Source organism: Streptomyces sp. NPDC090077 (genome assembly GCF_044747545.1).
Taxonomy (GTDB): Bacteria; Actinomycetota; Actinomycetes; order Streptomycetales; family Streptomycetaceae; genus Streptomyces.
This window is the reverse complement of record NZ_JBIVEG010000018.1, coordinates 1-55681: the sequence shown is the minus strand read 5'-3', so window position 1 is coordinate 55681 and position 55681 is coordinate 1. Positions and strand designations below refer to the sequence as shown.

At 74.2% G+C, this 55681-nt stretch carries 51 protein-coding genes (1 of these 51 cut by a window edge); 19 read left to right on the top strand and 32 right to left on the bottom strand.

Annotated features, from left to right (window positions below):
* From ACIPW5_RS26425 to ACIPW5_RS26385, 9 genes are all read left to right on the top strand, one after another.
* Positions 1–649, top strand: partial view of an aldo/keto reductase gene (locus ACIPW5_RS26425; RefSeq protein ID WP_401249607.1) — the 3' portion only. It extends 419 nt beyond the left edge of the window; the window shows 649 of its 1068 coding nt (coding positions 420–1068); the start codon falls outside the window, past its left edge; its stop codon occupies positions 647–649.
* 142 nt (positions 650–791) lie between these two features.
* A complete protein-coding gene (locus ACIPW5_RS26420; protein WP_401249604.1) occupies positions 792–1886 on the top strand; it encodes a ScbA/BarX family gamma-butyrolactone biosynthesis protein in 1095 nt (364 codons plus the stop codon).
* 22 nt (positions 1887–1908) lie between these two features.
* Positions 1909–2655, top strand: coding sequence for an HAD family hydrolase (locus tag ACIPW5_RS26415; protein ID WP_401249601.1), 747 nt, complete (start codon positions 1909–1911; stop codon positions 2653–2655).
* Between the two features lie 48 nt (positions 2656–2703).
* On the top strand, positions 2704–3738 hold the full coding sequence (locus tag ACIPW5_RS26410; protein ID WP_401249598.1) for a 3-oxoacyl-ACP synthase III family protein: 1035 nt from the start codon (positions 2704–2706) through the stop codon (positions 3736–3738).
* Positions 3739–3792: 54 nt separating this feature from the next.
* On the top strand, positions 3793–3993 hold the full coding sequence (locus ACIPW5_RS26405; RefSeq protein WP_401249596.1) for a hypothetical protein: 201 nt from the start codon (positions 3793–3795) through the stop codon (positions 3991–3993).
* A gap of 122 nt (positions 3994–4115) precedes the next feature.
* A complete protein-coding gene (locus ACIPW5_RS26400) occupies positions 4116–5387 on the top strand; it encodes an MFS transporter (RefSeq protein ID WP_401249593.1) in 1272 nt (423 codons plus the stop codon).
* A 49-nt stretch (positions 5388–5436) separates the two neighbouring features.
* Positions 5437–5757: a putative quinol monooxygenase gene (locus ACIPW5_RS26395; RefSeq protein ID WP_331719313.1), complete on the top strand. Its 321-nt coding sequence runs from the start codon at positions 5437–5439 to the stop codon at positions 5755–5757.
* 92 nt (positions 5758–5849) lie between these two features.
* A complete protein-coding gene (locus tag ACIPW5_RS26390) occupies positions 5850–6704 on the top strand; it encodes a cyclase family protein (protein WP_401249590.1) in 855 nt (284 codons plus the stop codon).
* Positions 6705–6787: 83 nt separating this feature from the next.
* Entirely contained in the window at positions 6788–7519 is a 732-nt protein-coding gene (locus tag ACIPW5_RS26385; protein WP_401249588.1) for an SDR family oxidoreductase, read from the top strand.
* 73 nt (positions 7520–7592) lie between these two features.
* On the opposite strand, the gene ACIPW5_RS26380 is transcribed toward ACIPW5_RS26385, so the two are convergent.
* Positions 7593–8039, bottom strand: coding sequence for a MarR family winged helix-turn-helix transcriptional regulator (locus ACIPW5_RS26380; RefSeq protein WP_401249585.1), 447 nt, complete (start codon positions 8037–8039; stop codon positions 7593–7595).
* A 220-nt stretch (positions 8040–8259) separates the two neighbouring features.
* On the opposite strand from ACIPW5_RS26380, the gene ACIPW5_RS26375 reads away from it, so the two are divergent.
* On the top strand, positions 8260–8511 hold the full coding sequence (locus ACIPW5_RS26375; protein WP_401249582.1) for a hypothetical protein: 252 nt from the start codon (positions 8260–8262) through the stop codon (positions 8509–8511).
* The gene (locus ACIPW5_RS26370; RefSeq protein WP_401249580.1) at positions 8508–9038 is read left to right on the top strand and encodes a GNAT family N-acetyltransferase; all 531 of its coding nucleotides are present in this window, start codon (positions 8508–8510) and stop codon (positions 9036–9038) included. The genes ACIPW5_RS26375 and ACIPW5_RS26370 overlap by 4 nt, the downstream gene beginning before the upstream one ends.
* A gap of 473 nt (positions 9039–9511) precedes the next feature.
* On the opposite strand, the gene ACIPW5_RS26365 is transcribed toward ACIPW5_RS26370, so the two are convergent.
* From ACIPW5_RS26365 to ACIPW5_RS26345, 5 genes are all read right to left on the bottom strand, one after another.
* A complete protein-coding gene (locus tag ACIPW5_RS26365; RefSeq protein ID WP_401249578.1) occupies positions 9512–10582 on the bottom strand; it encodes a saccharopine dehydrogenase in 1071 nt (356 codons plus the stop codon).
* A gap of 372 nt (positions 10583–10954) precedes the next feature.
* Positions 10955–11815, bottom strand: coding sequence for an oxaloacetate decarboxylase (locus ACIPW5_RS26360; protein WP_401249576.1), 861 nt, complete (start codon positions 11813–11815; stop codon positions 10955–10957).
* A 95-nt stretch (positions 11816–11910) separates the two neighbouring features.
* On the bottom strand, positions 11911–12237 hold the full coding sequence (gene cutA, locus ACIPW5_RS26355; RefSeq protein WP_401249573.1) for a divalent-cation tolerance protein CutA: 327 nt from the start codon (positions 12235–12237) through the stop codon (positions 11911–11913).
* A gap of 48 nt (positions 12238–12285) precedes the next feature.
* Entirely contained in the window at positions 12286–12951 is a 666-nt protein-coding gene (locus tag ACIPW5_RS26350) for a DUF4097 family beta strand repeat-containing protein (protein ID WP_401249570.1), read from the bottom strand.
* A 196-nt stretch (positions 12952–13147) separates the two neighbouring features.
* A complete protein-coding gene (locus tag ACIPW5_RS26345) occupies positions 13148–14359 on the bottom strand; it encodes an erythromycin esterase family protein (protein WP_401249567.1) in 1212 nt (403 codons plus the stop codon).
* A 58-nt stretch (positions 14360–14417) separates the two neighbouring features.
* Here ACIPW5_RS26345 and ACIPW5_RS26340 point away from each other — a divergent pair, with 58 nt between their 5' ends.
* Complete coding sequence (locus ACIPW5_RS26340) at positions 14418–15131, top strand: TioE family transcriptional regulator (RefSeq protein ID WP_401249565.1); 714 nt, start codon at positions 14418–14420, stop codon at positions 15129–15131.
* A 64-nt stretch (positions 15132–15195) separates the two neighbouring features.
* On the opposite strand, the gene ACIPW5_RS26335 is transcribed toward ACIPW5_RS26340, so the two are convergent.
* A complete protein-coding gene (locus tag ACIPW5_RS26335) occupies positions 15196–16023 on the bottom strand; it encodes an alpha/beta fold hydrolase (RefSeq protein ID WP_401249562.1) in 828 nt (275 codons plus the stop codon).
* A gap of 171 nt (positions 16024–16194) precedes the next feature.
* On the opposite strand from ACIPW5_RS26335, the gene ACIPW5_RS26330 reads away from it, so the two are divergent.
* Complete coding sequence (locus ACIPW5_RS26330) at positions 16195–16617, top strand: MarR family transcriptional regulator (protein WP_401249835.1); 423 nt, start codon at positions 16195–16197, stop codon at positions 16615–16617.
* 97 nt (positions 16618–16714) lie between these two features.
* Here ACIPW5_RS26330 and ACIPW5_RS26325 read toward each other — a convergent pair whose 3' ends face one another.
* Genes ACIPW5_RS26325 through ACIPW5_RS26315 form a run of 3 tightly spaced genes read right to left on the bottom strand, consistent with a single transcriptional unit; the run spans position 16715 to position 19074 of the window.
* Positions 16715–17488, bottom strand: coding sequence for a thioesterase II family protein (locus ACIPW5_RS26325; protein WP_401249559.1), 774 nt, complete (start codon positions 17486–17488; stop codon positions 16715–16717).
* Positions 17485–18888: an AMP-binding protein gene (locus ACIPW5_RS26320; RefSeq protein WP_401249557.1), complete on the bottom strand. Its 1404-nt coding sequence runs from the start codon at positions 18886–18888 to the stop codon at positions 17485–17487. The genes ACIPW5_RS26325 and ACIPW5_RS26320 overlap by 4 nt, the downstream gene beginning before the upstream one ends.
* Positions 18889–18921: 33 nt before the next feature.
* The gene (locus tag ACIPW5_RS26315; RefSeq protein WP_401249554.1) at positions 18922–19074 is read right to left on the bottom strand and encodes a hypothetical protein; all 153 of its coding nucleotides are present in this window, start codon (positions 19072–19074) and stop codon (positions 18922–18924) included.
* A 173-nt stretch (positions 19075–19247) separates the two neighbouring features.
* On the opposite strand from ACIPW5_RS26315, the gene ACIPW5_RS26310 reads away from it, so the two are divergent.
* A complete protein-coding gene (locus ACIPW5_RS26310) occupies positions 19248–21266 on the top strand; it encodes a tetratricopeptide repeat protein (RefSeq protein ID WP_401249552.1) in 2019 nt (672 codons plus the stop codon).
* Positions 21267–21330: 64 nt separating this feature from the next.
* Here the strand turns inward: ACIPW5_RS26310 and gdhA are convergent, their stop codons facing one another.
* Positions 21331–22680 (bottom strand): NADP-specific glutamate dehydrogenase, encoded by a 1350-nt coding sequence (gene gdhA / locus ACIPW5_RS26305; protein WP_401249549.1) that lies wholly within the window; start codon positions 22678–22680, stop codon positions 21331–21333.
* Positions 22681–22996: 316 nt separating this feature from the next.
* On the opposite strand from gdhA, the gene ACIPW5_RS26300 reads away from it, so the two are divergent.
* Positions 22997–23443, top strand: coding sequence for a DUF1772 domain-containing protein (locus ACIPW5_RS26300; protein ID WP_401249546.1), 447 nt, complete (start codon positions 22997–22999; stop codon positions 23441–23443).
* Between the two features lie 102 nt (positions 23444–23545).
* Here the strand turns inward: ACIPW5_RS26300 and ACIPW5_RS26295 are convergent, their stop codons facing one another.
* The 3 genes from ACIPW5_RS26295 to lpdA form a co-directional block, all read right to left on the bottom strand.
* On the bottom strand, positions 23546–23845 hold the full coding sequence (locus ACIPW5_RS26295; RefSeq protein WP_125815228.1) for a DUF6342 family protein: 300 nt from the start codon (positions 23843–23845) through the stop codon (positions 23546–23548).
* 212 nt (positions 23846–24057) lie between these two features.
* Complete coding sequence (locus ACIPW5_RS26290; protein ID WP_401249543.1) at positions 24058–24621, bottom strand: DUF1772 domain-containing protein; 564 nt, start codon at positions 24619–24621, stop codon at positions 24058–24060.
* Positions 24622–24784: 163 nt separating this feature from the next.
* On the bottom strand, positions 24785–26176 hold the full coding sequence (lpdA, locus tag ACIPW5_RS26285) for a dihydrolipoyl dehydrogenase (protein WP_401249540.1): 1392 nt from the start codon (positions 26174–26176) through the stop codon (positions 24785–24787).
* A 244-nt stretch (positions 26177–26420) separates the two neighbouring features.
* Between lpdA and ACIPW5_RS26280 the strand changes: the two genes are divergently transcribed.
* On the top strand, positions 26421–31571 hold the full coding sequence (locus ACIPW5_RS26280) for an acyltransferase domain-containing protein (protein WP_401249537.1): 5151 nt from the start codon (positions 26421–26423) through the stop codon (positions 31569–31571).
* Positions 31571–32425 (top strand): metallophosphoesterase family protein, encoded by an 855-nt coding sequence (locus ACIPW5_RS26275; RefSeq protein WP_401249534.1) that lies wholly within the window; start codon positions 31571–31573, stop codon positions 32423–32425. Before ACIPW5_RS26280 ends, ACIPW5_RS26275 begins: the two co-directional genes overlap by 1 nt.
* A gap of 67 nt (positions 32426–32492) precedes the next feature.
* On the opposite strand, the gene ACIPW5_RS26270 is transcribed toward ACIPW5_RS26275, so the two are convergent.
* Positions 32493–33206 carry a MarR family transcriptional regulator gene (locus ACIPW5_RS26270; protein ID WP_401249531.1) on the bottom strand — a complete coding sequence of 238 codons (714 nt, stop codon included), beginning with the start codon at positions 33204–33206 and terminating at the stop codon, positions 32493–32495.
* Between the two features lie 227 nt (positions 33207–33433).
* Between ACIPW5_RS26270 and ACIPW5_RS26265 the strand changes: the two genes are divergently transcribed.
* A complete protein-coding gene (locus ACIPW5_RS26265) occupies positions 33434–34528 on the top strand; it encodes a serine hydrolase domain-containing protein (protein WP_401249528.1) in 1095 nt (364 codons plus the stop codon).
* 100 nt (positions 34529–34628) lie between these two features.
* On the opposite strand, the gene ACIPW5_RS26260 is transcribed toward ACIPW5_RS26265, so the two are convergent.
* The 8 genes from ACIPW5_RS26260 to ACIPW5_RS26225 form a co-directional block, all read right to left on the bottom strand.
* Positions 34629–34829, bottom strand: a complete 201-nt coding sequence (locus ACIPW5_RS26260) for a DUF5302 domain-containing protein (protein ID WP_401249525.1) — start codon at positions 34827–34829, stop codon at positions 34629–34631.
* Between the two features lie 192 nt (positions 34830–35021).
* Positions 35022–36641, bottom strand: a complete 1620-nt coding sequence (locus ACIPW5_RS26255; RefSeq protein ID WP_401249522.1) for a class I adenylate-forming enzyme family protein — start codon at positions 36639–36641, stop codon at positions 35022–35024.
* A gap of 76 nt (positions 36642–36717) precedes the next feature.
* Positions 36718–38499: a condensation domain-containing protein gene (locus ACIPW5_RS26250; RefSeq protein WP_401249520.1), complete on the bottom strand. Its 1782-nt coding sequence runs from the start codon at positions 38497–38499 to the stop codon at positions 36718–36720.
* Positions 38496–39464 (bottom strand): aromatase/cyclase, encoded by a 969-nt coding sequence (locus ACIPW5_RS26245; RefSeq protein WP_401249517.1) that lies wholly within the window; start codon positions 39462–39464, stop codon positions 38496–38498. Before ACIPW5_RS26245 ends, ACIPW5_RS26250 begins: the two co-directional genes overlap by 4 nt.
* A gap of 119 nt (positions 39465–39583) precedes the next feature.
* The gene (locus ACIPW5_RS26240) at positions 39584–41194 is read right to left on the bottom strand and encodes a class I adenylate-forming enzyme family protein (RefSeq protein WP_401249515.1); all 1611 of its coding nucleotides are present in this window, start codon (positions 41192–41194) and stop codon (positions 39584–39586) included.
* Between the two features lie 152 nt (positions 41195–41346).
* Entirely contained in the window at positions 41347–42615 is a 1269-nt protein-coding gene (locus tag ACIPW5_RS26235) for a ketosynthase chain-length factor (protein ID WP_401249512.1), read from the bottom strand.
* Complete coding sequence (locus tag ACIPW5_RS26230) at positions 42612–43883, bottom strand: beta-ketoacyl-[acyl-carrier-protein] synthase family protein (protein ID WP_401249509.1); 1272 nt, start codon at positions 43881–43883, stop codon at positions 42612–42614. The genes ACIPW5_RS26235 and ACIPW5_RS26230 overlap by 4 nt, the downstream gene beginning before the upstream one ends.
* Positions 43880–45073 carry a DegT/DnrJ/EryC1/StrS family aminotransferase gene (locus ACIPW5_RS26225; protein WP_401249507.1) on the bottom strand — a complete coding sequence of 398 codons (1194 nt, stop codon included), beginning with the start codon at positions 45071–45073 and terminating at the stop codon, positions 43880–43882. Before ACIPW5_RS26225 ends, ACIPW5_RS26230 begins: the two co-directional genes overlap by 4 nt.
* A 184-nt stretch (positions 45074–45257) precedes the next feature.
* On the opposite strand from ACIPW5_RS26225, the gene ACIPW5_RS26220 reads away from it, so the two are divergent.
* Positions 45258–46055: an SDR family NAD(P)-dependent oxidoreductase gene (locus ACIPW5_RS26220; RefSeq protein WP_401249504.1), complete on the top strand. Its 798-nt coding sequence runs from the start codon at positions 45258–45260 to the stop codon at positions 46053–46055.
* Positions 46056–46114: 59 nt separating this feature from the next.
* Here ACIPW5_RS26220 and ACIPW5_RS26215 read toward each other — a convergent pair whose 3' ends face one another.
* From ACIPW5_RS26215 to ACIPW5_RS26175, 9 genes are all read right to left on the bottom strand, one after another.
* Complete coding sequence (locus ACIPW5_RS26215; RefSeq protein WP_401249502.1) at positions 46115–46906, bottom strand: BTAD domain-containing putative transcriptional regulator; 792 nt, start codon at positions 46904–46906, stop codon at positions 46115–46117.
* Between the two features lie 180 nt (positions 46907–47086).
* Positions 47087–48085 carry a Gfo/Idh/MocA family protein gene (locus tag ACIPW5_RS26210; RefSeq protein ID WP_401249499.1) on the bottom strand — a complete coding sequence of 333 codons (999 nt, stop codon included), beginning with the start codon at positions 48083–48085 and terminating at the stop codon, positions 47087–47089.
* Entirely contained in the window at positions 48085–49386 is a 1302-nt protein-coding gene (locus ACIPW5_RS26205; RefSeq protein WP_401249496.1) for an NDP-hexose 2,3-dehydratase family protein, read from the bottom strand. Before ACIPW5_RS26205 ends, ACIPW5_RS26210 begins: the two co-directional genes overlap by 1 nt.
* The gene (rfbH, locus tag ACIPW5_RS26200) at positions 49383–50687 is read right to left on the bottom strand and encodes a lipopolysaccharide biosynthesis protein RfbH (RefSeq protein WP_401249494.1); all 1305 of its coding nucleotides are present in this window, start codon (positions 50685–50687) and stop codon (positions 49383–49385) included. The genes ACIPW5_RS26205 and rfbH overlap by 4 nt, the downstream gene beginning before the upstream one ends.
* Positions 50684–51694, bottom strand: a complete 1011-nt coding sequence (gene rfbB, locus ACIPW5_RS26195; RefSeq protein ID WP_401249491.1) for a dTDP-glucose 4,6-dehydratase — start codon at positions 51692–51694, stop codon at positions 50684–50686. Before rfbB ends, rfbH begins: the two co-directional genes overlap by 4 nt.
* Before the next feature lie 88 nt (positions 51695–51782).
* On the bottom strand, positions 51783–53345 hold the full coding sequence (locus ACIPW5_RS26190; protein WP_401249489.1) for an acyl-CoA carboxylase subunit beta: 1563 nt from the start codon (positions 53343–53345) through the stop codon (positions 51783–51785).
* A 116-nt stretch (positions 53346–53461) separates the two neighbouring features.
* The gene (locus tag ACIPW5_RS26185; RefSeq protein ID WP_401249486.1) at positions 53462–54058 is read right to left on the bottom strand and encodes an NADPH-dependent FMN reductase; all 597 of its coding nucleotides are present in this window, start codon (positions 54056–54058) and stop codon (positions 53462–53464) included.
* A gap of 60 nt (positions 54059–54118) precedes the next feature.
* Positions 54119–55063 (bottom strand): aromatase/cyclase, encoded by a 945-nt coding sequence (locus ACIPW5_RS26180; protein ID WP_401249833.1) that lies wholly within the window; start codon positions 55061–55063, stop codon positions 54119–54121.
* A gap of 118 nt (positions 55064–55181) precedes the next feature.
* Entirely contained in the window at positions 55182–55451 is a 270-nt protein-coding gene (locus ACIPW5_RS26175; RefSeq protein WP_401249483.1) for an acyl carrier protein, read from the bottom strand.
* Positions 55452–55681 lie beyond the last annotated feature (230 nt).

The window sequence follows — 55681 nt, the reverse complement described above, 5'->3', positions numbered from 1 at the left end:
GACCTCGCTGGACGAGACCCTGCGCGTGCTCGACGACCTGGTCCGCTCCGGCAAGGTCCGCTACATCGGCGTCTCCAACTTCGCCGGCTGGCAGCTGATGAAGGCCCTGTCGGTCTCCGAGCGCCGCAACCTGAACCGCTTCGTCTGCTACCAGGGCTACTACAACATCGCCGCCCGCGACCTGGAGCGCGAGATCATCCCGCTCGCCGTCGACCAGAACGTCGGCATCACCGCCTGGTCGCCGCTGGCCGGGGGCTTCCTCACCGGCAAGTACCGCCGGGGCGAGGGCCGTCCCGAGGGCAGCCGGCTCTCCCAGCGCACGGCCGCCGAGTCGGCGCCGCTGACCGACCCCGACCAGGCGTACGACATCGTCGACGCCATGGCGCAGATCGCCGAGGACCGCGGGGCGACCGTGGCCCAGGTCGCGCTCAACTGGGTGCTGGCCAAGCCCGCGATCGCCTCGGCGGTGGTCGGCGCGACCAAGCCGCACCAGCTGGCCGACAACCTCCGGGCGATGGAGTGGACCCTCACCGAGGACGAGCTGGCCCGCCTCGACAAGGTCAGCGAGACCCCGGCGCCGTACCCGTACTGGCACATCGGCACGGTCGGCGCCGACCGCAAGCTGCCGGGCGACGTCTACCCGGCCTGAACCCGCCGCCCCGCCGCCTCCCCCGCCGGCGGGACCGGCGCGGCCGCGGCGGCCCGGCCCCGGGCCGCCGCGGCCACCTCCCCCGTACGCGCACCGACCCACCAACGGGAACCACCACCACCGCGACAGGAAGCCAGGCCCCATGACCACTGCACCCGCCGCCGCGCCCGTGGCCGCGCCCGCGCCGCCCGCGCCGTCCGCCGCGCTCCCCGCCCTGGACTACTCACGTACCGTGGACCGGCTGCTGGTCCACCGGGACGCCCTGGGAGAGGTCTTCCTGACCGACCTCCAGCCGATCGACGAACAGCGCTACGCGGCGGGCGCCCAGCTGCCCCGCTCGCACGCCTACTACGGGGACCACCTGCTGCGCCCCGGCTGCTACGACCCGTTGCTGCTCCTGGAGGCCTGCCGGCAGGCCACCCTGGCCGGGGCGCACCGCTTCTACGGCGTCCCGTCGGACAACAAGTTCATCCTGACGCACCTGCGGCTGCGCCTGGACCGGCCGCAGATGGTGGTGGTGAGATCCGCGCCGATCGCGCTGGCCCTGCGGGTCACCATCGTGGACCGCAAGGAACGCGAGGGCCGGGTCACCGGCCTGGACTACGAGATCGACCTGACCGTGGGCGGCGTGGTGATCGGGCAGGCGGCCGTCGGGCTGCGCTTCAAGACGCCGACCGGCTACCTCACCCTGCGGCTCAACAACCGCGACGGGCTGGCGCTGCCGTCCTCGGCCGCGTACCCGGCGAGCACGCCGGGCACGCCGCTGGCGCCGCACCTGGTCGGACGGGCCAACCCGGACAACGTGGTCCTGGTGGACACCGTGGTCGCCGGGGACACCGCGCAGGCCCTGCTGCGGATACCGGCGCAGCACGCCAGCCTGTTCGACCACCCGCAGGACCACCTGCCGGGCATGGTCATCGCCGAGGGGGCCCGCCAGCTGGCCCTGTTCGCCGCCCTGGACATCCGGGGGCTGGCCGGCGCGAAGACCCTCGTCACCGAAGTGGACGTGGTCTTCACCCGGTTCGGCGAGCTGGAGGACGAGACGGTGCTGACCGCCCGGGCCGACGGCGGTCCGTACGACGGCCCCCTCTACACCCAGGGCGGCGTCCTGGAGGCGGAGGAAGCGGACGGGGCGGGCGCGCCGCCGCTCCAGCAGGTGCCCGTGCGGGTGGAGGCGACCCAGCGGGGCGAGTCGCTGTGCGTCTTCTCCTTCGTCCTGACCCGCCTGACGGCCTGAAGCGGAAGGAGGCCACGCGCAGATGACGACGATGACGGCCGCGACGACGGCAACGGCCGGAGCACGGGAGGCGGTGCCGGCCGGCACCGCGGCGGGGGCGGTGAGCGGCGCGGCGTTCAGCGACGTGGACGAGACCCTGATCCACATGAAGAGCATGTTCCGCTTCCTCGCGTTCCACCTGCGCCGGCGCGGCGAGCCGCCGGCCACCTACGAACGGCTGGCGGACGGCCTGCGGGCCGCGGCCCGGCGCGGTGAGCCCCGGGAGCAGGTCAACCGGCGCTACTACCGGCTGCTCGCGGGCGAGCCGGTCGGGCTCCTGGAGCGCAGCGGGCGGTCCTGGTTCGCCCACGAGCAGGCACAGCCCGGCGGCCCGTACGTCCCCGAGGTGGCCCGGGAACTGCGCGCGCACCGGGCGGCGGGGCGCTCCGTGGTCCTGCTCTCGGGCTCCTTCTTCGCCTGTCTCCAGCCCGTCGCCGAGGACATCGGCGCCGACCACGCGCTGGGTTCGCGCCCGGTGGTGCGGCGCGGTCTGCTCACCGGCGAGGTGCTGGTCCCGATGATCGGCGCGGCCAAGGGGCGCGCGGTGGAGCTGAGCGCGGCCCTGCGCGGCTTCGACCTCGCCGCGTGCTCGGGTTACGGCGACCACTCCAGCGACCTGCCGCTGCTCGGCGCGGTGGGACGCCCGGTCGCCGTGGGCGACGACCCCGAACTGGCCGCCCACGCCCGCCGCCACGGCTGGCGGCGGCTGGCCTCCGGCGGACGTGCCTGACCTCGTGGCGGGCCGCGTCCGGCGGCCCGCCCCACCTCTGGAGAGACCATGAATCGCATCGGAATCCTGGCCACCGGCTCCTATCTGCCGTCCACGGTGGTCGGCAACGAGGAGGTCGCCCGCAGTGCGGGGGTGACCGACGAGTGGATCGTGCGCAAGACCGGCATCCGCGAGCGGCGCCGGGCCGACGACCGCGACGCCACCTCCGACCTGGCGGCCCGGGCGGCCCGGGCGGCCCTGGAACAGGCGGGCGTGGCCGCGCGGGACGTGGCGTACATCGTGCTGGCCACGTCCACGCCCGACCACCCGCAGCCGGCGACGGCGAGCATCGTGCAGCACCTGATCGGGGCGGAGAACGCCGCCGCCTTCGACATCAACGCCGTGTGCAGCGGCTTCGTCTACGCCACCACGGTGGCGGAGCGGCTGCTGCGGGCCGCCGAGCCGGGGCGCCACGCCCTGGTGATCGGCGCGGACATCTACTCCCGGATCCTCGACCACTCCGACCCCAAGACCGCCATCCTGTTCGGGGACGGGGCCGGGGCGGTGCTGCTCGGCACGGTCGCCGCGGACCGGGGCATACGCGAGACGAGCCTGCTCACGCGCGGGGACCAGTACCGGCTGATCAGCGTTCCGGCGGGCGGCAGCCGGATGCCGGCCAACGACCGCACCCTGCGCGAGGGCGCCCACTTCTTCCGGATGGACGGACGCGGTGTGCGCAGCTTCGTCCAGGACAACCTGCCGGGCGCGCTGCACGACCTGCTGGCGAAGGCCGGGGCGCGTCCCGAGCACATCCGGCACTTCGTCCCGCACCAGGCCAACGCGGTGATGCTGGGCGAGGTCTGGCCGGCCCTCGGCCTGTCCGGCGCCACCATGCACCTGGCGATCGAGCGGTACGGCAACACGGGCTCGGCCTCCGTGCCCGTCACCCTGGACCTCGCGCACCGCGCGGGCCTGTTCGCCGACGGGGACAGCGTCCTGCTGGCCGGGTTCGGCGGCGGGATGACCGTGGGGGCCGTGCTGGCCGACTGGGCCCCCACCGCCTGCGCCCGGCCGCGCACCCAGGAGCTGGCCGCCGTCCGCTGACCCGCCCGTATCCGCCCGCTCCCGCCCACCGCCCCGTTCGAGAAAGGCACTGCCATGCACACGCACACCCTCGACAGCGGGTACGCCGCCGCCCCTTCCTCCGCCGGGGCGGACGAGGAGGCCGATGTCCGGGCACTGCTGCGCGCCCGGACGGTCCGGCAGCGGCGGGCGGTGCTGCGGCACTCCGTGGAACGGTCCCTGCACACCAGGCTGTTCGGGGACGGGCCGGTCACGGCCGGCGCGTCCCCGAACTGACAGGTTCCTTACACCAATCGATTGACACCTAGATGTAAGACATCTTATGGTCGTCATGCATCATCTACTGCATCGAAACCGTACCCCGTACCTCTCTTATGTTCCCGGTTAGGAGGAGCTCCGTGTCCGACCACCGATCAGGTACCCGCGCGAGCACCGTGGCCACGACCGTGGGGCTGAGCCTGCTGGCGCTGAACCTGCGCCCCGCCATCGGCAGCGTCTCGCCCGTACTCGACGACTTACAGCAGTCCCTCGCGCTCAGCGACTCGGCCATCAGTCTGCTCACCACCCTGCCCGTGCTGTGCCTGGGCATCTTCGCGGCGGTCTCCCCCGCCCTCTCCCGCCGCATGGGCACCCCCGGCGCCCTGGTCCTCGGCTTCGTCCTGCTGATCGCGGGCATCCTGCTCCGGCTGGACCACGCCGTCTGGGCCATGTTCGTCGGCACCGCCCTGGCCGGCGCGGGCCTGGCGATCGGCAACGTCCTGATGCCGGCGGTCATCAAGAGCGCGTTCCCCGACCGGGTGCGCCTCTTCACCGGCATCGGCACGGGCATCCTCAGCGCCGGCGCCGCCCTCGCGGCGGGCTTCGCCGTCCCCCTGCGCGACGCCACCGACAGCTGGAGCGGCTCCCTCGCCCTGTGGGTCGTCCCGGCCGTGGTCGGCCTCGTCGCCTGGCTGCCGCTGCTCAAGGGCTCCAAGCCCGCCACGGCCACCGGCCCCGCGCCCGACCAGGGCTCGCTGCTCGGCGACGCGATGGCCTGGCAGGTGACCGGCTACCTGGCGCTGCGCGCCCTGGTGTACTTCACCGCCCTGGGCTGGCTGCCCACCATCCTCGCCGACCTCGGCTACAGCAACTCCTCCTCCGGCGCGCTGCTCTCCGTCGCGATGCTGGTCAGCGTGCCCGGCGCGCTGTTCGCCCCGATCCTCGTCGGCCGCAAGGGCACCGCTCCGATGGTCGTCGCCATCGCGGTGGGCGGAGCGGTGAGCCTGCTGGGCCTCCTCTGGCTCCCGGCCGCGGCCGCCCTGTGGGTCGCCGTCCTCGGTGTCACCCTGGGCGCGGGGCACGCCATGGCCCTGACCTTCATCGGCATGCGCTCGCCCAACCCGCAGACCGCCGCCCAGCTTTCGGGCATGGTGCAGACCATCGGCTACCTCGCCGGAGGCATCGCCGGCCCGCTGCTCCTCGGCCTGCTGCACGGCGCCACCGGCGGCTGGACCGTCTCCCTGGTGCTGCTGGCCGCCTTCACCCTCCCCGAGCTGGTCCTCGGACTGCGCTCCGGCCGCGACCGGGCCGTGCGCCCGCGCCGCCGCGGCGAGTCCGCCGCCCCGGTGGCGGCCGCCGCTCCGGTCGCCGCCGCGGCCGCGGCGCCCAAGGCGCCCGCCCTGCGCGACTGACCACCCCACCACCCCCGTTCCGTACGTCCCCACCCCCAGGAGTACTCCGATGTACCACGTCGCCGTCGCCTTCGACGTCCAGCCCGAGCACCGCGAGACGTTCATCGCCGCCGCCCACGCGGACGCCCGCGACTCGGCCGTGGACGAGCCGTTCACCCAGCGCTTCGAACTCGTCGAGGACGAGGTGGACCCCAACCGCTTCTACCTCGACGAGGTCTACGACGACGCCGCCTCCTTCGACCGGCACATGTCCGGCCCGCACTTCGCCAAGTTCTTCGAGCGCATCGACGGCATCGCCCAGGGCCCGACCTGGCTGATCCGCGGCACCCGCGTCGTGGACACCGCCGTCCTGGACACCGCCGCCGTCTGAGCCCCTCCCCCACGGGCGGCGGCCGGCCCCCCCCCCGGCCGCCGCCCGCCCCCCTCCTCCCTTCTCCCCCTCTCCCAAGGAGTTCCCGTCCCATGTGCAGCCCCCAGGTGATGGAGCTGGTCCACGGCGAGCCCGGACACAGCTGCGCCGGCCACGCCGCCGACGCGAACGCCGCGTCCGACGCGGCCCAGGAGCACGACGGCGCCCGGCCGGCCGAGCGCCCCCGGACCCCCGCCCCGCTCATCCGGGGCAGCCGGGTCAGCGACCTCACGCACGCCTTCGGCAACGACTTCCCCGTGCTGGAACCCATCGTGCTCAAGCCCAACATCCAGCACTTCGCCGACATAGCCTCCGAAGGCTTCAACGCCAACAAGCTGGAGATCGACGAGCACACCGGCACCCACGTCGACGGCCCGGCCCACCTCGTCGACGGCCCCGTCTACACCGACGAGATCCCCGTCGACCGGCTCATCGCCCCGCTCGTCGTCATCCGCATCGGCGACCGGGCCGCCAAGGACCCCGACACCACCCTGACCGCCGACGACATCCTCGCCTGGGAAAGCCGCCACGGCCGGATCCCGGACGGGGCCCTGGTCGTCATGGACTCCAACTGGTGCCCCCGCATCGACACCCCGGGGGCCTACATCAACCGCGACTCCGACGGCGTCCCCCACTTCCCCGGGCTGGGCTTCGACGCGGCCGAACTCCTCGTCCGCGAGCGCAACATCGTGGCCGCGGGCACCGACACCCCGAGCCTCGACGCCTCGAAGAACCTCCAGATCGACGACCCCGGCGCACACCGGATCGTCCTGGGCGACCTGCGCTACGGCGTGGAGAACATCGCGAACCTGCACACCGTCCCCGACCTCGGCGCCACCGCCATCATCGGCATGATCCGCCACCGCAAGGGCTTCGCGGGCCCCTGCCGGATGTTCGGCATCTACTGACCCACCCCGTTCGGACCACAGCAGCGGAGTCCGGTACCGGCGCAGCCGGTACCGGACTCCGCGTTTCGGAAGGAAGAACCACCATGACGCAGACGCAGCACCCCCGCCCGGTCGCCCTCGTCACGGGCGCCAACAAGGGCATCGGCCGGGAGACCGCCCGTCAGCTGGGCCTGCGCGGGATGACCGTGCTCGTCGGCGCCCGCGACACCGACCGGGGCGAGCGCGCGGCGGCCGCCCTGCGCGAGGCCGGCGCCGACGCCCGCGCCCTCACCCTCGACGTCACCCGGGAGGAGAGCGTCGAGGCCGCTGCCGTGGCCGTCGAGGCGACGTACGGCCGGCTCGACGTCCTGGTCAACAACGCGGGCATCGTCGAGGACGACCTCCCGCCCAGCGCGACCACCGCAGCCCTGGCCGCCCGGATCCACGCCACCAACGTCCTCGGCGTCATCGCCACCACCCACGCCCTGCTGCCGCTGCTGCGCCGGGCCCCCGCCGGACGGGTGGTCAACCTCTCCAGCCGCCTCGGGTCCCTGGCCAAGGCCGCCGACTTCGGCTCCCCGCACCGGCTGCTGCTCGCCTACAACTCCTCCAAGGCCGCACTGAACTCGCTGACCCTGCACTACGCGCGCGAGTTCGAGGGCACCCCGCTGAAGTTCAACTCGGCCACCCCGGGCTACGTGGCCACCGACCTCAACGGGCACCGGGGGACCCGTACCGTCGAGGAGGGGGCCCGGATCGTCGTCTCCCTGGCCACCCTCGGCGAGGACGGCCCCACGGGCGGCTTCTTCGACGACGCCGGACCGGTCGACTGGTAAACGCCCCCGGCCCCGGAACGACGGAGGCGGCGGCCGACCCCCACGGGCCGGCCGCCGCCTCCGTCTCTTCCCTCTACTTCTTCCCCGGGCTCCAGGCGGCCACCGCCTTCTCGCAGCGCTCCAGCTGCTCCAGGAAGGGCCGGGCCTCGCCGGGTCCGAAACTGCCGTCGAGCAGCTGCTCGATCTCCTCCACCACCACGTCCGCCTCGCGGATCAGCGTCTTCCCGGCAGCGGTGAGGCGGACTTCGAGGATCTGGAGGTGGATCGGGTGCGGGGTCCGCTCGACGAGGCCGCGGCCCTCCAGGTTGGACAGCACCGAGGACATGGTCTGCGGGGTGACCATGCAGCGACGGGCGAGGGCCGCACCGGAGAGCCCCGACTGCCGCGAGAGCTCGTAGAGGACCCCGTACTGCGGAACGTTGATCTTGAACGGTCGCAGCGCCGCGTGCTTGGCGGCGGTCAGCTCCTGCTCCAGCCGCTTGATGCGCTGTCCCACGCGCTCTTGTTCCGAGTTCACCATGGACCAAGCCTACCCTCATATGCCTTATTGTTGTACGCCCTCTGCGGACTGTCCGATAACGTACGCCTCACGCCGACTCGACGTTGCCGACGGCGGTGGTGAACTCCCGCCCCGACCGGTCGCAGCGTATGGCGAACAGGCTCGCCAGGACGCGCCAAGTCATCGGGGCCACGGGCACGAAGGCGCCCGAGGCAGTGAGCTGAATCGAGGAGTCACGACGATGCACCTGAAGTGGTACACGCACTCCGACGCGCCGGACGTCCGCTCCTTCCCACGGCAGGGCACGGGCCGCGCGCAGCGAATCCATGACGCGCTCCGCCACTCCCTGGACGTGGACTTCGCCACGCTCCTCGTGGACTCCACCCACACGAAGGTGCAGGCCCTGTACGAGCGGTGGGGCTACCGGAAGCGGGACGAAGCCAAGCCTTCCGACGACTCCCCCGTCTACGCGGTCATGGTGCGGGACCTATGACGACCCGCCTGCACCGCCTCACCGAACTGGAGCAGGTCCGCGACCCGCTCCTCACGGCGTACGCCGACGTCCGGGCGCCCCTCCTCCACCTCCCGAACTACGCCGTCCCGACCGTCGCCGAACGCCTGGACCGCTACGGCCGGACCCCCGGCTTCACGGCCGTCCTCGCCTTCGACGCCGAGGATCAACCGGTCGGATACGCGTACGGCAACACCGTCGAGGCAGGCGACCTCTGGTGGAAGCGGATCGGCGACCTGGACGAGGCGTACACCCGCTCCCCCACCCTGGCGGTCTGGGAGATCGGCGTCACGACCGCTCACCGGGGAACGGGCCTGGCCCGCCGCATCCACGACGCCCTGCTGGCCGACCGCGCGGAACGGTACGCATCGCTCATGGTCAACCCGGCCGCCGGCGAGGGAAAGGTCCTCCGGCTCTACGAGTCCTGGGGCTACGAGCCGATCGCCCCCGTCCGCCCCTCCCCCGACTCCCCCGTGCTCACGGCGATGGTCCGGCCGGTGAACGAGTGACACACGCCCCAGACGGTCGCCGGACGCCAAGCCGGGAGAAGCGCGTAGCGATCCGTCGCGCTCGGGTGGCCCCCAGGAGGCCCTGACCAAGCTCTCGTGCGGGTAGCCGACACCCGGCCCCTCGCCTCGTCACTGACGGGCCCGCCCATCCCGCACCTGCCCCGTGACCGTTCCTCCGGGGGCTTCCCGGCAGTCTTTCGGCTTTCCGGGGCGGGTCGGTCGGTCAAGGGTCGCCGTAGGCGATCGCGAAGCGACGCGACGAAGGAGCGCCCTTGAGGGACCGGCCCGCCCCGGAAGGACGATGGACTGCCGGGAAACCCCCGCCCCTCTCCGAGACCGCCCGAGGGCCTACCGCTCCCCACCCCACCGGCCCGCACCCGGGGAGGCGGGTGGGCAGGCGCCGACCGGCGGCCGGGGGTCTAGGGGGAGATGGCGGGCCCGCACCGCAAGCCCCGTACCCCCCCCGCTCACGCTCACCGGTCGAGCGAGACCTCCTGGGCCCGTACGGCCGTCTCGAAGGTGTGGAGGGCGCGGGACCAGACGCCGTCCCAGGCGGCCAGGCGCAGCAGGTGCGGGGTGAGTTCGGCGGAGAAGGCGGTGGCGGCCTCCACGGGGAGCAGGGAGGGGAGGTTGTCGATGGCGATGAGGTCGAGGGGGCGTTCGCCCCCGCGGAGGGTGCGGACGGGTTCGGTCCAGGTGGTGGTCTCGTCGTAGACGGGCAGGACGTTGCAGTCGGAGGTGACGTCGCAGGTGACGTCGCTGACCAGGGAGAGCCGGCGGTCCGGGTCGTCGAGGTCGGCCTTGGTCAGGAACGGCGGCACGGGGGTGGTGGTCAGCACCGTGTTGACGAGCAGGTCGTGCGCGAGGAGTGCGGGCCGGTCGATGTCCCGGGTCTCGGCGAGGTCCCAGCGGGTGGGCTCCAGCCCGGCCCGGACGAGGGCGTCGCAGGCGCCGCGGCCGCAGCGGCCGAGGGCGCCGATGACGAGGGCGGTGGTGGGGTCGGCAGGGTCGACCCCCGCGGCCAGGAGGGCGTCCAGGGCGGGGCGGTCGGTGGGGGCCAGGGGGGCGGTGAGGGCGCCGCGGTGGTGCAGGACGGCGAGGGCGGCGCCGACGTAGCCCGCCCAGTAGCCGAACGCGGCGACGCGGCGGCCCGCTTCGTCGGTGAGGTACTCCATGTCGAGCAGGGCCCCGCCGCCCGCGGTGAAGCGGGCCAGCAGCTCGCGGGCGCCGGCCTGGCCCTTGTAGGCGTGGCCGAAGTAGATGTGCCGGTGGCGCAGGGCGGGGGCGTCGGGGCCGGCGGGGAGTTCCTTGAGGCCGAGGACGTACGCGTCGTCGGGGGCCTGCTCGTGCCAGGAGGCGGTGGGGGCGGTGGCACAGCTGGCGGCGGCGTAGGCGGCGAGGGGGAAGGCGCGGCGGTCCGACTCCTCGACGGTGACGCGGATGCCGGCCTCGACGAGGCGGGCGGCGTCTTGGGGGGTGAGGGGGGCCCGGCGCTCGGTGGGGCGGGCCTCGTGACGCATCCAGAGGTGAAGGCTGTCCGGCATGATGCGGTTCGTCCTGTCTCACGGCATGAAGGTGTTCGACCCCCGGCCCGATCCCGTTTCCGGGGGCTGCGTCGGCTTCCGTCGGGGACGGCCCGCGCGCGAGCAGCGGGATCCATGGGATCCATGGGATCCATGCGTTCGCCACCGGGCGGTGGGCGGGGGTCGCGGTGGTGTCCCAGCCTGCCGCGCGCAGCTCGGTGACGACGGCGCCGCCGAGGGCCGTGGCGAGCCCCGCACCTGGGCAAAGGCGCGCCGCCGCCCCAAACATAAAGACAGCCAGATTCACCCTTTCGAGTGAAAGCGCGTGAGGGTCCGGGTTGACGGCGGGGTCGGTGCCGTCGGCGTCCCGGGCGAGGGCGACGAGGGTGTTCCCTAGCGGCCTTCGGCCAGCATCGCGTTGGCCTCGTCGTACGGGAGGGCGTCCGCGACGAACCCGAAGGTGCCCGTCCCGGTGATCTCGCGGGCGGCGCGGGTGAGGGCGCCGAGGGCGGCTCGGGAGAGCGCGGAGCCGGTGCTGATCCGGCGTACGCCGAGGGCGCCGAGGTCGGCCACGGACAGCTTCAGCGCGGCGGTCATCAGGACGTTGACGGGCCGTTCGACGGCGGAGCAGACGGCGCGGACGGATTCGGCGTCCGGGAGCGCCGGGGCGTAGAGCACGTCGGCGCCGGCGGCCTCGTACGCCTGGAGGCGGCGGATGGTGTCGTCGAGGTCGGGGCGGCCCTGGAAGAAGTTCTCCGCGCGCGCGGTGACGGTGAAGGGGAAGTCCAGGCCCTGTGCCGCCTCCACGGCGGCGGCGACGCGCTCGACGGCCTCGCCGAGCGGCCGTACGGGGTCCTCGTCGCGGCCGGTGGAGTCCTCGATCGAGCCGCCGGCCAGGCCGGCCGCGGCGGCGAGGCGGATGGTCTCGGCGACGTCCTCGGGGCGCTCGCCGAAGCCGCTCTCCAGATCGGCGGTGACGGGCAGTCCGGTGGCGTCGACGATCGCGGTGGCGTTAGCGAGGATCTCCGCGCGGCTGACCTGGTTGGCCCCGTCGGGGCGGCCGAGGCTGTGCGCGAGGCCGGCGCCGGTGGTGGCGAGGGCTGCGAAGCCGAAGGAGGCCAGGATCCGGGCGGTGCCCGCGTCCCAGGGGTTCGGGACGACGAAGGGGCCGGGCCCCTCGTGCAGGGCCCGGAAGGCCACGGCGCGCCGGAGCCGGGCGGCCGGGTCGGTGCTCGGGGTGCTGGTGGGGCTCATGGGATTCCTCGCAGAGGTGCTGTCGTACGCGGGGCGGCCAGGATCACCTCAACGTACCGAGCCCCGCTGCGAGTTGCCGACCGCAGCCGTGCGCGTCACGGCTGCCGGCTCTCCCGCTCGACCCAGCCGAGGTAGGCCGCCGAGCCTCCGACGACGGGGAGGACGATCCACTCCGGGACCTCGTAGGGATGGGTCCGGGCGACCCATTCGGCGAGGGCCGGGAGCCGGTCCCGGGCGGTCTTGTAGGAGATCCGCCACTCGGTGCCCGTCTCGACGCTCCCCTTCCACCGGTAGACGGCGGTGAGGGGGGCGTCGACGTGTGCACAGGCCGCGAGCCCCTCCTCCACCGCCCCGTGCGCCAGCAGCCGGGCGCGTTCCGCGTCGTCGACGGTGGTCTGGGCGATCACGATGTCGGGCGTCACGGCACTCCTTCTCCCCGGGTCCGGCCGACCATACCGCCGCGTCCGTGTTCAGGCGGTGAGGGCGGTGATGTTGCCGTACGAGGTGGTGGCGTGGATGCTCAGCACCGCGCCCTCGCCGCTGTTGCGCAGGGCGTTGCTGATCCGGCCGTACGCGGTCCCCGCGTCCAGGGAGGCCGCGACCCCCCGGGCCGCACCGACGCTGATGTCACCGTGCTCGGTGCGCAGGGTGACCGTCCCGCCCGTGGCCTCCGCGATCGTCAGATCGCCCTTCTGCGTACGGATGTCGGCCGAACCGTCCAGCCGGCCCACCGCCACGTCCCCGGCAGCCAGCACCAGCCGCACCCCGGCCGCCTCGTCCAGCTTCACCGTGCCGTGCGCGCTCTCCAGCGACACCTCGCCCAGCCGTCCCACACCGCGGAACTCGGCCGACGCGGTCCTCGCCTCGACGCTCGACCCGGCGGGCAGCTTCACCGTGACCTCGACCGCACCCGAAGCCCCGAACACCTGGCTCTTCTTCGGCGCGCTGATCCGCAGCACACCCTCGCGGAACTCCACCGTGGTCTCCTGCGCCGCCTTCACGTCCCGGCTCTTCGAGGCGTTCGCCGGCAGCACCTCCACCGTCGTGTCGGCACGGTCCGCGGCGATGAAGCGGATGTTCCCGGCCGGAACGTCCAGGACGGTGGTGATCGCGGTGGCGGTGGCGAAGTTCTTCATGGTTCTTCCTCTTCCCTCAGGTCCTCGACTCGGTGTTTCCGATGACCTGAACGCTACGTCGCGTTCACAACCCGAGCAACACACTCGTTGCGAAGAACTCTCATCACTGCAGGTCAGAGTCATGCAATCGTTGCAACACCCCTGAATTCAACGCAACGATCACCGCCCTTTCGTTGCAATAGGCGAAGAATGAACGCTACGCCGGAACCATGTCCTTGACGAACACGACCCCGTCGCCGCCCGCCAGGTGGGCCGGGTCGAGCGGGGCGTACCCGAACCAGGGCGATACGCGCGGCGCGGGGAGGGCGTCGCCGAACACCCCGGCCAGCCGCCCGGCGTCGACGAGGCAGCGGTCCTGCGGGAGGGCGTACAGGAGCCCCTCCACGGTGTCCGGCGCCGGCTCGTCCACTCCCCGGTGCCGGATCGTGCCGAGGGCGGTGGCAACGAAGGCGTACTCCGCACCGAGACGGGCGTCCACCAGCGCACCGGCGCTCCACCACTCCACCCGCTTCCCGCCCATCCGCATCGAGCTCTTCTCCCGCTGGAGGTGGCCGTTGTGGGCGTGGACGAACACCGGCCCCCGCTCGGCGAGGGCGAGCAGGTTGCGGGCCATCAGCTCGTCCCGCACCCCCATGAGCCGGTCCAGCCGGGCGGGCGATCCGTCGGCCATCCAGTGGTGGTAGCGCAGCACGCCGGTGGCCGTCCGCGCATACAGCCGCGCCCGCTCCCACTCCTCCTTCTCCTCCTGCGGGCCCGCCGCGGCCAGCCGGGGCGCCTGCGCGTCGAGCAGGGCCGCCAAGTCGTCGGCGATCAGCCTCAGTCGACCGGCCTCGGCCGACTGCCCCACGGACCGGGCCGGGTCCGTCACGGCGGCGGGCTCGGTCCACGGTGCGTCGGCACCGAGCAGCCGATCGAGGGTCTCCCCCGTGCAGGGCAGCAGGTCCGCGTCCAGCCGGGCGGCGACGTAGCCGTGCAGCGCGGTGAGGGACTGCCGGGGGCTCGTGGCGCCCGTGACCTCCAGCGGGCAGCCGTCGAAGCCGGCGAAGCGGACCTGCTCGGAGGCCGGGAGGCCTTCGTTGTGGGCGCGCATCCAGCGCACCAGCTCGCGGTTGGCGGCGGAGGCCCCCCACCCGTGACTGATGCCCTGCGCGACGACCTCGTCGAGTACGCCCGCGCCGGAGGTGACGTGGTCGTCCACGGCGAGGCCCCGCAGGCAGTCGCTCTCGATGGCGATGGTCCGGTACCCCTCCTCCACGAGCTGCCGGAAGAGGTCGTTGCGCAGGTGCAGCAGGGTCTCTTCGCCGTGGGTGGGCTCGCCGAGGGCGAGCAGCCGCGGCCGCTCGGGAAGCATCCGCAGGAGGGCGGAAGCACGGAAGGCGTGGACGGTGTCTGTGATGGGGTTCGCCATGCCTTCAACGCTATCGTTGAACCTTCGGTTGAAACTTTTTCCACTACTCTCGCCTCCTATGGGCCAGAACCCTCAAATCACCGGACAGCTGCGGCCGATCGACCTGGCGCGCCGGCACGGCCTGTCCACCCAGGCGGTCAGGAACTACGAGGAGGCCGGCATCCTCCCGGCGGCCGCCCGCACGGCGGCCGGCTACCGCGTCTACACCCCGCTGCACGCGGGCGCCCTGCGCGCGTTCCTGGCCCTGCTGCCGGGCCATGGCCACCAGACCGCGGCGGCGGTCATGCGGGCGGTGAACGGTCACGCGGTCGACGAGGCCTTCCGGCTCATCGACGAGACCCACGCACAGCTCCTCGACGACCGCCGGACCCTCCGGGCGGTGGAGCAGGCCCTCCGCGACCTGACCCCGGTCCCGCCCCCCGAGCCGGGCGGCACGTTCGTCGGCCCGCTGGCGGCAAAGCTCGGGATCCGGCCCGCGACCCTGCGCAAGTGGGAGAAGGCGGGCCTGGTGCATCCGCGCCGCGACCCCCGGACCGGGTACCGCGTCTACGACGAGGCCGCCGTGCGCGACGCCCGCCTCGCCCACCAACTCCGGCGCGGCGGCTACCTGCTGGAGCAGATCGCCCCGCTGATCGCCCAGGTCCGCGCGGCCGGCGGCCTGGAGCCCCTGGAAGCCGCCCTGCACGACTGGCACTCCCGCCTGTCGGCCCGCGGCCGGGCCCTGCTGCAGGGCGCCGCCGCACTGGAGGCCCACCTCAGCGAGCGGGACTGACGGGACGGGCCGGCCACGCTCCACCGCCGGCACCGTCCGCGGCGCGGCCCCGGTCGGCGGGCCCTCAGCGGGCCGTCAGGACCTCCCGCAGGCGCTCCGCGTAGGCCCGGGGGTGGCTGGTGTTGCCGTTGTGCCCGCCCGGGAAGACCCGTATCTCCGAACCCACCAGGTCCGCCAGCGCGTGGGCGCACGCGACGTCGAAGACGGTGGACGGGGTGGCGGCCCCGACGGCCGGGAGGATGCGGGTCGTGGTCGTGCTCGCGGCCACGGTGGCCGGGTCGAGCGTGTCCTGGAGGATCGCAGAGAAGTCGTGCTCGATGAAGTACGCGAAATTGGCGCGCCGCATCTCGCTCATCGGCTGCGGGGTGAGGCCCGGCTCGTAGTCCTTGCCGCTGGTGTCTATGCCGAGCACCCGGGCGGCCTCCCGGGCGGCCGCGGGCAGCCCCTCCTCCTGGAAGAGGTGCTGGATCTCGACGAGCTCCGCCGCGTGCCGCTCGCGGTCGGCGGGGTCTGGCAGCAGGCGCGGGGCGACGGGCTCGTGGGCGACGAGGGTGGAGATCTGCCCGGGGTGTTCGGCGGCGACGTGCAGGCCGATGACGGCGCCGAGGCTGCACCCGAGCATCAGGGCCGGCTCGTCCGTGACGGCGGCCAGCAGTCGGTGGACGTCCTCGGCGTGCTCGGCGAGCGAGGTGGTCCGGCCGGGCTGCTCCAGACGGCTGCGCGACAGGCCCCGGCGGTCGTAGGTCAGGACCGTGAAGCCGTCGGTGAGGTGCGGGACCAGGTCCACGGTGCGGTCCGCGTCCCCCTCGCCGCTCTGCGAGACGAGCAACAGGGGCCCCGAGCCCTGGAGCTGGTAGTGGAGGGTGGCACCGGGAACGGCAAGACCGGGCATGGCGGCTCTCCTTCGGCTCTCGGCGCCGGACCCTTCGTCCACCGCCCTGCAACCCAAGCTAATCCATCCATCCCGATACATCAAGAGAGATGCATCTGATTCGATGAATCAATTCTGATGTACCTTGGGACGGTGGACGGAATCGAACTCTTCCTGCTGGGCCGCGCCCTGATGAAGCTCGGCGAGGAGGCCCTGCCCGAACCCCCCGGCGGATCCGGGCAGTACGCGGGCGGCACCCGCTCCGTGGTGATCGTCGCCGGGGACATCGCGGCGCACCCGGACACCACCGTCGGCGAGACGGCGCAGCGCACGGGCCTCCCGCAGAGCCAGGTCTCGGGCGCCGTCGCCCGGCTGCGCGAGGCCGGCTCGGTCGAGACGGCCCCCGACCCCGCCGACCGCCGCCGGACCCTGGTGCGCCAGTCCCCCACGGCCTCCGCGCGGGTGGCCGCCGTACGGGCCGCCGGCAGCTCCAAGGTCGAGGAGGCGCTGGCCCGGGCGCTGGGCGAGACCGGGGCGGAGCGGCTGCCCGAGGTCACGCAGGCGCTGGAGGTGCTCGCCCGGCACCTGGCGGTGCGCGGCGCCCCGACGGCCTGAGCCGCCACCGGCCCTCGGCGCGGGGCGGAGCGGGGCGGGGCGGTACGGGTCGGCGCGGGGCGGGACTTGGGGCCCCCCGCCGCGGCCCGCAGCGGCGTCAGCCCGCCGTGAACCCCGAGAGGTCCTCGGCCACCGCCCGCACCACGGCCGCGTGCTGCTCGACCAGGTAGAAGTGCCCGCCGGGGAAGCCGCGGAAGCCGAACCCGGCCCCGGCCACGTCCCGCCAGGCCATCGCCTCGGCCACGCTCGCCCGCGGGTCGGACTCCCCGCCGAGCACGCTGACGGGCGTCCGCAACGGCGCTCCCGGCACGTGCCGCCAGGTCTCCACCGCCCGGTAGTCGCTGCGCAGCGCCGGCAGGATCAGCGCCCGGAAGTCCGGGTCGGCGAGCAGCGCGGGATCGGTTCCGGAGAGGGAGTGCACCCGGGCGAGCAGGGTGTCGTCGTCCTGGGCGTGGAGGTCCCCCTCCTCCCGCGTGATCAGCGGCGATCGCCGCCCGGAGACGATCAGGCCGCGCGGCGTCTCGCCGGCCGCCTCCAGCCGGCGCGCCAGCTCGTAGGCGACCATCGCGCCCATGCTGTGGCCGAACAGGACGAGGGGCCGGCCGCGCCAGGGTTCCAGCGCCCGCTCCACCCCGTCGGCCAGCCCGGCGATGGTGTCCGGGATCGGCTCGCCGAAGCGCTCCTGGCGGCCGGGGTACTGGACGGTGAGCACCTCGGCGTGCGCGGCGAGGTCGCGGGAGAACGGGAAGTAGAAGGAGGCGCTGCCGCCCGCGTGCGGGAGTACGACGAGGACCGGCAGGGCCGTGCCCGGCCGCACCGCAGGCGGGTGGAACCGGCGGATCCAGGGGCTTCCGCGGTCGACGGCGTTCATCGTGCTTCTCCGATCGTGCTGGACTCGCCGGACCTCCCGGCCTCGCCGGACTTCCCGGCCTCGCCGGACTCGCCGGTGAGCAGGAGCTTCTTCTGCGGCTTCCCCATGGCGTTGCGGGGGATCGCGGGGACGAAGCGGACCTCGCGGGGGCGCTTGTGCACCGAGAGGTGCGCGGCGACGAAGTCGGTGAGTTCGGGGCCGGTGACCCCTTCGGCGACGACGAAGGCGACGATCCGCTGCCCGAGGTCGGCGTCCGGGACCCCCACGACGGCCGCCTCGGCCACCTTGGGGTGGTCCAGCAGGGCGTTCTCGATCTCGCCGGCGCCGATGCGGTAGCCGCCGGACTTGATCATGTCGATGGAGGCCCGGCCGACGATGCGGTGGACCCCGTCCTCCGGGTCGACGGCGGCGATGTCCCCCGTACGGAACCACCCGTCCCCGGTGTACGCGGCCGCGGTCGCCTCGGGGCGGCCCAGGTAGCCGGAGAACAGCGTGGGTCCGGTGAGCTGGAGTTCGCCGATCTCGGCGCCGGGCTCGGCGGCGATGCGGGTGCGGATGCCGGGGAGCGGGGTGCCGACGGTGCCGGGCCGGACCTCGCCGCCCGCGCGGCCGCTGACGGTGATCAGGGTCTCGGTCATCCCGTAGCGCTCGACGGGCCGGTGGCCGGTGAGGCGCTCCAGGTCCCGGAAGACCGGTGCGGGCAGGGCGGCGCTGCCGGAGACGAGGAGGCGGGCGCCGGACAGCGCGGCCGCGTGCTCCGGCGCGGCGGCGATGCGGGACCACACGGTCGGCACCCCGAAGTACAGGCTGCCGCGGGCGGCGGCGTACGCCTGCGGGGTCGGGCGGCCGGTGTGCACGAGGCGGCTCCCGGTGCGCAGGGCGCCGAGCACGCCGAGCACGAGGCCGTGCACGTGGAACAGCGGGAGCCCGTGCACCAGGGTGTCCTCGGCGGTCCACTGCCAGGCTCCGGCGAGGGCGTCGAGGTCGGCGGCGAGGGCGTCGGCGGTCAGGACCACGCCCTTGGGCGGGCCGGTGGTGCCGGAGGTGTACAGCACCAGCGCGGGGTCCCCGGGTCCGGCCGCCCGGGAGGGCGCCGGCGCCCGGCGGGCGAAGTCGACGGGGACTTCGACGGCGCCGGAGTCGCGCAGGACGTGCTCGCGTTCGGCGGGTCCGGCGTCGGGGGGCAGCGGTACGAAGGGCACCCCGGCGAGGAGCCCGCCGACGGCCGCCGCGACGGTCTCCAGGGAGGCGGTCGCGGTCACGGCGAAGGCGGGGGCGCCGGCGACGTCGGCGGCCACGGCCCCCGCCGCGCCGAGCAGTTCCTCGTACGAGGCGGTACGGCCGGCGACGCTCACGGCGTCCGCCCGGTCCCCGTACGTCCCGTCCAGCGCGGTCAGCACGCGGCAACTCCCTGTCGATGTCGGACCTACAGGCTACGCCGCCGCCCCGGGGTCACTCCCCGGGGCCTCCGTGCCCCCGGCCTTCGCGCGGGCCTCGGCGCGCGCCCGGCGGACGTCGAGGGTGAGGGAGAGCGCCGCTCCGATGAGGGTGAGGACGTCGGCGGCGACGGAGAGGAGGTCGGTCATGGTGGTCGGGCCCTTCGGGGTCGGGCCGCGGGGTGCGGCCGGTGAGCGCACCATCCGGGGGAGTTGGGTTGTCCGGACCCTCCGGGCGGAACATCGCAGATAGGTTGCGGATGGAAGGGCACTTGTCCCGGCCGGACCGGACAGACGCACGGCGCGCACCAGGGGGTACGTGGGTGGCGGAAACGAACAGGCGCAAGGGCCGCCCGTGGGGGCAGATCCGCCCGGAGAACCCGGCGGCCGGCAGACTCGCCGCGTTCCTGCGGGCGCAGGTGGACGGTTCCGGCAAGACCCTGGCCGTGCTGGAGAAGGAGATCAGCTACTCCTCCACGCAGATCAGCTCGCTGCTCGGCGGGCGGATCCCGCCGCAGCGGTTCGTCACCTCGCTCATCCAGGCGACGGCCCCCGCGCCCTTGCGCGAACGCCGCCAGGGCGAGGCCGAAGCCCTGCTGTACGAGGCGAAGCACCCGCCCCGCGCCATGGCCCCGAGGGCATCCGCCGCGACGGCCGGACCGGGCGTGCCGGACCTGGCGGCGGTGCAGGCCCAGCAGATCGAGACCTACGACCGGCTCACCCGCGCCCTGGAGCAGCAGGCGGAGCTGCGCCAGACGGCCGACAACGCCGCGCGGCTGATCTGGATCCTGCTCGGCATGATCCACAAGCTGAACGACCGTGTCGGTGCCCTCGGCAGGGAGCGCGACCGGGCCGTCGGCCAGGAGGTCCTGGAAGCCGCGCAGTCCAAGCTGGAGCGGGCCCGGTCCCAGCAGGCCAAGGCCGAGAACGAACTCGGACGGGCCGAGGAGAAGAAGCAGCAGGCCGAGGCCCTTGCGGCGCGCCTGCAGGAGCAGATCAAGGCGCTCACCGACGAGTTGGAGTTCCTGCGCGGCCGGGGCGGGGCCGCCCCGGCGGACGACCTCCCCGGGCTCGCGCCGTTCACCGGGCCGGCCGGGCCCGCGGACCCCGAGGGCAACGACATCGACACGGCCCTCGCCCGCGTGACGGCAGTCAACGACACCGACAGCGACACGGTCCACCGCATCGCCACCGAGCTCGGCGAACCCGTGCCCGTCGTTGTCCCGGACAACCGCCCCACCGGCACGGACGCCCCGAACAAGACGGCGCGGGAGCTCCGCGCCGAAGCCGAGGCAGCCATGGACTCGGGCGACTTCCGGGCAGCCGCCCGCCTCTACGCCCTCCTCACCACGGCGTCGGCCGGCTTCCTCGGCCCCAAGGATCCCGGGACCCTTGTCAGCCGCTACCAGTACGCGTACTGCACCGCCGAGGCGGGCGCCCCGGCCACCGCGCGCGATCTGGTCGCCGCTCTGATCCCGGACGAGACCGACGTCCTGGGCGCCGACCACGCCGACACCCTCACCAGCCGCCACCAGCTCGCCTACTGGACGGGCGAAGCGGGCGACCCCGCCACCGCACGCGACCTCTACGAGACCCTGGTCGGCGACTACGAGCGAGTCCTGGGTCCCGACGACCACGACACCCTCACCGGCCGCCACCAGCTCGCCCACTGGACGGGCGAAGCGGGCGACCCGGCCACCGCACGGGAGTTGATGAAGGATCTCGCCCGGGACCAGGCACGCGTCCTGGGCGCCGACCACGCCGACACCCTCACCAGCCGCCACCAGCTCGCCCACTGGACGGGCGAAGCGGACGATCCCGCCACCGCACGCGACCTGTTGGCCGGGCTCGTCGCCGACGAGACCCGTGTCCTGGGCTCGGACCACCCCGACACCCTGCTCAGCCGCTACCGGCTGGCCGGCTTCACCGGCAAGGCGGGCGGACTCGAAGCGGCGCGCGAGCTCTTCCGCACCCTCATCCGGGACGAGACCCGCGTCTTGGGCCCGGACCACCCCGACACCCTGATCAGCCGCAAGCAGCACGCCCGGTACACCGGCAAGGCGGGCTACCCCGCCACCACGCGTGACCTCTTCGGCGACCTCGTGGCGGACGAGACCCGCATCCTCGGTCCCGACCACCCCGACACCCTGGCCAGCCGCGCCCAGCACGCCCGGTACACCGGCAAGGCGGGCGACGCCGCCGCCGCACGGGACCTCTACCGCGCTCTCGCGGCGGACGTCGAACGCGTCCACGGTCCCGGTCATCCCCGGGCCCTGGCCGTCCGGCGGCAGCTCACCGCCTGGACGGAGCGGGCCGGGGGGCCCGGTACCGAAGCGGACTGAGCGGCAGGCCCGGGGCACGGCGGGTCCGCGCCCCCTGGCGGCGCGGACCCGGCAGCGGCAGGGGTCAGATCACGCCCTGGACCAGCATCGCGTCCGCCACGCGTTCGAAGCCGGCGATGTTGGCGCCCGTGACGTAGTCGCCCGGGGCGTCGTAGCGGGCGGCGGTTTCGTGGGCGACCTCGTGGATGGAGCTCATGATGGCGGCCAGTTCCGACTCGACCCGGTCCCGGGTCCAGGCCGTGCGGCCCGCGTTCTGGGCCATCTCCAGGGCGCTGACCGCGACGCCGCCCGCGTTGGCGGCCTTGCCCGGGCCGAAGGCGACGCCGGCCGCCTGGAAGAGGTGGACCGCCTCGGGGGTGCTGGGCATGTTGGCGCCCTCCGAGACCGCCTTGACGCCGTTCCCGATGAGGGTGCGCGCGTCCTCGGCGCCCAGCTCGTTCTGGGTCGCGGAGGGGAACGCGACGTCGGCCGGGACCTCCCACACCCGTCCACCGGGCACGAACCGGGCCGAGGGGCCGCGCCGGGCGGCGTACTCGCTGACGCGGCCCCGCTCGACCTCCTTGATCTGGCGGAGCAGGGCGAGGTCGATGCCCTTGTCGTCGACCACGTAGCCCTGGGAGTCGGAGCAGGTCAGCGGGTTGGCGCCGAGCTGCTGGAGCTTCTCGATGGTGTACAGGGCCACGTTCCCGGAGCCGGAGACCACGGCCGTCAGGCCGTCGAGGGACTCGCCCCGGACCTTCAGCATCTCGGCGGCGAACAGGACGCTGCCGTAGCCGGTGGCCTCGGGCCGGATCGCGGAGCCGCCCCAGCCCTGTCCCTTGCCGGTCAGGACGCCGGCCTCCCAGCGGTTGGTGATGCGCCGGTACTGGCCGAACAGGTAGCCGATCTCGCGGCCGCCGACGCCGATGTCCCCGGCCGGGACGTCGGTGTGCTCGCCGATGTGGCGGTGGAGCTCGGTCATGAAGGACTGGCAGAAGCGCATGACCTCGGCGTCGGAGCGGCCGTGCGGGTCGAAGTCGCTGCCGCCCTTGCCGCCGCCGATGCCGAGTCCGGTCAGGGCGTTCTTGAAGATCTGCTCGAAGCCGAGGAACTTGACCACGCCGATGTCCACGGACGGGTGAAAGCGCAGGCCGCCCTTGTACGGGCCGAGCGCGCTGTTGAACTCCACCCGGTAGCCGCGGTTGACGTGGACGTGCCCGTGGTCGTCCGTCCACGGCACCCGGAAGATGATCTGCCGCTCCGGCTCCACGAGCCGCTCCACGAGCCCGGCCTCGGCGTACTCGGGGCGCGCCGCGAAAACGGGGGCCAGGGTGTCCAGGACCTCCCGTACGGCCTGGTGGAACTCGGGCTGGGCGGGGTTGCGGCGCTCGATGTCGGACCGCAGTGCGTCCAGTCTGTGCTTCGGGTCGGTCACGGTCGGATTCCTCTCCGGCGTCCTGGCGGGCGTGCGGGCCCAGCGGGAGGGTACCGCGCTCCGGGGGTGCTCCCGGAATGGGTCATCCCACCTGCACGGCCCGGCTGTTGGGCCTGTGCAATGGCACGGCAGGTGGCCTGCGTACGACCGTAGGATCAGCTGGATACCGCTTGGATCAGGGGTGGAACGACCTTGGGTGGGCGAGAATCCGGCCATCGCGGTGCGGCAGTACATGCGGCACCCACACAGGCGGGGGGACCACGTGGAAACGGCACGGTTCGCGTCACTGATCGCTGCGACCATCACCACGGGACTGGTGAGCGGTCTGTTCTACGGGTTCTCGGTGGCGGTGATGCCAGGGCTGCGCGCCTCGTCCGACCGGACGGTGATCGAGACGATGCAGCGGATCAACGTGGCCATCCTCAACGGCTGGTTCCTGCTCGGCTACATGGGCTCGCTGGTGTTCACCGCGCTGGCCCTGGGCCTGCACCTGCCGGGCGACGGGCGCCACGCGGTGGTGCCGCTGGCCGGCGCCCTCGTCGCGTACGTCCTGGCGATGATCGTCACCGCCCGGGTGAACATCCCGCTCAACAACGCCCTGGAGAAGGCGGGTCCGGTGGACCGGATCGCCGATCCGGCCGCCGTGCGCCGCGCGTTCGAGGGGACCTGGGTCCGCGCGAACGCGTGGCGCACCCTGCTGTGCACGGTGGCCTTCGGGCTGCTGGCCTGGGCGCTGGTCCTGCACGGCCAGCACGCCGCCTAGGCCTTCCCACGGAGTCAGACAGTCACGCAGTCACGGGGTGACGGGGCCGGGCAGTGGCGCGGTCCCGTCACCCGGACGGCGAGGCGGTCCGGAGGGGATCTCCTAGTAGCGGAGGTCCTTCTGCTCGGTGATCAGACGGCCGGCGATGTGCAGGTTGCCGTCGGAGTCGAGCACCGCGATGATCTTCTTCGTGGATCCGTGGTGGGTCGTGAAGTAGATCTTGTCCGCCTCCTGCGAGGAGGAGTGGTTCGTGTTCACGGACAGCTCGATGCTCACCGGGGAGCTGATGAGCACGTCCTTCTTGGGCGAGTTCGGGTAGACCTGGTTCGGCCGCAGCTTGACGCGGCCGTGAGTGTCCCCCTCGTCCCAGTCGGACGCCACACCGAGGTCGATGTCAGCCATGCGATTCCCCTCCCGTTGCAGTGGAAGAACTGCGCGGCCGGGCGTCACAGGACGTCCCGGACCGAGGCGAGAACCTACGTACCCCGTGCACATGACGGCAGCACATCGCCGGACTATGACTGGTTTTCGTCCTGCTTCGTCGCGAAGTGGCATCAAGGTGCTGGAGCCACCGAATATCCCGAAAAGATCAGTACGTGCCCGTCTCCGACGGCTCAGCGGGCGGTGCCGCGGCCGTGGAGGAGGAGGGCCCGGACGAGGGCGGTGAGGGCGGCGGTGCACAGCAGGGTGCGCAGGATGTTCGTGGTGACCCAGGTGCCCTTGAACTTCTCCACCACCGAGAAGTCGGTGAGCTTCGCCGCGTCGCCCACGGCCGCGAGCTCGTTGTTCAGCGGGATGTTCACCGCGAAGGTGATCACCAGTACGACGAGGTAGGCGACGGCCGCGGCGGCCGCCCACACGGCGGTGCCGCGCCGGCCCCTGCGGTACTCGACGACGGCCGCGGCGGCGGTGGTGAGCAGCGCGAGGACGAAGACGCTGCCGAAGAGGCCGTTGCCGTCGATGGCGGCGTTGAAGCTCTGCATGGCGGTGACGTAGGTGCGCTCGTCGCCGGCGGCCAGGCCCGGCATGACCGAGACGTCGAACGCGAAGAACAGGCCCGCCATCAGGCCGATGAGGACGGTGGAGACGCCGAGCAGGAGGGTTGCCGCCCTGTCGCCGCCCGTGCGTGCCGTGCCGTGCGTGCCGTGTGCCAGGTTGGTGCCGTGTTCCGGGTTCATGGATACGTCCTCGCCTGATGGCCGGTTACCGGCGGGCCCCACGCCCGCGGCGCAGTGATCGTGGCATTCGGGTGGGTGTCGTACCAGCGGTTTTGCCGAAATACCAGGAAGGGCCGGGGAGTTGACCCCGGCCCTTCCGAATGGCGGAATACCGACCGCGGGGTCAGCCGTGGACGTGCAGCGGCTTCCCGGCGAGGGCCAGGTGGGCCTCGCCCAGGGCCTCGGTCTGGGTCGGGTGGGCGTGGATGAGGCTCGCGACCTCGGACGGGAGGGCCTGCCAGTTGAAGATGAGCTGGGCCTCGCCGATCTGCTCGCTGACGCGCGAACCGATCATGTGGATGCCGATGACGGGGCCGTCGACTACCTGGACGAGCTTGACGTCGCCCGCCGACTTCAGGATCTTGCTCTTGCCGGTGCTGCCCGCGTTGAACCTGCTGACGACGACCTTGTCCTCGCCGTAGACCTCCTTGGCCTTCGCCTCGCTGAGGCCGACGGAGGCGATCTCCGGCTCGCAGTAGGTGACCCGCGCGACGCCGTCGTAGTCGACCGGGCTCACGGGCAGGCCCGCGAGGCGTTCGGCGACGAGGATGCCCTCGGCGAAGCCGACGTGGGCCAGCTGGAGGGTCGGGATCAGGTCGCCGACGGCGGAGACGGTCGGCAGGTTGGTGCGCAGCAGCTCGTCGACGACGACGTGGCCGCGGTCGAGGGCGACGCCCGCCTCCTCGTAGCCGAGGCCGGCGGAGACCGGGCCGCGGCCGACGGCGACGAGCAGCAGTTCGGCCTCGATCTGCTTGCCGTTCTCCAGGGAGACCCGTACGCCGTTCTCGGTGTACTCGACCCCGGAGAAGCGGGAACCCAGCTCGAACTTGATCTTCCGCTTGCGGAAGGCGCGCTCCAGGGACTTGGAGACGTCGACGTCCTCGGCGGGCACCAGGTGCGGCAGGCCCTCGACGACGGTGACGTCCACGCCGAAGGACTTCCAGGCGGAGGCGAACTCGACGCCGATGACGCCGCCGCCGAGCACGACCGCCGACTCGGGGATCCGGTCGAGGAACAGTGCGTGGTCGGAGGAGATCACCCGGTTGCCGTCGATGGCCAGGCCGGGCAGCGAGCGTGGCTGCGATCCGGTGGCGAGGACGACGTGGCGGCCCCGGTAGCGGACACCGCCCGCCTCGACCTCGGTCGGGGAGACGAGGCGGCCCTCTCCCTCGACCAGGGTGAGGTTCCGGCGCGACTTCAGCATGCCCTGGAGGCCCTTGTAGAGGCCGGCGATCACGCCGTCCTTGTACGCGTGCACCCCGGCTATGTCCACGCCCTCGAAGGTGGACTTCACCCCGTACGACTCGCTGCGGCGCAGTTCGTCGGCGACCTCGCCGACGTGCAGGAGGGCCTTGGTCGGGATGCAGCCGTTGTGCAGGCAGGTGCCGCCCAGCTTGCCCTTCTCGACGAGGACGACGCTCAGGCCGAGCTGGGTCGCGCGCAGGGCGCAGGAGTAGCCCCCGCTGCCGCCACCGAGGATGACCACGTCGTACACGCCGTCGGCGGAATGCTCCATTGCAGATGACCTTTCGTCTTCCGTGGTGTTGCCGGCCCTCCCGGCATGCTCTCATCTCCCGTTCGGACGACCGGTTTTGGGGCCGTCGGGGAGGTGGCGCCACCGGCCGGGCGACGGGATTCAGCCGTTCTTGAGCCCGCCTCCAGCCGCTGTGCGCACCATCTCCCCCGCACCACCTCGCGTCAGGACGGATGGGTGAGAAGAAATGCCTGAAGACGCTCGCGGTCCGCTCCCGGACGCAACCGTGCCCCCCGACCACCGGATCGCGGTCGTCGGACTGTCCTGCCGCCTCCCGAAGGCTCCCGGCCCGGACGCCCCGTGGCGGCTGCCGGACGACGCCGCCGACGCCTTCGATCCGGCCTTCTTCGGGATCTCCCCGCGCGAGGCCGCGTCGATGGGCCCGCGCCGCCGGCTGGTGCTGGAGCTGTGCTGGGAGGCCCTAGAGCACGCGGGGATCGTGCCGGGGTCGCTGCGCGGCGAGCGCGTCGGCGTGTTCGTGGGCGCCGTGCGGGACGGGCACACCGCCCCGTCGTACCAGCAGGGCCCGGAGACGATCGGCCACCGCACCGGCGGCCTGCTGGGCCTGCGCGGCCCGAGCACGACCGTGTACGCCGGCCGTTCCTCCTCGCTCGTGGCGGTGCACCTGGCCTGTGAGAGCCTGCGCGGCGGCGATTGCGACACCGCCCTGGTCGCCGGGCTCGGCCCGGAACCGGTGCCCGGCGCGGCGGCACGGGGCGACGGGTCCCGCGGCCCGGTGCGCTGCGAGGGCGGCGGCGTCGTCGTCCTCAAGCCCCTCGCCCGGGCCCTGGCCGACGGCGACCGGGTGCTCGGCGTGATCGCGGGCACCGGCATCGACGAGGACGGCGGTACGGGTCCTGCCGTGCCCGGCGCCGGGTCCCGGCCGGGCCGGGAGGACGCGCTGCGCCGGGTCTGCGAGCGGGCCGGCGTCGACCCGGTCGGGGTCCGGTACGTCGAACCGCGCGGCGCCGTGGGCATCACGGACCTGATCGGGGCGCTGCCGGGCCCGGACCGGGACCCCGGTGAGCCGGGTCCGGTCCCGCACGCCGAGGGGACCGGCCGGCGGCTCGTCGTGGGCGTCGGCGCCCGCGGTACGGGCGGCCCGGACTGCCACGTGGTGCTGGAGCGGGCGCCGCGTACCGCCCGGGCCGACGGGGGACGCGGGGCCGACGGGGCCGCGCACCCGCTGCCGTACACCGTCTCCGGCACCACCCCGGAGGCCCTGCGCGCCCAGGCCCGGCGGCTGCTGGCCTGGCTGGGCGGGCAGCCGGGGGCGCGGCCGGGGGCCCTGAGCCGGGCGCTCGCCACCACCCGTACGGCCTTCGAGCACCGGGCGGTGGTCGTCGCCGCGGACCGGGAGGAGCTGGTGCGGGGGCTGGAGGCCCTGGCCCGGGACCGGCGGGCCGCGGGCCTGGTCCGCGGGACGGCGGCGCGGCGCCGGGAGCTGGCCGTGCTGTTCACCGGCGAGGGCGGCCAGCGGCCGGGCATGGGCCGCGGTCTGTACGCGGCCTTCCCCGTGTTCGCCGCCGCCTTCGACGAGGTGTGCGCCGAACTCGGGGGCGGGGTCCGGGAGGCCGTGTTCGGGGACGACGCCGGCGCCTCCGCCGACGCCCTGGGCCGCACCGGTACCGCCCAGGCCGCGCTGTTCGCCGTCGAGGTGGCGCTCTACCGGCTCGTCGAGTCGTGGGGGGTCGTGCCGAGGTTCGTCGGCGGGCATTCCGCCGGTGAGATCGCCGCCGCGCACGTGGCCGGGGTGCTGTCCCTGAAGGACGCGGCCGTGCTCGTCACGGCGCGCGGGCGGCTGATGGAGGCCCTGCCGGGGGCCGGGCTCATGGTCGCCGTGCGGACGGGCGCGGAGGAGGTCGCCCCGCTGCTGGTGCCGGGCACGGCGCTCGCCGCCGTCAACGGGCCCCGGGACGTCGTCGTCTCGGGCGCCCGCGAGGCCGTCCGGGCGGTCGTGGGACGGCTGGCCGAACAGGACGTCAAGTCCAAGACCCTGCGCGCGGGGCACGCGTTCCACTCGCCGCTGATGGACCCGATGCTGGAGGAGTTCCGGCGGGCCATCGCGGGCCTGGACTTCCGGCGGCCCCGGATCGCCTTCGTCTCCGCGCTCACCGGCGGCATCGTGACCGAGGAGGTCGCGCGTCCGGAGTACTGGGTCGGCCACGTCCGCGAGACCGTCCGCTTCCAGGACGCCGTCCGCACCCTGGAGTCCGAGGGCGCCACCGCGGTACTGGAGCTGGGTCCCGACGGCGCCCTCGCGGCCATGGCCCGGCCGTGCCTCGCCGACGGGGGCTCCGCGGTCCTGGTGCCGGCCCTGTGCCGCCGGGGCGACGAGGTCCGGGCGCTGCTCACGGCGACCGCGACCCTGTACGCCCACGGCGTCCTCGGCCGACTGCCGCTGGGGCTGCCCGCCGGGGCGCCGCTGTACGGCCTGCCCACGTACCCCTTCCGGCGCGAGGACCGCAGACCGGGCGGGGGTCCCGCCGCCCCGGTGGCGCGGGGCGGCGCCCGGGGGTCCGGCAGGGCCGTCACCCAGGGGTCCGCGGCGGCGGGGGCGGCGGCAACGGGGTCCGCGGCAACAGGGTCGGCGACGGCCGCGGCGACGGGGATGGCCGCGACGGGGCACCCGCTGGCCGCGTGGCGGCTGGACCTCCCGGAGGCGGGGGCCGTGCTGTTCACGGGGACGGTCTCGGCGCGCAGCCACCCGGAGTTCGCCGCGTCCGGGAGCGTGCCGGCGCAGGCGCTGGTGGAGGCGGCCCTCGCGGTGGGCGGCGCGGTCGGCGCGCCGGAGGTCGAGGAGGCCGCCACGGAGACGGCCCTGGCCCTGCCCGCGCGGGGCGGGGTGCTGCTCCAGCTGCTGGCGCAGGCCCCCGACGGGTCCGGCCGGCGGCGGCTGACGGTGGTCTCCCGGGCGGAGGGCGCCGAACCGGAGGAGCCGTGGGTGCGGCACCTGACGGCCGTTCTGGCGCCGGGCCGGGCGCCGTCCTTCGCCCTGGCCGAGTGGCCGCCGCGGGACGCGGAACCGCTGGCCGGGGCCGGGGCCGGGGCCGAGGAGCACCCTGCGGTGGTGCGGGCCTGGCGGCGGGGCGGGGAGTTCCTCGCGGAGGTGCTGCTGCCCGCGGGGCTGCACGGGCAGCCGTACGCGCTGCACCCCGCGCTGCTGGAGGCGGCGCTGCACCCCGTGCTGGCGGCGGAGCCGGAGCCGCGCGTCGCCGGGGCGTGGCGGCGTACGGCGCTGTACGCGACGGGGGCGACCGCCCTGCGGGTGCGTGCCGTGCGCGGCGCGTCCGGGGTGGTGGCGCTGGAACTGGCCGACGCGGAGGGCGGTCCGGTGGCCGAGGCCGCCGTGACCCTGTCCGCGCTGCCGGGCGGGGCGGCCGGACGGCCCGTCAGCCCGCTGGCCCTGGTGTGGGAGCGGGCGGCGGAGGCCGCCGGGCCGGTGCGGGGGCCGCGCCGGGCGCTGCTCGGTGTGCCGGGCGGCGGAGCCGTCCCGTCGCCGCTGCCGGAGTCCGACGGGGCGCCCGCGTACTCCGGGCTGCCCGGGCTGCTGGCGGCGGCGGAGGGGGGTCCGGTGCCGGAGCTGGTCCTGGCCCGGGTCGCGGGTCCCGCCGTCGGCGAGGAGCTGTGCGGGCGGGGCGTGGCGGCGGCGGTGGACGAGGTGCGGGAGCTGGTGGGCGGCTGGCTCGCCGAGGAGCGGCTGGCGGGTTCCGTGCTGGCGGTGGTCACGGGCGGCGCCGAGGAGGTGCTGCCCGGGGAGGGCGTCACCGATCTCGTCGCGGCGGCCGTACGCGGCTTCGTGCGCTCGGTGCAGGCGTGGCTCGCCGGTACGGGTGCGGGCCGCATCGTGCTGGTGGACGTGGACGGCAGCGACGCGAGCCGCGGGGCCCTGGTGCGGGCGGTGGGCGGCGGGGAGCCGGATCTGGCCCTGCGCGACGGGGTCGCGTACGCGCGGCGTCTGGTGCGGACGGGGGCCGTGGCGCCCAGGGCGGCCTTTGCCGGCGGCCCGGACCCGGTCCGGCTCAGCGGCGCCGTGGAGGGGCCGCACGCCGAGGAGGGCGCCCGGCAGCTGGTGGAGGCGTACGGGGTGCGGCCGGCCGGGCCCGGGGAGGAGGCGGCGGCCGTGCACCTGAGCGGCCCGGGCGGGCCCTCGCTGGAGGCCTCGGTCGACGCCGCGCTCGGCCTGGACGGGCACCGGACGCCGCTGGTGTTCGTCACCACCGTCGGGGCCGCCGTGGGCTCCGGCGGTACGGAGTGCGCCGCGGTCGTGGGCGCCTTCGTCACCGCGCTGGCCGCCCGCCGCCGCGCGGCCGGACTGCCCGCGGCGGTGCTGGGGTGGGGGGCCGACGCCGAGGGCCTCCCGGCGGGGCTGGCGGCCCCGGCCGGCGGGGACGGGGCCGGGCTGCTGGGGCACGCGCTCGCGCGGGGCCTGACCCTGGTGGCCGCCCGTGCCGACGCGGGCGCGCTGCGCGCCGCCGGGACCCCCGTGCCGGCGGTGCTGCGGAGCCTGGTGCCCCGTCGGCCGCGCCGGGCCGCCAACCCGCGCGCCGGCGAGGGGGAGGCGCCGCCCGCGGCCGGGGGCACCCTCGCGGGGCTGCTGCGCGGGGCGCACGCGCAGGGCCGTACCGCCGAGGGCGCGGCGCTGCTGATGGCGGCGGCCGGGCTGCTGCCCGGCTACGACTCCCGGTCCGGGGTGGCGCACTGGCCGGCCCCGGTGCGGCTGGCGCCGGAACGGGATGGGGTGGCGGGGCTGTTCGCGTTCCCGTCGCTGGGCGCGGCGTCCGGCCCGGAGGAGTTCCTCGCGCTCGCGGCGGCCCTGGAGGGCCGGCGGGGCCTGACGGTGCTGCCGCATCCCGGCTTCACCGGTGAGGCGGTGCTGCCGCGCGGCCGGCAGGCGCTGGTGCGGGCGCAGGCGGAGGCGGTGGCCGAGGCGGCGGGGTCCGCGCGGCCCGTGCTGCTGGGGCACGCGTCCGGCGGGTGGATCGCGCACGCCGTGGCCCGGGAGCTGCTGGAGATCGGCCGTGAGGCGGCGGCGGTGGTGCTGCTCGACACGTGCGCGCGGGGCGGGGACCGGCGCGGGCCGGCCGTGCTGGCGGCTCGTCTGCTGGGCGCGGACGGAGGGCCGGGGCTGCCCGACGACGGGCGGCTGCTCGCGATGGGCGGCCACCTGTGGGTGTTCGCCGACTGGACGCCGGAGCCGGCGTCCGCGCCGACGCTGCTGGTGCGCGCCTCGGCGTCCGCCGCCGCGGCCGCGGGCGGCTGGGAGTACGCGGACCACGTGGCGGAGGTGACGGGCGACCACTTCTCGCTGCTGGGCGCGGACGCGGGCGCCGTCGCGGACACGGTGGACGGCTGGCTGCGCAAGGTGGGCGGCTGATGGCGGGGGCGTCGGCCGGCCGGCTGATGGCCGTGTCCGACCTGCACGTGGTGCACGCGGAGAACCGCCGGCTGCTGGAGGAGCAGATCGTGCCCGGGTCGCCCGGGGACTGGCTGCTGGTGGCGGGTGACGTCAGCGAGACGGCGTCCGAGGTCGAGTGGGCGCTCGGGCTGCTCCGCGACCGGTTCGCGCAGGTGGTGTGGACGCCCGGCAACCACGACCTGTGGACGCCGGCCGACGACCCGGTGCAGTTGCGCGGGGAGCAGCGCTACCGGTACCTGGTGGAGATGTGCCGGAGGCTGGGGGTGCTCACGCCGGAGGACCCGTACCCGGTGTGGCAGGGGCCCGGCGGGCCGGTGGTGGTGGCTCCGCTGTTCACGCACTACGACTACTCGTTCCGCGACCCGGCGCTGACGAAGGAGCAGTCCCTCGCCGCCGCCCACGCGTCGGGGGTGGTGTGCACGGACGAGTTCCTGCTGCACCCGGATCCGTACCCGGACATGGACGGCTGGTGCCGGGCCCGGGTGGCGGCGACGGCGGCCCGGCTGGACGCGGTGGACCCGGCGCTGGGGACCGTGCTGGTCAACCACTACCCGCTGGTGCGGGAGCCGACGGACGTCTTGTGGTACCCGCAGTTCGCGCAGTGGTGCGGGACGACGCTGACGGCGGACTGGCACCTGCGCTACCGGGCGGCGGCGGTGGTGTACGGGCACCTGCACATCCCCCGTACGACGTACCACGACGGGGTGCGCTTCGACGAGGTGTCCATCGGCTACCCGCGCGAGCGCAGGCGCCGGGGCCTGCCGCGCGGGGTGCTGCGGGACGTCCTGCGGCCCCGCGGGGACGGGGCCTGACGGGCGGGTACGGCCCGGCGTCGCGAGACGAGTACGGCCCGGCGTCGCGACCGGCGGGGAACGGACGCTACGGGGCGCCGTCGCGGCGCCATTCCTCCGCCGCCCGGACCATGGCCCGGCCGACGTGTTCGAAGAAGTCGCCGATGTCCTGCATGCGGGTCCCGGCGGGGGTGGAGGTTCCGAGGGTCCGGGCGCTGCGGCGGGCGAAGTCGGCCAGCATGGTGTTCTGCCGGGCGCTGGCCATCCAGCCGCGGAACCACGCGTCGGCGTCGATGACGTAGCGGTCGCGGCGCCGGCCCGGGTCGCGCTCGCGCCGGATGAGCTCCTGCTGTTCGAGCTCCCCGACGGCCTTGGAGACGGAGGCCGGGCTGACCTGGAGGCGCCGGGCGAGCTCGGTGGCGGTCAGGCTCCCGCCGTCGGTGACGTACAGGCAGGTCAGTACCCGGGCCGTCATGCGCGGCAGGCCGGTGCCGACCATCATCGCGGTGAACTGCTCCTCCAGTTCGCGCACGGCCTCGGGGTCGCGCCCGTGCGCGTCCTCGCCGCCGGGGGCGGCCGGGGCCTGGGCCGGGGCCTGCGCGCGCCGCCTGGCCCGCCCGGCGGTCGCGCGGTGCGCCACGTCGGCCCGGTAGGCGCCCGCGCCGCCGTTGCGGGCCACCTCCCGGGTGACGGTGGAGACGGGCCGGTCCAGCCGGGCGGCGATCTCGGAGTAGGTGCGGCCCGCCGCCAACCCCTGGGCGATCTCCCGCCGTTCCTCGTGCGTCAGCCGGCCTCCGGGCACGGGCCACCTCCGTCGTCATTGCTCCACGCCGGGTCCCAGTATTGCTTTCGGGGACAGCCCATTGCAAACAACTGTTGTCGCATTTGCATTAGACTTCAGACTCATTGCAAAATCACATCGCTTTGAGCTGCATATTTACCGACCATCCCGATTCCTTCATTGACGGATGACTGAAAGCTAATTAGCTTTCAGTCATCCGCGAAACACCTCCCGGAAGGAATCCCGACATGACCGCCGCGCCCTCCCCCGTGACGACCACCCCGCAGGACGCCCTCGACCGGGCCGTGGCCGGCTCCGGTGCTCCCGGGATCGCCGCCGAGGTCCGCGACGGCAGCGGCACCTGGTTCGGCTCCGCCGGCTTCTCCGACACCGCGACCGGCCGGCGGCGGCAGCAGGACGAGCGGTTCCGGATCGGCAGCACCACCAAGGCCTTCACCGCCGCCGTGGTCCTCCTGCTGGCCGCCGAGGGACGGCTGGGCCTCGACGACACGGTCGAACGGTGGCTGCCCGGACTGCTCGCGGGCAACGGCCACGACGGCCGTACGGTCACCCTCCGGCAGCTGCTCGACCACACCAGCGGCATCTTCAACTACGGCAACGACGCGGAGTTCTTCGCGAAGGGCGTCGGCGAGGCCTGGTTCCGGCACCGCCACGACTCCCACGCCCCCGAGGAACTGGTCCGGACCGGGCTGGCGACCCCGCCGCTCTTCGCCCCGGGCGAGGCCTTCCTCTACTCCAACACCAACTACGTCCTGGCCGCGCTGATCGCCGAGCGGGCCACCGGCAGACCGTTCGCGCAGGAGCTCGACCGGCTGGTCGTCCGCCCCCTGGAACTGGCCGGCACCTCGCTCCCGGGGACGGAGGCGGACATCGCGGGACCGCACCCGCTGCACTACTCCACCCTGTTCTCCGCCGACGCCGGAGCCCCGGTGCACGACGCGACCGTGATGGACCAGTCCTTCGCCTGGGCGGCCGGCGGGGTCGTCTCCACCCTCGGCGACCTCCAGCGCTTCTTCCGGGCGCTGCTCGGCGCGGAGCTGCTGCCCGCCGCCGAGCAGCGGGAGATGTTCACCACCGTCGAGACCACCGGCCCCGTCCCGTGGATCCCGGGCACCCGCTACGGCCTGGGGGTGTTCTCCCAGGCCCTGCCCTGCGGGGCCACGGTCTGGGGCAACGCGGGCGCGACGTACGGCTCGTGGACGTACGCCGTGGGCACCCGCGACGGCGGCCGGCTGCTCACCGCACAGGTCAACGGCGACTGGAGCGGGCTGGGCGTCTTCGACGGGGTGCTCGACGCGGTGTTCCGCCCGGCCGCCGGCTGACCGCCGGAACTCCGCCCGGCGGGAACGCGGAAAAAGGGCTGCCGCGATCCGATGGGGGATTCGGACCGCGGCAGCCCTGGACGGGGTGTCGGGGGGTGGTTCAGCCGGCCTTGCGGCGGAAGGTGCGGCCCTGGCCGCTGGGGCCGCTGCCGCCCTTGAGCTTCAGGCCGCCCGCGTTGTGCGCCTGCTGGGAGCGGGTGGCGCGGGCCTTGCGCTCCAGAGCCTCGCGGAACCTGGCCTTGTCATCAGGCTCGACGGCATCGGCGGGTTCGGCGGCTTCGTTTTCCGGCGTACCGGTCATGGGATACCTCCTGTTTGTTCCGGAGCTGATCCATTGTGGCAGCCGGGCAGGATCCCGGCGACGCGGTTTTCGATCACCGGTGGAGCGCCTGGCGGAGAATTGACGAACCCTCACGGACGCCGGTCCCCGGCGCCCCCGCGGCCCCTGGCCCCCGCCGTCCGGCGGACGGACTCCACCGGACGGCGGGGTGGTTCAGGCCGCCGCTTCCTCGGCGGCGCGGGTACGGACGGTGCGGCGCAGCTCGCCTCGGACGGGCTTGCCGACGGGGGTGCGGGGGACGGCGTCGATCGCCTCGACCCGGCGGATCCGTTCGAAGGGCGCCAGGCGGGTGTTGGCCCGGGCGGCGATCTCCTCCAGTACGGCGGGCCCGTCGGCCGCGCGGTCGCGGAGCACGATGCCGGCCCAGGTGACCGATCCGTGCACGGCGTCGGGCCAGCCGACGACCGCGCACTCGGCGACCCGCGGGTCGGAGCCGAGGACCCGCTCGACCGCGCTGGGCGAGACGAGTTCGCCGTCGTGCAGGAACACGTCGCCGAGCCGGTCGACGAGGAACAGCTCCCCGCCGGGGCCGATCCGGCCGACGTCCCCGGTGGAGAACCAGCCGTCCGCGTCGCCGGGCGGCTGGTCCTCGTCGAGGTAGCCGGCCATCAGCTGGGGTCCGCGCACCTGGACCTCGCCGGTCTCGCCCGGGTCCACCGGCTCCCCGGTCCCGGGGTGCACGATGCGGCACCCGGTTCCGGGCACGGGCGTGCCGACGGAGCCGGGCACCGGCCGGTCGGGGCTCTGCGAGTGGGTGAGCGGGGAGAGTTCGGCGAGGCCGTAGCCCTGGAGGACGGGGACGCCGAGCCGCTCGCCGAGGATCCGGGCGGCGTCCGGGGACAGTGCGCTGCCGCCGGAGAGCACGGCGCGCAGCCGGGGGCCCGCGGGGATCCCGGGGAGGGTGCCGGGGGCGCCCAGCCGCTCGTCGGCGGCGAGCCGGTGCAGGCGGGCGGGCAGCCCGTAGTAGTGGGTGGCTCCGGTGCTCTCGGCGAGCGCGAGCGAGGCCAGCGGCTCCGGGTCGGGGCACAGCACCTGGCAGGCGCCCGCGTACACGGCCGAGTTGAGGTGCATCGGCAGGTGGATCGGCAGGTGGTTGAGGGTGACGGAGCCGGCGTCGAGGTGGTGCGCGGCGGCGGTCTGCGCGGCGTTGGCGACGAGGTTGCGGTGGGTGAGCCGGACCCCCTTGGGGCGGCCCGTGGTGCCGGTCGTGAACTGGACGCAGACCTCCGCGCCGGGGTCGAAGCCGGCGGGCTCCCCGGGGGCCGCGCGGTGGGTGGCGGCGGCGACGGCGTCCAGGACGAGGTCCACGGGGACGGTGTCCCCGGGGACGGGTGCGTCACCGGCGCCGGTGACCAGGACGAGCGACAGGCGGGGCGGCCGGTCCTCGGCGTCGGCGAGGAGTTCGGCGGTGGCGCGGGGGACGAAGGCCAGTTCCGCGCCGGCCGAGCCCAGCACCTTCACGAGGCGGGTGGGCGAGACGAGCGGATTCAGGAGGAGGACGGTGTTGCCGCTGCGGACGGTGCCGTAGTAGACGGCGGCGAAGTCCGCGTCGAGGGTGTTGGCGACCCCGACGCGGACCCCGCGCCGGCCGACCGAGCACTCCAGGAAGGCGGCGATCCGGTCGGCCCGGGCGTCGAGCTCGCCGAAGGTCAGCGTCCGTCCGCCCACGCGGAGCGCGGGGGCGTCGGGGGCTCGTTCGGCGGCTCGGCGGAGCAGTCCGTCGAGTGACAGGTGCGGAAGGTGCGGCGGTTCCGGTTGGGCGAGGGCCGGCACGGCTCTGCTCCCCTCTGCGCTGGGCGCTCCCGGTGACAGGGCCCTACCACGGTCGGCGTCGGCGCTCGAAGGTCCTTCAAAGACCGCTCGAACCCGGCTGGGGAAGTCCCGCCAGGGCCTTGGCGAGGGCGCGGTCGGAGCCGGCGAGGACCACCCGCGGGGGGCTCCAGCCGTACGCGGCCACCCGCCGGGCGGCTTCGCCGGCGAGGGCGCGCGCGCCCGGGTGGCCGCCGAGCGCGACGGGTTCCCCGGCGGCCAGGGCGGGGGCCAGCGCGGCCAGGACGGCGGCCGGGTCCGGGGTAGTGGTGAGCAGGGCCCGCGGCCCCCGGTGGCGTTCCGCGAGGCGGTCGTAACAGTCCTCGGCGGCGCCGGGCGGGGGGACCAGGCAGACCAGTCCGGCCCCGGCCGCGGCGGCCGGGCGGAGCACGCGGGCGGCCGGCACGGGGTCCGGGGCGGCCCGGGGCGTCGGCGCCCCGTGCAGCGGTGCGAGCGCCTCTGCGACCGTGGTGTCGGGCCCGGCCTCCAGCGGCAGCCGGCGCAGCAGCAGGGCGGTCTGCCAGAGCAGTTCGGCGGCGTCCCCGTCCGTGATCCGCGTCCGGTCGTGCACGGCGGTCAGGGTCAGCCCGCCGTCGTGGTCGTGCCGCGCCGACACGGCGACGGGCACCCCGCTGAGCGCCCCGACCACCTCCGCCTCCCCGGCGCCCGAGGCCCCGGCGGCCCCGGCGGCCCCCGGCGGCAGCGCCCCCGGCTCCGGCGGGAGGAAGGCCAGCACCGATTCCGTGCGCGGGGTGCCGGGGGCCCAGCTCCGGATCTGGCCCGGCGCGACCCACTCGTACGCCGCGAGGTCGACGGCCCGGCCGGCCAGTTCGCCGAGCAGGACCGACACCGTGGCCCCGGGGTGCACGTCCACCGCCACCGGCAGCGCGTTCCCGAGGGGTCCCGGCAGCTGTCCGGCGCCCTCCAGCGGGATGCCCCGCCCGGAGACGGCCGCCGAGAAGGCCACCGGCACCGCTCCCGGCGCGTCCCCGGAGCCCGCGCGGTACAGCAGCAGCGCCCAGGCGGCCTGGAGGGCGGTGGACTCGGCCGCGCCCAGCAGCGCGGCCCAGGCGCGCAGCCGGCCGGCCTCGGCCGGGGTGAGGCGCTGGCGGGTGCGGCCGTGACCGCGCTGGTGGGTGGGGCCCCGGTCCAGGGCGGGCAGGGTCACGCTGCCGGCGGGCGGGGCGGCCCAGGTCCAGTACGCGCGGGCGGGGGCGAGGTCCCGGGTGCCGACCCAGCGCAGGTGGTCGCGCAGGTCGGGTCGGCGTTCCCCGCCGCGGGGCGGGCCCTCGGCGGCGTGGGCGCGGTGGAAGGAGCGCAGCAGCCCGCGAACGCCCACCGGGTCCAGCAGCGCGCGGTGGTAGGTGAGGGCCACCCGGGTGCCGCCGTCCGCCGTGCCGAGCAGGGCGATCCGCAGCGGGCCGGGCCGGGTCAGGTCGAACTCGCGCATCCGCTCGGCGGCAAGCAGCGCCTCCCAGTCCCGCGGGCCGGTGCCGCCGGGGCCGTGGTGGGTGATCAGCGGGGCGGCGTACGGGTGTACGGCGAGCCGGGGCGGGGTCCCCGCGGCCGGCTCGGCGAGCCCGGTGCGCAGGACGGCCTCCTGGTCGGTGACGGTCTGCCAGGCGCGGGCGAACCGCTCGGCTTCGAAGGGGCCCTGCCAGCGCCAGTGCAGCTGCTCGGTGTACAGGCCCCGGCCGGGGTGGGCGAGGGCGTCGAGCAGGATGTCGAGCTGGAGGGGCGTGGCGGGGTGCGTCCACGGCCTGGGTGCGGCGGCGGCCCGTGTCGCGGAGGGCGGCGGGCGGTCGCCGGGGGCCGCGCTCATCGCTGCGGGATCAGGGTGCGTACGGCCGTCTCGGCGTGCCGGCGGGCCAGGTGCAGGACGCGGGTGCTGGCGCCGCCCAGGGTGCGGCGTACGTGGTCGCGGGCCTGGGCGAGGTCGGCTCCGGGGCCGAGCACGGGCTCGATGTCGGCCTCGCGGAGCAGGACCTGGTGGGTGGCGACGGCGGTGACCCCGGTCTCGTCGGGGTCGACGGCCCATTCGCCGGTGTGCGCGGCCAGCAGCCGGGGGGTGCGGGTCTGCTTGAAGACGATCCGGCCGGCGTGCGGGAAACAGACGCGGACCGATTCGCTGGTCTCGGTGGCGCCGTCGGCGCCCCGGGTGTCCATGCCGAGCAGCTGGACGCCCTGCCGGTCCTCCACCACGTCGGCCCGGGTGATCTCGGGCAGGTGGACGGGCCAGTCTCCGGCCCGGTACAGGAAGTCGTAGACGAGCTCGGACGGGCCGTGGACGCGGACCGACTCCTCGACGGTCAGCAGCAGGCCGTCGAGCTTGGCCCAGAGTTCGGCGGTCTCCTTCAGCTGGTCCAGTTCGGCCCGGCTGTTGGTGTCGGTGGCCCGGGTGAGCCATTCCGCGCCGGCCGGGTCGTCGTCGCGGACCGCGAACCGGTGGACGAGGTGCAGCCGGGAGCGGGCGGGGCCGAGTTCCTCGACGGCCCAGCGGCCGCCCATGGCGGTCGCCGGGGGTGCCGGGACCTCCTGGTGGAAGTCGATGGTCCGCCGCCGGGGGTCCAGGGAGCGCTGGGAGACCCAGGAGGTCACCGTCCCGTTGGCGGTGGCCCACATGCCGAAGCGGTCCCGGGTCCCGTCGAAGTCCAGCCGCTCCACGTGGACGCTGGGCGGGACGAACAGCGGCCACTGGGTGGTGTCCGCGATCAGCGCGTAGACCACGCCCGCGGGGGCGGCCACGTCCACCGAATACGACGTGTGCTGTACACGCTCACCTGACATCGGATCACACCTCTCTCAACCTCTCTCCCGACCATCGCGGGCTTCGGCGGAGGAGCGCTCGAAGGGTCCTGGACCCCGGCTGCACCGGCCGTCCACGGCCCCTCGCGGGGGCGTCTGGCTCAGGCGGCGGCCTCGGCAGCCGCCCGCAGGCGCAGGGCGCGGCGCAGCGAGCGGCGTTCCGGCTTGCCCGCGGGGGTGCGGGGGACGGTGTCGAGGACCTCCACGCGGCGGATCCGCTCGTGCGGGGCGAGCTGTTCGTTGGCGGCCTCGACGATGGAGTCGAGCACGTCGAGGAGCCGGGGGGCGGCCGGGTCGGCGAGGACGATGCCGAGCCAGACGAGGGCTCCGTGGACGGGGTCGGGCCAGCCGACGACCACGCAGTCCTCGACGCGGGGGTCGGCGGCGAGGACGGCTTCGACGGCGGTGGGCGAGACGAGTTCGCTGTCGTACGAGAAGACGTCGTCGAGGCGGTCGGCGAGGAACAGTTCGCCGTCGGGGCCGATCCGGCCCGCGTCCCCGGTGGAGAACCAGCCGTCGGCGTCGGCCGGCGGCCCGCTCTCGCCGAGGTAGCCGGCCATCAGCTGGGGTCCGCGCACCTGGACCTGGCCGGTCTCGCCGGGGCCGAGCGGGGCGCCGGTGTCCGGGTGGGCGATGCGGCATTCGGTGCCGGGCACGGGTGCGCCGACGGTGCCGGTGCCGGTGCGGCCGTCGGGGCGCTGGGAGTGGGTGAGGGGGGAGAGTTCGACCATGCCGTAGCCCTGGAGGACGGGGACGCCGAGCCGTTCGGCCAGCAGCCGGGCGTCGGCGGGGGCGAGGGCGCTGCCGCCGGAGAGGACGACGGTCAGCCGGCCGGGCCGGCCGGGGAGGGGGTGCGGCAGGCCGGCGCCGCGGGGGCCCTCGGCGAAGCGGACGTCGGCGGCGAGCTGGTGCAGGCGGGCCGGGAGCGTGTAGAGGTGGGTGGCTCCGGTGCGGTCGGCCAGGGCGAGGGCGGCGGCGGGGCGCGGGGAGGGGCACAGCACCTGGCAGGCGCCCGCGTAGACGGCCGAGTTGAGGTGCATCGGGTAGTAGACGGGCAGGTTGTTCAGGGTCACCGCGCCGGCGTCGAGGTGGTGGGCGGCGGCGGTCTGGGCCGCGTTGGCGACGAGGTTGCTGTGGGTGAGGCGGACGCCCTTGGGGCGGCCGGTCGTGCCGGTGGTGAACTGGATGCAGGCTTCCGCGTCCGGGTCGGAGGGCGCCGTCGCGCGGGGCGCGGGCCGCGGGGCGGAGTCCAGGGCGAGGCACAGCGGGACGGCGTCGGCGGGCACGATCCCGTCGGGTGCGTCGGTGACGACGACCGCGCGCAGCAGGGGCAGCCGGTCGGCGGTCTTGACGAGGAGCTCGGCGGTGGCGGTGGGGACGAAGGCGATCTCGACGCGGGCGTCCTCGCACATGTGGCGCAGTCCGGCGGCCCGGACGAGCGGGCTGAGGAGGACGGCGGTGTTGCCGCTGCGCAGGGTGCCGTAGTAGGCGGCGGCGAACTCCTCGTCGAGGGTGTTGGCGATGCCGACGCGGGCTCCGCGCCGGCCGAGGGTGTGTTCCAGGTAGGCGGCGTAGCGGTCGGCGCGGGCGTCGAGTTCGGCGAAGGTCCGCATGCCGTGGGCGCTGCGTACGGCGCAGGCCGCGGGGTCGCGCAGCGCGGCCCGGCGCAGCAGCCCGTCGAGCGGAGGTTCCGGGTATCTGAAGATCGGCACGGCGCAGTCCTCCTGATCGGGGGTGATCCCGGCGTACCACGGTCCTCATGACCGGTTGAGGCCGCTTGGAAGGTCACTGGAACCGGCCGCGCCGACGGCCGCCGTCCGGGCGTGCGGGGTGCCCGGTCGGCGGCCGTCGGCGTGCGGGGGGGTCAGCGGCCCCGGAGGACCATGGCCGCGTTGAAACCGCCCCGGCCGCGGGCCAGGACGAGGGCGGTGCGCAGCCGCTCGGGCCTGCGGACCTCGGTGACGAGGTCGATCGGGCAGTCCTCGGCGGGCGGGCCGGTGTTGACGGTCGGCGGGATCACCCCGTCCCGCAGGGAGAGCAGGGCGGCGGCCACGTCGAGGGAGGAGCCGCCCGCGGCGAGCCGGCCGGTCATCGTCTTGGGGGCGGTGACGGGGACCGCGTACTCCCCGAAGAGGTCCGCGAGGGCGCGGGCCTCCGCCCGGTCGGGGTCGCGGCGGCCGGCCGCGTCGGCGAAGACCACGTCGACGTCGGCGGGGGTGAGCCCGGCCTCGCGCAGGGCGAGCGCCGCGGCGGCGCCCAGGCGGGGGGCGCCGCCGGAGCCGGGCGGCGGGTCGAAGGTGGCGGCGTACCCGGCGACGGTGCCGTAGGGTTCGGCGCCCCGTTCCCGTGCGGCGTCGGCGTCCTCCAGGATGAGCAGGGCGCCGCCCTCGCCGACCACGTGGCCGTCGGCTCCGGCGGAGAAGGGCCGGTAGGCGCGGGCCGGGTCCTCGGCGGTGCTGAGTTCTCCGGTGGCCAGGTGGGCGGTCCAGCCCCAGGGGCAGAGCGAGGAGTCCATGCCGCCGGTGACGACCAGCCGGATGCCCTTGCGGATCTGGCGGCGGGCCTGGGCGACCGCGTCGAGCCCGCCGGCCTGTTCGCTGACGATGACGCTGTTGGGGCCGCGCATGCCGTTCTTGATGGAGATCTGGCCGCTGTTGACGGCGTAGAACCAGGCGAAGGACTGGTACGCGCTGACGTACTGGCCGCCCTTGCTCCACAGGGCCTCCAGCTCGCGCTGGCCGAACTCGTAGCCGCCGGCGGCGTTGGCCGTGATCACTCCGGCGGCGAAGTCCGGGAGCGTCGCCGGGTCCACGTCCGCGTCGGCGAGGGCCTCGTCGGCGGCGGTGAGGGCGAGCCGGGTGACCTGGTCGGTCTGCGGGAGCAGCCGGCTGGGCAGGTGTTCGGCGGCGTCGAAGCCGGGGACCTCGCCGGCGAGCCGGGCCGGGTACGGGGCGGCGTCGAAGCGGGTGAGGGGGCGGATGCCGGTCTCGCCGCGCAGGACGGCGGCCCACCAGGCCTCGGTCCCCAGCCCGTTGGGGGCGGCGACGCCGATGCCGGTGACGACCGGGGCGGCCTGGGGGGTGGCGGGCGCGGCGGGGGCGGCGGCCGTTTCGGTGGCGGTGGCGGCGCTCATGCGGCGGCTCCCAGACGCGGGCGGGTCAGGATCATGGCGCTCTGGAAGCCGCCGAATCCGCTGCCGACGCTGAGCACGGTGTCGGTGCGGTGCTCGCGGGCGGTCAGCGGGATGTAGTCCAGGTCGCAGGTCGGGTCGGGGTTGTGCAGGTTCGCGGTGGGCGGGACCGTGTTGTGCTCGATGGCCAGGGCGCTGGCGGCGACCTCCAGGGAGCCGATGGCGCCGAGGGAGTGGCCGATCATCGACTTGATGGAGCTGACCGGGACCTCGTAGGCGCGCTGTCCGAGGCTGCGCTTGAAGGCGGCGGTCTCGTGCCGGTCGTTCTGCTTGGTGCCGGAGCCGTGGGCGTTGACGTAGTCGACGGCGGAGGCGGGCAGCCGGGCCTCGTCGAGGGCGACGGTGATGGCCTCGGCCATCTCGCGGCCCTCGGCCTTCAGGCCGGTCATGTGGTAGGCGTTGCCGCGGCTGGCGAAGCCGGCGATCTCCGCGTAGACGTGGGCGCCGCGCCGGCGGGCGCTCTCCAGTTCCTCCAGGACCAGGACGGCCGAGCCCTCGCCGAGGACGAAGCCGTTGCGGGTGGCGTCGAACGGCCGGGAGGCGGTTTCGGGGTCGTCGTTGCGGGGCGAGGTGGCCTTGATGGCGTCGAAGCAGGCCACGGTGATGGGCGAGATGGGGGCCTCGGTGGCTCCGGTGACCATCACGTCGGCGCTGCCTTCGCGGATCAGCTCCACGGCGTGGCCGATGGAGTCGAGTCCGGAGGTGCAGCCGGTGGAGACCAGGGAGACGGGTCCCTGGGCGCCGACCCGCCAGGCCACTTCGGCCGCCAGCGAGCTGGGGACGAAGTAGTCGAAGAGGTGGGGGACGGCGAGGGTGTGGTCGACCTGCCAGGTGGAGCCGCCGCGGCTGACCTTGTCGTACTCGACGTCCAGGCCGGTGGTGCACCCCACCGCGCTGCCGAGGGTGACGCCGGTGCGGGTCGGGTCCAGGGCCGCGGGGTCGAGGCCGCTGTCGCGGATCGCCTCGTCGGCGCTGACCAGCGCGAACTGTGCGGCCCGGTCCAGGCGTGCGACGTCCTCGGGGGTGAATCCGTGGGCGAGCGGGTCGAAGTCGACTTCGGCGGCGATCCGGGAGCGGAAGCCGGAGGCGTCGAAGAGGCTGATGGCACGGGTCGCGGTGCGGCCGGAGGTGAGCCGGGCCCAGTACGCCTTGGTGCCCACTCCCCCGGGTGCGACCACGCCGATCCCGGTGATGACGACGCGTCGGTTCATGGGGTGTCCTTCACGGTGAGTCCTTCTTCTGAGCCGGCTTCGGCGAGCCGCGTCTTCACGGCCCTGCGCAGGGAGCCGATGACGGCGGCGACGTCCTCGTCGCTGAGGCCGGGGTGCAGGGGCAGGCGTACGGTGCGGTCGACGGCCCAGTCGCAGGCGGGCAGCCGGGGTGCCGGGAGCTCCCCGTGGGTGTCCCGGGACGGGAACCGGTGCAGGGGGGCGTAGTGGGAGGTGGTGTCGATCTCCTCGGCGAGCAGGTCGCCGACCACCTTGTCCTTGATGGCGGGGTCGAGCTGGACCCAGTAGAGGCAGTGGGTGGTCTGCTGGCCCTCGGGCAGCGGCGGGGGCGTCAGCAGTCCCTCGGTGCCGGCGAGTTCGCGGTCGTAGCGCTCGGCGATCCGGCTGCGCCGCTCCACCATCTCGGGGAGGCGGCGCAGCTGCACCTGGCCGATGGCGGCGGTGAGGTCGTTGCCGACGATGCCGCGGCCGTACTCGGGCGGGGGCGTCCGGCCGGCGGCGGAGTCCACGGCGGCGTGGCCGAAGCTGGTGGCCCGGACCAGGCCGCGCTGGGCGAGGAGCCGGGTGCGGGCGGCCCGCTCGGGGTCCTTGGCGTACACCATGCCGCCGTCGCCGGTGACGATGACCCGGCCGGGGTCGAAGCTCCAGACGGCCAGGTCGCCGAAGGTGCCGGCGGGGACGCCGCCGACGCTGGAGGCGACGGAGCAGGCGCCGTCCTCGATCAGGAGGACGCCCAGTTCGCGGCAGCGCGCGGCGATGCGGACGACGTCGCCGGTGCGGCCGCCGTAGTGCAGCAGGAGGACCGCGCGGGTGCGCTCGGTGAGGACGGCCTCGATGTCCTCCAGGGACGGGTTGAGCGTACGACGGCCGACGTCGCAGAAGACCGGGCGGCCGCCGCGTCCGGCGACGGCCTCGGCGGTGGCCGGCAGCACGATGGAGGGCAGGACGACCTCGTCGCCCTCCCGGAGGTCGAGGGTCTCGACGGCCAGGTGGAGGGCGGTGGTGCCGGAGCTGGTGAAGACGACGTGGTCCGCGGGGATCCCCAGGTGTGCGGCGAAGGCCTCCTCGAAGGCCCTGGTGCGTCGGCCGTTGCCGAGCCTGCGGTCGTGGAACACCCCGGCGACCGCGTCGAGTTCCTCCGCCCCGACCTGGGGCTGAAACAGGTTGATCATGGTCGCCTCTCGCGTACGGGTGTCCGTTCGAGCTTGTGAAGGGCCGCTCGACGGCCGATGGAGCCCCGGTGGTCCCTCCCCCGGCCGGGGCGCCGGGCGCGGCCCAGGTCGCTTCGAGCTCCGCTCCATCGGGGTGCCGGATGCTCCGCGTGCGCCGCCATCCGAGATTCGCCGAGGAGTTCACATGCCGGACCAGGAGCAGGGCCAGACCAAGCGCGTCGCCGTCGTCACGGGCGCGACCAGCGGCATCGGCCTGGAAGTGGCCCGCACGCTGGCCTCCTCGGGCCACCGGGTGTTCATCGGTGCCCGGGACGCGGACAACGTGGCCCGGACGGTGGCTGAGCTGACCGCCGAGGGCCTGGAGGTCGACGGCGCGGCCGTCGACGTGCGCAGCGGGGAGGGCGTCCGGGCCTGGATCGGGGCGGCCGTGGAGCGGTTCGGCACCATCGACGTGGTGGTCAACAACGCCGGCCGCTCGGGCGGCGGGGTCACCGCGGACATCGCCGACGAGCTGTGGGACGACGTCATCGAGACCAATCTGACCAGCGTCTTCCGCGTCACCCGCGAGGCCCTGAACGCGGGCGGCCTGCGGGCCAAGGAGCGCGGCCGGATCATCAACATCGCCTCCACCGCCGGGAAGCAGGGCGTGGTCCTGGGCGCCCCCTATTCGGCGTCCAAGCACGGAGTGGTGGGCTTCACCAAGGCGCTGGGCAACGAGCTGGCCCCGACCGGCATCACGGTCAACGCCGTCTGCCCCGGCTACGTCGAGACCCCGATGGCCGAGCGGGTGCGCCAGGGCTACGCCGCCGCCTACGACACCACCGAGGAGGCCGTCCTGGAGAAGTTCCGGGCCAAGATCCCCCTCGGCCGGTACTCCACCCCGCAGGAGGTCGCCGGGCTGGTGGGCTACCTGGCCTCCGACACGGCCGCCTCGATCACCTCGCAGGCCCTCAACGTCTGCGGCGGCCTCGGCAACTTCTGAGCCCCGCCCCGCCCCGCACCGCACCGCACCGCCCGCCGCACCGCCCCCGTGCCGGACTCCTAGACCCCGGCGCGGGCCCGGGCCGGCTCCCTGCGGGAGGGGTGGCCGAGCAGACCGGCCTGGAGCTGCTGGAGTTCGGCGGAGGGCTCCAGGCCCAGTTCGTCGGCGAGCAGCCCGCGCACCTTCTGGTACGCCTGGAGGGCCTCCGCCCGGCGGCCGGCGGCGCCGAGCGCGGAGATGAGCCGGCTGTGGAACCACTCGTTGAGCGGGTAGTCGTTGATGAGCTTGCGCAGCTCGGGGATGGCCTCGCGGTGCCGGCCGAGGCGCTCGTGCGCCTCGATGCGGGTCTCGAAGGCCCTGATGCGCAGTTCCTCCAGGTGCACGACGTGTCCGGCGAGGACGTCGCCGGCGGGGAAGTTCGACAGGGCGGGCCCGCGCCAGAGGTCGAGTGCCTGGTGGACGGTGCGCAGGGCCCGGGACGGCTCGTCCTCGGCGAGTTCGTGGCGGGCCCGGGTGACGAGCCGTTCGAAGATCCGGACGTCGACGTCGGAGTCGTCGACCTGGATCGAGTAGCCGGGCGGGCTGGTGACGATCAGGCAGCGGTCGGCCGGGACCAGCCGCTCCTGCGTGAACATCCGGCGGGCGTGGTAGACGTACGTCTGGAGCGTGGTGACGGCGCTGCGCGGCGGGTTCTCCCCCCACAGCTCCCGGATGAGGGCCTCGGCGGTGACGATCTCCCCGGGCCGGGTGAGCAGCAGCGCGAGCGTCTGGCAGACCTTCGGGGTTCCGGGCTGGTACGTCCTGCCGTCGTCGGTGACGATCTCGAAGGGGCCGATGAGATTGAAGCGCATGGAAGATGACTCCTCATCAGCAGGGACGACGGATGTCTGAAATTACGAAAAGTCTCTTGTGCGTCGAATGTGCACGTCAATCGGATGTATGTCAGAACGCGGTCAATCTGCGTCAGGTTTGAGCCACCGCGGCCGGATCCCTTCCACCCGCCGGGGCGCGCGGAAGGGATCCGGTCCTGCTCAGACGACTCGGGCGGCACGCCGGATCGAGTCGAGCAGCTCCGCCTGGCCCAGGACGTCCGGGTCCGGGGCTGCGTCCCCGGTACGGACGGCCCGGGCGAAGGCGGCGACGGTGGCGAGCACCTGGTCGTCCGGGGTGAGGGTGATCTCCTCGGTGCCGGTGCGCCGTTCGAGGCGGACCTGCGGCGGGTGCCCGGCGGGCGGGGTGAAGGCCCGCTCGACGGTGAGGCGCCCTTCGCTGCCCGTGATCTCGTAGGCGCTCCGGTAGCCGTGGTCGAGCCCGAAGGCGAGCTGCGCGGTGACCCCCTCGGGGGTGCGCAGCAGCGCCGTGCCGGCGGTGTCGACGGCCCGGCCGGGCCCGCCGCGCACCAGGACGGCACCCTCGGTCTCCAGCCGGTCCCCGAGGAAGTGCAGGGCCGCCCGGACGGGGTAGACGCCGGTGTCCCACAGGGCGCCGCCGCCGAGGGCGGCGTCGTGGCGGATGTCCGTGTCGGGCAGCCGGGGGATGGCGAACTCGGCCCGCAGCCCCCGCAGTTCGCCGATCGCCCCGTCGGCGAGCAGCGCGCGCACGGCGGCGTGCTGGGAGTGGTGGACGAACATCACGTTCTCCCGCAGCACCAGGCGGGCCCCGGCGGCCAGGGCCGACAGCCGCCGGGTGGCCGCGAGGTCGGTGGTGAGCGGCTTCTCCGCGAGGACGTGCTTGCCCGCGCGCAGGGCCGCCTCCACCCAGTCGGCGTGCAGGGCCGCGGGGAGCGGCACGTACACGGCGTCGACGTCCGTGCGCTCCAGCAGGGCGCCGTAGCCGGTGACGGCGGCGCAGCCCGCCTCCTCGGCCGTGGCCCGGGCCTTGGCGGCGTCGCGGCTGGCGACCGCGACGAGTTCCGTGCCGGGGCACTCCCTCAGGGCGGGCAGCATCCGGCGGCGTGCGATGTCGGCGCAGCCCAGCACGCCGACGCGTACGGGCCCGGTCGCGGGCCCGGTCTCCGTCCCGTGCTCCATCAGAGGCGTACCGCTCCCGTGGTGAGGCAGGACAGCAGGGTGCGCGCCTGCACGTTGAGGTAGTGGTTGTGCCTCAGCAGGGCGCCGAGCTGTCCCGGGGTCGCCCACAGGTAGCCCGGCGGGGCGTCGAGCGGGGCCTGGTCCTCGTCGGTGTCGAGGAACAGGTAGCGGCTCTCCGCGTTCAGGAACCGGCCGCCCTCCTCGGAGTGCAGTGCCTCGTAGCGGATCCGGGCGGGATCGGCACCGAGCACGAGGTCCAGGAAGGGCGGGCGCTCCGCCTGCGGCAGGTGGGCGTAGTTGGACGGGGTGTACTGCACGGTGGGGCCGAGCTCGACCGTGTCGGCGAAGCCGCCCTCGACGCGGGCGTGCACCAGCAGGTGGGGAACGCCGCCGATGCGGCGGGTCAGGAAGGCCGTGACGCCGGTGCCCCGGGGCTCGAACAGTGGCTGCGTCCAGCCGGCGACCTCGCGGCTGCCGGCCTGCACGCCTACGGCGACGACGTCGAAGTAGCGCCCCTCCTCGTGCTCGATGGTCCGCTCGCCGCGCTTCCAGCCCGGGATGCCGGCGAGCGCGACGCGTTCGGCGCTCACGTCGTGGCGGGAGCGCTCCCCGGTGAACCAGGACAGCAGCTCGGTGCCGGAGTGGAGGGAGCCGCCCTCGGGGTCGGCGAACGGGACGCAGGCCAGGACGGTGCGCGTGTCCATGTTGACCACGTTGTCCTGGCGCAGGAGCTCGCCGATCTGGGCGAGGGTCAGCCAGCGGAAGTCGTCGTGCTCGGGCACCTCTCCGACGGCCTCGACGAGCATGTTGCGGTTGCTCTTGCGGTAGAACCACGAGCCGTGCTCGGACTGGAGGACGTCGGCCAGCACCCGGCCGCGGCCGCGCTGGGTGAAGTACTCGATGTAGCGGACGTCGGCGCCCTTGTGGGCCTTGGTGTAGTTGCTGCGGGTGGCCTGCACCGTCGGCGACAGCTGGAGCAGGTTCCGGTTGCCGGGCTCCATCTTGGCCTGGAGCAGGTAGTGCGGGACGCCGTCGAACTCCTTGACCAGGATGCCGAGGATGCCCACCTCGGGCTGGCGGATGATCGGCTGGTGCCACTGCCGGCCGGCTCCGTCGACGGTGGTGTCCACCCGCAGGCCCTCGACGGTGAAGAACTTCCCGCTGTGGTGGCCGAGGTTGCCGGTGACGGGGTCGAAGGACCAGCCGTCGAGCTCCGCGAAGGGGATCCGGTCCACCCGGAAGCGGTGGGCGCGGCGGCGTTCCTCCAGCCAGCCGTGCACGTCCGTGGTGCCTGCCGTCACGCGTGGGCCCCCACGAACTCCTTGACCGAGGCGATGACGTAGTCGAGCATCTCGTCGGTCAGTGCCGGGTAGACGCCCACCCAGAAGGTCTGGTCGGTGATGACGTCGCTGTTCGTCAGGTCGCCGACGATGCGGTGCGGCTGGCCGATGTAGGCCGGGTGGCGGGTGAGGTTGCCCGCGAAGAGGCGCCGCGTACCGATCTTGCGGTCCTCCAGGAAGTCCACCAGGGCGGCCCGGGTGTAGGGCGCGTCGGGGTCGACGGTGAGGGCGAACCCGAACCAGCTCGGGTCGCTGCGCGGGGTGGCCTCGGGCAGGATCAGGTGGGGGACGCCGTCGAGGCCCTCGCGCAGCCGGCGCCAGTTGCGGCGGCGGGCGTCGCAGAACTCGTCGAGCTTGTCGAGCTGGGTCAGGCCCAGGGCCGCCTGGATGTCGGTGGCCTTCAGGTTGTAGCCCACGTGCGAGAAGATGTACTTGTGGTCGTAGCCCTCGGGGAGGGTGCCCATCTGGTAGTCGAAGCGCTTGAGGCACTTGTTGGTCTCGCCCGGCTCGCACCAGCAGTCCCGGCCCCAGTCGCGCAGGGACTCCACGATCCGCGCGAGCGCCAGGTTCGAGGTCAGCACGCAGCCGCCCTCGCCCATGGTCAGGTGGTGGGCCGGGTAGAAGCTGACGGTGGTGATGTCGCCGAAGGTGCCGGTCAGCTGTCCGTCGTAGGTGGAGCCGACGGCGTCGCAGTTGTCCTCGATGAGGAACAGGCCGTGGTCCTCGGCGAGCTGGGCTATCTCGGCGACCTCGAAGGGGTTGCCGAGGGCGTGCGCGATCATGATGGCGCGGGTCTTGGGGCCGATGGCGGCGGCCACCCGGTCGGCGGTGGTGTTGTAGGTGCCGAGCTCGACGTCGACGAAGACGGGGACGAGCCCGTTCTGGATGATCGGGTTGACGGTGGTGGGGAAGCCCGCGGCCACCGTGATCACCTCGTCGCCGCGGCGCAGCCTGCGGTCCTCCAGGAGGTGCGAGGTGAAGGCCGTCATGGCCAGCAGGTTGGCCGAGGAGCCGGAGTTGACCAGGTGCGCCTTGCGCCGCTTCAGCTTGCGGGCGAAGCGCGACTCGAAGCGGCGCGAGCTGGGTCCCGCGGCGATCCGCATCTCCAGTGCGGCTTCCACGATCGCGGTGCGGTCGTGCTCGTCGAGGACGGCTCCGGCGGGCCAGATCTCGGTGGTGCCGGGGACGAAGGGACGGTCGTCCTGTGCGTCCTGGTGGAACTTGACGGTCTCATCGAGGATGAGTCCCTTGTGGACGTTCATGCAGGGGTCCCTTCACGGCCCTCGGGGCCGGTGTTGTCGGTTCGGTGCTTGACGGCCTTCCACCAGCCGGGGTTGTCGCGGTACCACGCGACGGTGTCGGCGAGGCCCTGCTCGAAGGGGACGCGCGGCGCGTAGCCCAGCTCCTCGCGGATCTTGGTCTCGTCGAGGGCGTAGCGCAGGTCGTGGCCCTTGCGGTCGGCGACCCGGCGCACGGCGGACCCGTCGGCGCCGCACAGGGCGAGCAGCCGCTCGGTGATGTGCAGGTTGGTCTGTTCGTTGCCGCCGCCGATGTTGTAGACCTCGCCGGCCCGGCCCCGGTCCAGGACCAGGGCGATCGCCCGGCAGTGGTCGTCGACGTGCAGCCACTCGCGGACGTTGCGCCCGTCGCCGTACAGGGGGACCTGCTCGCCCTCCAGCAGGTTGGTGACGAAGAGCGGGATCAGCTTCTCGGGGTGCTGGTACGGCCCGTAGTTGTTCGAGCAGCGGGTGATCGAGACGTCGAGTCCGTGCGTGCGCCAGTAGGAGCGCGCGATCAGGTCGGAGGAGGCCTTGGACGCGGCGTACGGGGAGTTGGGCTGGAGCGGCCACTCCTCGGTCCAGGCGCCCTCGGCTATGGAGCCGTAGACCTCGTCGGTGGAGACGTGGACCACCCGGTTGACCCCGGTGGCCAGGCAGGCGTCCAGCAGGGTCTGGGTGCCGCCGACGTTGGTGCGGACGAACTCGGCCGCGGAGTGCACCGACCGGTCGACGTGCGACTCGGCCGCGAAGTGCACCACCGCGTCGTGGCCGGGCAGCAGCTCGCGCAGCAGCGCCTCGTCGCAGATGTCGCCGCGGACGAAGTCCAGCCGGGGGTGGGCGGCCGGCAGGTTCTCGCGGTTGCCCGCGTAGGTGAGCTTGTCGAGGACCGTGACCCGGGTCTCCTCGTGGCCCGCGTAACCGCCGTTGAGCAGGGTCCGGACGAAGTGCGAGCCGATGAAGCCGGCGCCGCCGGTGACCAGCAGCCTCATACCGCCTCCTCGGGGCGCGTCCGTCCGAGGACGAGGTCTGTCATGTCGTTTCTCCTTGGCAGGAAGGGAAGGGTGGGAGAGGCCGGGCTCACTGCGGCGGGTTGCCGTGCTTGCGGGCGGGCAGGTCGGCGTGCTTGGCGCGGAGCATCTCCAGCGACCGGATCAGCACCGTGCGGGTCTCGCGGGGGTCGATGACGTCGTCGACGAGGCCGCGCTCGGCCGCGTAGTACGGGTGCATCAGCTGGTCCTTGTACTCGGCGATGCGCTGCGCGCGGACGGCCTCGGGGTCCTCGGCGGCGGCGATCTCGCGCCGGAACACCACGTTGGCGGCGCCCTCGGCACCCATCACCGCGATCTCGTTGGTGGGCCAGGCCAGGGCCAGGTCCGCGCCGATGGAGCGCGAGTCCATGACGATGTACGCGCCGCCGTACGCCTTGCGCAGGACCAGGGAGATCCGCGGGACCGTCGCGTTGCAGTACGCGTACAGGAGCTTGGCGCCGCGCCGGATGATGCCGTTGTGCTCCTGGTCCACGCCGGGCAGGAAACCGGGTACGTCGACCAGGGTGACGAGGGGGATGTTGAAGGCGTCGCAGAACTGCACGAACCGGGCGCCCTTCTCGGACGCCTCGATGTCGAGCACGCCGGCGCTGGCCATCGGGTTGTTGGCGACGATGCCCACCACGTGCCCGTCCAGCCGGGCCAGCGCGCAGACCAGGTTGGCCGCCCAGGCCGGGTGCACCTCGAAGTAGTCGCCGTCGTCGACGACCTCCTCGATGACCCCGCGGACGTCGTACGCCTGCCCGGGCTGTACGGGGACCAGGTCCAGCAGCGCCTCGCAGCTGCGGTCGGCCGGGTCGCCGGAGCGTTCGACGGGGGCCAGCTCCCGGTTGTTGGACGGGAGCAGCGCCAGCAGGTAGCGGACCTCGGCGATGCAGCTCTCCTCGTCGTCGTACGCGAAGTGCGCGACGCCCGAGACGGACGAGTGGACGTCGGCGCCGCCCAGGCCGTTCTGGCTGATCTCCTCGCCGGTGACCGCCTTGACGACGTCCGGGCCGGTGATGAACATCTGCGAGGTCTCGCGGACCATGAACACGAAGTCCGTGAGCGCCGGGGAGTACGCGGCGCCGCCCGCGCAGGGTCCGAGCATGACGCTGATCTGGGGGATGACGCCCGATGCCCTGGTGTTGCGCTGGAAGATGCCGCCGTAGCCGGCCAGCGCCGAGACGCCCTCCTGGATGCGGGCGCCCGCGCCGTCGTTGAGGGAGACCAGCGGGGCACCGGCCGCCTCCGCCATGTCCATGATCTTGTGGATCTTCGCGGCGTGGGCCTCACCCAGCGCCCCGCCGAAGATCCGGAAGTCGTGCGCGTACACGAAGACGGTCCGACCGTCGACCGTCCCCCACCCGGTGACCACGCCGTCCGTGTGGGGCTTCTTCGCCTCCAGCCCGAAACCGGTCGCCCGGTGCCGTCGCAGCTGCTCCACCTCGGTGAAGGAGCCCTTGTCCAGCAGCAGTGCGATCCGTTCGTGCGCCGTCAGCTTGCCCTTGGCGTGCTGGCGCTCGGTCGCGCCCTGGTCGCCGCTGCGCGCGGACTCCTTGATCCCCTGGAGCTCTTCGGTGCGGGACCGGATCGTGTCGTCCGCTCTGGACATGGGTGTTCCACCTTTCTGTGGGTCGGGGAGGGCCGGACCGCGGGCGGTCCGGGGAAGGGGCGGCGGAGCCGCCCCCTCGTCCGTCCGGGCCCGGAGCGGCCGCTCCGGCGCCGGGGTCAGGCCTGGTACGGGTTCTTGGCCCGGCCCTCGCGGAGGGTCGTGCCCCACCAGGCGAGCTGGTCGAGGAGGACCTTGGCCGCGTTCGCCGGACCCTGCTCGTCCTTGGGCCGGCCGTCCTCGCCGAACTGCTCCCACGCCGAGTGGAAGCTGACGGCGTCGCGGACGGTGACGGCGTGCAGCTCGGCGAAGATCGGGCGCAGCTGCTCCACCGCGCGCAGGCCGCCCGCCAGGCCGCCGTAGGAGACGAAGCCGACCGGCTTGGCACGCCACTGGGTGTAGTGCCAGTCGATGAGGTGCTTGAGGGAGGCCGGGAAGCTGTGGTTGTACTCCGGCGTCACGACCACGTACGCGTCGGCCTGCTCCAGGCGCGGCGAGATCGCGGCGAGCGTCTCGGCGGTCTCCGGGGAGGGCTCGTTCGACAGGGCGGCCGGCAGGTCGTGCTCCGCCAGGTCGATCACGTCGACGACGAGGTCCTCGCGCTGCCGGGCCTCTCCGGCGAACCACTCGCCGGGTACCGGGCCGAAGCGGCCCTCACGGACGCTGCTGATGATGACGGCCAGCCGCAGGGCTTCGCCCGGCTGAGTGTTCGACATGGTGTGTCCTTTCGTGGACGGTTCGGTGGTGAGGGGCGGGCGTCCGGCGCGGGACGGCGCTCAGGCCCGGCTCTCGGCGTAGGCCTTGGCGTGGCCGAGGGTGGCGCGGCTGTTGTTGCTCACCGCGGTGCGCACGTATTCCCTGGCGTCCTCGACGGTGGCCTGCTCGCCGAGGACCGCGGCGATGTTGGCGGTGTTGAGGGTGATGGTGTGCTGCGAGGAGGCGGCCACGCCCTCGGCGTTCTCGGTGAAGGTCCAGTAGCCGGTGTGCAGGGTCATCAGCGCCGGCAGGGTGGTCTGCTTGTAGGCGATCTTCCGGTGGGCGAAGGTGACCCGGTAGGACTTGGTGGTGTACAGCGAGCCGTCCTTGGACCGGCTGTCCATCTCCAGTTCCTGGAGCCCCGGCGTGTCCTCCACCAGGCGGACCGTCGCCACGTGCGGCAGGCGCTCCTCCCAGCGGTCGGCCTCGTTGACGAAGTCGTAGACGTCCTTGGCGGACCCGTTGATCTGCACGGTGTCCTCGAAGGAGAACGTCAGGTCCTCCGCCGCGTGCGCCAGCTCGACGTTCGTTTTCAGCGCGGCCAGCTCGGTCTTCGAGTTGCGGTCGACGGCCTCGTCGATCCACGCCAGGCTGTCGGCGTCGTCGTCCACGGCCCGGTAGTCGTGCAGCAGGCGCACGCGGGACTCGCCCTCGCCGAGGGGCTCGATGATCCAGGTGCCGCCCATGGCGGCGATCGGCGGTGCCGGGATCTCCTGGCGGAAGGTGATCCGCAGGCCCTCGGGGTCCAGGGTGCGGTGGGAGGTCCAGTTCTTGGCCTCGCCGTTGGCCGTCGCCCAGATGCGGATGCGTTCCTCGTTGGCTCCGGCCGGGGTGTGGTCGACGTAGATGGTCGGCGGGAAGATCCGCGGCCAGTTCGTGACCTCTGCGATCAAGCGGTAGACGGCGGCGGCCGGGGCAGAGATCGTGATCTCGTGCTCGACCTCGCGCAGGCCGGGCTGCGGCATGCTCATGGCTCCTCGGGAGTGGGGACGGTTCGGGAGGCCCCGGCCGGCCCCTGCCCGGCCGGGCACCCCCTGGCGGAGGGGCCGCGGACGCGGGCAGGGACCGTGCCGGGGAAGAGGCCTAGGCGCCGACGGCGACCTTGAGGCTCTCGTTGATGGCTTCGACCAGGGAGCGGGGGGTGCTGTGGTCGCTGAAGATGTCGTCGTCGAGCGTGATGCCGAACTCGCGCTCGATGCGGCCGCCGGTCTCCAGCAGCGCCAGGGACTCGTAGCCCAGGGACTCGAAGTCGGTGTCGAGGATGTCGCCGTCGAGGTCGACCCCCTCGTCGGCGCCCGCGCCCTCCAGGAGGATGCGCTTGAGGTCGTCGAAGGTGAATTCCTGCTTGGACAAGGTGGATCCCTTTCATCGGTATTCCGCGGCCGGGGGATTGCGGCCGCGGGGCAGAAGGACGCCCACCGCCGTCCGGGGAAGGTGACGGCGGCGTGCGCCGGTCGGTGGGGCCGTCAGTCGACGGCGCGCAGGAGGGCGGCGGAGTTGAAGCCGCCGTGGCTGCGGGCGAGGACGAGGGCGGTGCGTACGGACGCGGTCCTCGACCGCCCGGTCACCAGGTCGATGTCATG

Bases quoted from the DNA above. Each gene is read 5' to 3' on its own strand.
- ACIPW5_RS26420 (WP_401249604.1), top strand. From the start codon at position 792: ATGACCACTGCACCCGCCGCCGCGCCCGTGGCCGCGCCCGCGCCGCCC.
- ACIPW5_RS26415 (WP_401249601.1), top strand. From the start codon at position 1,909: ATGACGACGATGACGGCCGCGACGACGGCAACGGCCGGAGCACGGGAG.
- ACIPW5_RS26410 (WP_401249598.1), top strand. From the start codon at position 2,704: ATGAATCGCATCGGAATCCTGGCCACCGGCTCCTATCTGCCGTCCACG.
- ACIPW5_RS26405 (WP_401249596.1), top strand. From the start codon at position 3,793: ATGCACACGCACACCCTCGACAGCGGGTACGCCGCCGCCCCTTCCTCC.
- ACIPW5_RS26395 (WP_331719313.1), top strand. From the start codon at position 5,437: ATGTACCACGTCGCCGTCGCCTTCGACGTCCAGCCCGAGCACCGCGAG.
- ACIPW5_RS26390 (WP_401249590.1), top strand. From the start codon at position 5,850: ATGTGCAGCCCCCAGGTGATGGAGCTGGTCCACGGCGAGCCCGGACAC.
- ACIPW5_RS26385 (WP_401249588.1), top strand. From the start codon at position 6,788: ATGACGCAGACGCAGCACCCCCGCCCGGTCGCCCTCGTCACGGGCGCC.
- ACIPW5_RS26380 (WP_401249585.1), bottom strand. From the start codon at position 8,039: ATGGTGAACTCGGAACAAGAGCGCGTGGGACAGCGCATCAAGCGGCTG.
- ACIPW5_RS26375 (WP_401249582.1), top strand. From the start codon at position 8,260: ATGCACCTGAAGTGGTACACGCACTCCGACGCGCCGGACGTCCGCTCC.
- ACIPW5_RS26370 (WP_401249580.1), top strand. From the start codon at position 8,508: ATGACGACCCGCCTGCACCGCCTCACCGAACTGGAGCAGGTCCGCGAC.
- ACIPW5_RS26365 (WP_401249578.1), bottom strand. From the start codon at position 10,582: ATGCCGGACAGCCTTCACCTCTGGATGCGTCACGAGGCCCGCCCCACC.
- ACIPW5_RS26360 (WP_401249576.1), bottom strand. From the start codon at position 11,815: ATGAGCCCCACCAGCACCCCGAGCACCGACCCGGCCGCCCGGCTCCGG.
- ACIPW5_RS26350 (WP_401249570.1), bottom strand. From the start codon at position 12,951: ATGAAGAACTTCGCCACCGCCACCGCGATCACCACCGTCCTGGACGTT.
- ACIPW5_RS26345 (WP_401249567.1), bottom strand. From the start codon at position 14,359: ATGGCGAACCCCATCACAGACACCGTCCACGCCTTCCGTGCTTCCGCC.
- ACIPW5_RS26340 (WP_401249565.1), top strand. From the start codon at position 14,418: ATGGGCCAGAACCCTCAAATCACCGGACAGCTGCGGCCGATCGACCTG.
- ACIPW5_RS26335 (WP_401249562.1), bottom strand. From the start codon at position 16,023: ATGCCCGGTCTTGCCGTTCCCGGTGCCACCCTCCACTACCAGCTCCAG.
- ACIPW5_RS26330 (WP_401249835.1), top strand. From the start codon at position 16,195: ATGAAGCTCGGCGAGGAGGCCCTGCCCGAACCCCCCGGCGGATCCGGG.
- ACIPW5_RS26325 (WP_401249559.1), bottom strand. From the start codon at position 17,488: ATGAACGCCGTCGACCGCGGAAGCCCCTGGATCCGCCGGTTCCACCCG.
- ACIPW5_RS26315 (WP_401249554.1), bottom strand. From the start codon at position 19,074: ATGACCGACCTCCTCTCCGTCGCCGCCGACGTCCTCACCCTCATCGGA.
- ACIPW5_RS26295 (WP_125815228.1), bottom strand. From the start codon at position 23,845: ATGGCTGACATCGACCTCGGTGTGGCGTCCGACTGGGACGAGGGGGAC.
- ACIPW5_RS26290 (WP_401249543.1), bottom strand. From the start codon at position 24,621: ATGAACCCGGAACACGGCACCAACCTGGCACACGGCACGCACGGCACG.
- lpdA (WP_401249540.1), bottom strand. From the start codon at position 26,176: ATGGAGCATTCCGCCGACGGCGTGTACGACGTGGTCATCCTCGGTGGC.
- ACIPW5_RS26275 (WP_401249534.1), top strand. From the start codon at position 31,571: ATGGCGGGGGCGTCGGCCGGCCGGCTGATGGCCGTGTCCGACCTGCAC.
- ACIPW5_RS26265 (WP_401249528.1), top strand. From the start codon at position 33,434: ATGACCGCCGCGCCCTCCCCCGTGACGACCACCCCGCAGGACGCCCTC.
- ACIPW5_RS26260 (WP_401249525.1), bottom strand. From the start codon at position 34,829: ATGACCGGTACGCCGGAAAACGAAGCCGCCGAACCCGCCGATGCCGTC.
- ACIPW5_RS26250 (WP_401249520.1), bottom strand. From the start codon at position 38,499: ATGAGCGCGGCCCCCGGCGACCGCCCGCCGCCCTCCGCGACACGGGCC.
- ACIPW5_RS26245 (WP_401249517.1), bottom strand. From the start codon at position 39,464: ATGTCAGGTGAGCGTGTACAGCACACGTCGTATTCGGTGGACGTGGCC.
- ACIPW5_RS26235 (WP_401249512.1), bottom strand. From the start codon at position 42,615: ATGAGCGCCGCCACCGCCACCGAAACGGCCGCCGCCCCCGCCGCGCCC.
- ACIPW5_RS26230 (WP_401249509.1), bottom strand. From the start codon at position 43,883: ATGAACCGACGCGTCGTCATCACCGGGATCGGCGTGGTCGCACCCGGG.
- ACIPW5_RS26225 (WP_401249507.1), bottom strand. From the start codon at position 45,073: ATGATCAACCTGTTTCAGCCCCAGGTCGGGGCGGAGGAACTCGACGCG.
- ACIPW5_RS26220 (WP_401249504.1), top strand. From the start codon at position 45,258: ATGCCGGACCAGGAGCAGGGCCAGACCAAGCGCGTCGCCGTCGTCACG.
- ACIPW5_RS26215 (WP_401249502.1), bottom strand. From the start codon at position 46,906: ATGCGCTTCAATCTCATCGGCCCCTTCGAGATCGTCACCGACGACGGC.
- ACIPW5_RS26210 (WP_401249499.1), bottom strand. From the start codon at position 48,085: ATGGAGCACGGGACGGAGACCGGGCCCGCGACCGGGCCCGTACGCGTC.
- rfbH (WP_401249494.1), bottom strand. From the start codon at position 50,687: ATGAACGTCCACAAGGGACTCATCCTCGATGAGACCGTCAAGTTCCAC.
- rfbB (WP_401249491.1), bottom strand. From the start codon at position 51,694: ATGAGGCTGCTGGTCACCGGCGGCGCCGGCTTCATCGGCTCGCACTTC.
- ACIPW5_RS26190 (WP_401249489.1), bottom strand. From the start codon at position 53,345: ATGTCCAGAGCGGACGACACGATCCGGTCCCGCACCGAAGAGCTCCAG.
- ACIPW5_RS26185 (WP_401249486.1), bottom strand. From the start codon at position 54,058: ATGTCGAACACTCAGCCGGGCGAAGCCCTGCGGCTGGCCGTCATCATC.
- ACIPW5_RS26180 (WP_401249833.1), bottom strand. From the start codon at position 55,063: ATGCCGCAGCCCGGCCTGCGCGAGGTCGAGCACGAGATCACGATCTCT.